This window comes from Rubrimonas cliftonensis (assembly GCF_900107585.1).
GTDB classification, from domain to species: domain Bacteria; phylum Pseudomonadota; class Alphaproteobacteria; order Rhodobacterales; family Rhodobacteraceae; genus Rubrimonas; species Rubrimonas cliftonensis.
This window is the reverse complement of sequence record NZ_FNQM01000005.1, coordinates 167,340-224,518: the sequence shown is the minus strand read 5'-3', so window position 1 is coordinate 224,518 and position 57,179 is coordinate 167,340. Positions and strand designations below refer to the sequence as shown.

At 73.4% G+C, this 57,179-nt stretch carries 46 protein-coding genes and 1 tRNA gene (2 of these 47 cut by a window edge); 34 read left to right on the top strand and 13 right to left on the bottom strand.

All coding sequences use genetic code 11. From position 1 onward, the window contains the following. The 5 genes from BLW43_RS11090 to BLW43_RS11070 form a co-directional block, all read left to right on the top strand. On the top strand, positions 1-406 hold the 3' portion of the coding sequence (locus BLW43_RS11090) for a MotA/TolQ/ExbB proton channel family protein (protein WP_093253249.1). Its footprint begins 224 nt before the window's first position; 406 of the gene's 630 nt are visible here — the last part of the coding sequence; the start codon falls outside the window, past its left edge; it ends in the stop codon at positions 404-406. Positions 407-428: 22 nt separating this feature from the next. Then, the gene (locus BLW43_RS11085) at positions 429-881 is read left to right on the top strand and encodes an ExbD/TolR family protein (RefSeq protein WP_093253248.1); all 453 of its coding nucleotides are present in this window, start codon (positions 429-431) and stop codon (positions 879-881) included. A 10-nt stretch (positions 882-891) separates the two neighbouring features. Beyond that, positions 892-1,317 carry an ExbD/TolR family protein gene (locus tag BLW43_RS11080; protein ID WP_093253246.1) on the top strand — a complete coding sequence of 142 codons (426 nt, stop codon included), beginning with the start codon at positions 892-894 and terminating at the stop codon, positions 1,315-1,317. 37 nt (positions 1,318-1,354) lie between these two features. After that, the gene (locus BLW43_RS11075; protein ID WP_093253244.1) at positions 1,355-3,574 is read left to right on the top strand and encodes a hypothetical protein; all 2,220 of its coding nucleotides are present in this window, start codon (positions 1,355-1,357) and stop codon (positions 3,572-3,574) included. 137 nt (positions 3,575-3,711) lie between these two features. Further along, positions 3,712-5,898 carry a serine/threonine protein kinase gene (locus tag BLW43_RS11070; protein ID WP_093253242.1) on the top strand — a complete coding sequence of 729 codons (2,187 nt, stop codon included), beginning with the start codon at positions 3,712-3,714 and terminating at the stop codon, positions 5,896-5,898. 59 nt (positions 5,899-5,957) lie between these two features. Here the strand turns inward: BLW43_RS11070 and BLW43_RS11065 are convergent, their stop codons facing one another. After that, positions 5,958-6,329, bottom strand: coding sequence for a DUF4280 domain-containing protein (locus BLW43_RS11065; RefSeq protein ID WP_093253239.1), 372 nt, complete (start codon positions 6,327-6,329; stop codon positions 5,958-5,960). Between the two features lie 221 nt (positions 6,330-6,550). Between BLW43_RS11065 and tagH the strand changes: the two genes are divergently transcribed. From tagH to BLW43_RS11035, 6 genes are all read left to right on the top strand, one after another. Beyond that, positions 6,551-8,470 carry a type VI secretion system-associated FHA domain protein TagH gene (gene tagH, locus BLW43_RS11060; protein ID WP_093253235.1) on the top strand — a complete coding sequence of 640 codons (1,920 nt, stop codon included), beginning with the start codon at positions 6,551-6,553 and terminating at the stop codon, positions 8,468-8,470. A 167-nt stretch (positions 8,471-8,637) separates the two neighbouring features. Then, positions 8,638-9,984 (top strand): type VI secretion system baseplate subunit TssK, encoded by a 1,347-nt coding sequence (gene tssK / locus BLW43_RS11055; RefSeq protein ID WP_093253232.1) that lies wholly within the window; start codon positions 8,638-8,640, stop codon positions 9,982-9,984. Between the two features lie 4 nt (positions 9,985-9,988). Further along, on the top strand, positions 9,989-11,395 hold the full coding sequence (icmH, locus tag BLW43_RS11050; RefSeq protein ID WP_093253221.1) for a type IVB secretion system protein IcmH/DotU: 1,407 nt from the start codon (positions 9,989-9,991) through the stop codon (positions 11,393-11,395). A gap of 10 nt (positions 11,396-11,405) precedes the next feature. Next, positions 11,406-15,005, top strand: coding sequence for a type VI secretion system membrane subunit TssM (gene tssM, locus BLW43_RS11045; RefSeq protein WP_093253218.1), 3,600 nt, complete (start codon positions 11,406-11,408; stop codon positions 15,003-15,005). Next, positions 14,987-15,703, top strand: coding sequence for a type VI secretion system-associated protein TagF (gene tagF, locus BLW43_RS11040; protein ID WP_093253215.1), 717 nt, complete (start codon positions 14,987-14,989; stop codon positions 15,701-15,703). The genes tssM and tagF overlap by 19 nt, the downstream gene beginning before the upstream one ends. Further along, on the top strand, positions 15,700-16,590 hold the full coding sequence (locus BLW43_RS11035) for a PP2C family protein-serine/threonine phosphatase (protein ID WP_093253213.1): 891 nt from the start codon (positions 15,700-15,702) through the stop codon (positions 16,588-16,590). The genes tagF and BLW43_RS11035 overlap by 4 nt, the downstream gene beginning before the upstream one ends. Before the next feature lie 24 nt (positions 16,591-16,614). Here BLW43_RS11035 and BLW43_RS11030 read toward each other — a convergent pair whose 3' ends face one another. Next, entirely contained in the window at positions 16,615-16,887 is a 273-nt protein-coding gene (locus tag BLW43_RS11030; RefSeq protein ID WP_093253210.1) for a YciI family protein, read from the bottom strand. A gap of 28 nt (positions 16,888-16,915) precedes the next feature. Further along, positions 16,916-18,031, bottom strand: a complete 1,116-nt coding sequence (gene tsaD, locus BLW43_RS11025) for a tRNA (adenosine(37)-N6)-threonylcarbamoyltransferase complex transferase subunit TsaD (protein WP_093253203.1) — start codon at positions 18,029-18,031, stop codon at positions 16,916-16,918. Between the two features lie 74 nt (positions 18,032-18,105). Between tsaD and hemC the strand changes: the two genes are divergently transcribed. The 8 genes from hemC to BLW43_RS10980 all read left to right on the top strand — a co-directional run bounded on the left by hemC (position 18,106) and on the right by BLW43_RS10980 (position 28,400). Next, a complete protein-coding gene (gene hemC, locus BLW43_RS11020) occupies positions 18,106-19,077 on the top strand; it encodes a hydroxymethylbilane synthase (protein WP_093253200.1) in 972 nt (323 codons plus the stop codon). 4 nt (positions 19,078-19,081) lie between these two features. Beyond that, positions 19,082-19,861 (top strand): uroporphyrinogen-III synthase, encoded by a 780-nt coding sequence (locus tag BLW43_RS11015; RefSeq protein ID WP_175478855.1) that lies wholly within the window; start codon positions 19,082-19,084, stop codon positions 19,859-19,861. A gap of 30 nt (positions 19,862-19,891) precedes the next feature. Continuing rightward, complete coding sequence (locus BLW43_RS23505) at positions 19,892-21,547, top strand: MICOS complex subunit MIC60 (RefSeq protein ID WP_093253194.1); 1,656 nt, start codon at positions 19,892-19,894, stop codon at positions 21,545-21,547. A 73-nt stretch (positions 21,548-21,620) separates the two neighbouring features. After that, positions 21,621-23,072 carry a heme biosynthesis protein HemY gene (locus BLW43_RS11005; protein WP_093253192.1) on the top strand — a complete coding sequence of 484 codons (1,452 nt, stop codon included), beginning with the start codon at positions 21,621-21,623 and terminating at the stop codon, positions 23,070-23,072. A 138-nt stretch (positions 23,073-23,210) separates the two neighbouring features. Continuing rightward, a tRNA-Thr gene (locus BLW43_RS11000) sits at positions 23,211-23,286 on the top strand. 1,065 nt (positions 23,287-24,351) lie between these two features. Then, positions 24,352-26,586: a methyl-accepting chemotaxis protein gene (locus BLW43_RS10990; protein ID WP_175478854.1), complete on the top strand. Its 2,235-nt coding sequence runs from the start codon at positions 24,352-24,354 to the stop codon at positions 26,584-26,586. 119 nt (positions 26,587-26,705) lie between these two features. Continuing rightward, complete coding sequence (locus BLW43_RS10985) at positions 26,706-27,686, top strand: MBL fold metallo-hydrolase (protein WP_217632154.1); 981 nt, start codon at positions 26,706-26,708, stop codon at positions 27,684-27,686. A 441-nt stretch (positions 27,687-28,127) separates the two neighbouring features. Continuing rightward, positions 28,128-28,400, top strand: coding sequence for a PepSY domain-containing protein (locus BLW43_RS10980; protein ID WP_093253177.1), 273 nt, complete (start codon positions 28,128-28,130; stop codon positions 28,398-28,400). A gap of 90 nt (positions 28,401-28,490) precedes the next feature. Here BLW43_RS10980 and metH read toward each other — a convergent pair whose 3' ends face one another. Further along, positions 28,491-32,267, bottom strand: coding sequence for a methionine synthase (gene metH / locus BLW43_RS10975; protein WP_093253174.1), 3,777 nt, complete (start codon positions 32,265-32,267; stop codon positions 28,491-28,493). Between the two features lie 260 nt (positions 32,268-32,527). Between metH and BLW43_RS10970 the strand changes: the two genes are divergently transcribed. From BLW43_RS10970 to lpxB, 7 genes are all read left to right on the top strand, one after another. Continuing rightward, a complete protein-coding gene (locus tag BLW43_RS10970) occupies positions 32,528-33,139 on the top strand; it encodes a LolA family protein (protein WP_093253172.1) in 612 nt (203 codons plus the stop codon). A gap of 121 nt (positions 33,140-33,260) precedes the next feature. Continuing rightward, complete coding sequence (locus tag BLW43_RS10965) at positions 33,261-34,595, top strand: glutamine synthetase family protein (RefSeq protein ID WP_093253358.1); 1,335 nt, start codon at positions 33,261-33,263, stop codon at positions 34,593-34,595. Between the two features lie 119 nt (positions 34,596-34,714). Continuing rightward, complete coding sequence (locus tag BLW43_RS10960) at positions 34,715-36,403, top strand: sensor histidine kinase (RefSeq protein ID WP_093253169.1); 1,689 nt, start codon at positions 34,715-34,717, stop codon at positions 36,401-36,403. A gap of 369 nt (positions 36,404-36,772) precedes the next feature. Further along, positions 36,773-37,276, top strand: coding sequence for a 3-hydroxyacyl-ACP dehydratase FabZ (fabZ, locus tag BLW43_RS10955; RefSeq protein WP_093253167.1), 504 nt, complete (start codon positions 36,773-36,775; stop codon positions 37,274-37,276). Beyond that, positions 37,273-38,067 carry an acyl-ACP--UDP-N-acetylglucosamine O-acyltransferase gene (gene lpxA / locus BLW43_RS10950; RefSeq protein ID WP_093253164.1) on the top strand — a complete coding sequence of 265 codons (795 nt, stop codon included), beginning with the start codon at positions 37,273-37,275 and terminating at the stop codon, positions 38,065-38,067. The genes fabZ and lpxA overlap by 4 nt, the downstream gene beginning before the upstream one ends. A 6-nt stretch (positions 38,068-38,073) precedes the next feature. Next, entirely contained in the window at positions 38,074-38,955 is an 882-nt protein-coding gene (locus BLW43_RS10945) for an LpxI family protein (protein WP_093253162.1), read from the top strand. Next, positions 38,952-40,220 (top strand): lipid-A-disaccharide synthase, encoded by a 1,269-nt coding sequence (gene lpxB / locus BLW43_RS10940; RefSeq protein WP_093253159.1) that lies wholly within the window; start codon positions 38,952-38,954, stop codon positions 40,218-40,220. Before BLW43_RS10945 ends, lpxB begins: the two co-directional genes overlap by 4 nt. Before the next feature lie 78 nt (positions 40,221-40,298). Here lpxB and gltA read toward each other — a convergent pair whose 3' ends face one another. Then, a complete protein-coding gene (gene gltA / locus BLW43_RS10935; protein WP_093253142.1) occupies positions 40,299-41,600 on the bottom strand; it encodes a citrate synthase in 1,302 nt (433 codons plus the stop codon). A gap of 120 nt (positions 41,601-41,720) precedes the next feature. Beyond that, complete coding sequence (gene gltX / locus BLW43_RS10930) at positions 41,721-43,130, bottom strand: glutamate--tRNA ligase (RefSeq protein WP_093253356.1); 1,410 nt, start codon at positions 43,128-43,130, stop codon at positions 41,721-41,723. 31 nt (positions 43,131-43,161) lie between these two features. On the opposite strand from gltX, the gene BLW43_RS10925 reads away from it, so the two are divergent. After that, positions 43,162-45,582: a ComEC/Rec2 family competence protein gene (locus BLW43_RS10925; RefSeq protein ID WP_175478852.1), complete on the top strand. Its 2,421-nt coding sequence runs from the start codon at positions 43,162-43,164 to the stop codon at positions 45,580-45,582. On the opposite strand, the gene lexA is transcribed toward BLW43_RS10925, so the two are convergent. The 6 genes from lexA to BLW43_RS10895 are packed head-to-tail and all read right to left on the bottom strand — an operon-like array spanning position 45,576 to position 49,290. Next, on the bottom strand, positions 45,576-46,283 hold the full coding sequence (gene lexA, locus BLW43_RS10920; RefSeq protein WP_093253136.1) for a transcriptional repressor LexA: 708 nt from the start codon (positions 46,281-46,283) through the stop codon (positions 45,576-45,578). The two genes, BLW43_RS10925 and lexA, sit on opposite strands and share 7 nt — an antisense overlap. Positions 46,284-46,341: 58 nt before the next feature. Next, entirely contained in the window at positions 46,342-47,538 is a 1,197-nt protein-coding gene (locus tag BLW43_RS10915; protein WP_342741605.1) for a molybdopterin molybdotransferase MoeA, read from the bottom strand. Continuing rightward, positions 47,535-48,020, bottom strand: coding sequence for a cyclic pyranopterin monophosphate synthase MoaC (gene moaC, locus BLW43_RS10910; RefSeq protein ID WP_093253134.1), 486 nt, complete (start codon positions 48,018-48,020; stop codon positions 47,535-47,537). Before moaC ends, BLW43_RS10915 begins: the two co-directional genes overlap by 4 nt. Beyond that, a complete protein-coding gene (trpC, locus tag BLW43_RS10905; RefSeq protein WP_093253131.1) occupies positions 48,017-48,820 on the bottom strand; it encodes an indole-3-glycerol phosphate synthase TrpC in 804 nt (267 codons plus the stop codon). The genes moaC and trpC overlap by 4 nt, the downstream gene beginning before the upstream one ends. A 42-nt stretch (positions 48,821-48,862) precedes the next feature. Then, positions 48,863-49,066, bottom strand: a complete 204-nt coding sequence (locus BLW43_RS10900; protein ID WP_093253129.1) for a hypothetical protein — start codon at positions 49,064-49,066, stop codon at positions 48,863-48,865. After that, the gene (locus BLW43_RS10895; protein ID WP_093253351.1) at positions 49,063-49,290 is read right to left on the bottom strand and encodes a DUF1127 domain-containing protein; all 228 of its coding nucleotides are present in this window, start codon (positions 49,288-49,290) and stop codon (positions 49,063-49,065) included. The genes BLW43_RS10900 and BLW43_RS10895 overlap by 4 nt, the downstream gene beginning before the upstream one ends. 254 nt (positions 49,291-49,544) lie before the next feature. On the opposite strand from BLW43_RS10895, the gene BLW43_RS10890 reads away from it, so the two are divergent. Both BLW43_RS10890 and BLW43_RS10885 read left to right on the top strand, forming a co-directional pair. Continuing rightward, positions 49,545-50,474: a LysR family transcriptional regulator gene (locus BLW43_RS10890; protein WP_175478851.1), complete on the top strand. Its 930-nt coding sequence runs from the start codon at positions 49,545-49,547 to the stop codon at positions 50,472-50,474. Positions 50,475-50,523: 49 nt separating this feature from the next. Further along, positions 50,524-51,063 (top strand): acyl-CoA thioesterase, encoded by a 540-nt coding sequence (locus tag BLW43_RS10885; protein ID WP_093253124.1) that lies wholly within the window; start codon positions 50,524-50,526, stop codon positions 51,061-51,063. Between the two features lie 14 nt (positions 51,064-51,077). Here BLW43_RS10885 and BLW43_RS10880 read toward each other — a convergent pair whose 3' ends face one another. Continuing rightward, entirely contained in the window at positions 51,078-52,094 is a 1,017-nt protein-coding gene (locus BLW43_RS10880; RefSeq protein WP_093253121.1) for a ribose-phosphate pyrophosphokinase, read from the bottom strand. Positions 52,095-52,222: 128 nt separating this feature from the next. On the opposite strand from BLW43_RS10880, the gene BLW43_RS10875 reads away from it, so the two are divergent. The 5 genes from BLW43_RS10875 to BLW43_RS10855 all read left to right on the top strand — a co-directional run. Continuing rightward, positions 52,223-52,972 (top strand): ATP-binding cassette domain-containing protein, encoded by a 750-nt coding sequence (locus BLW43_RS10875; RefSeq protein ID WP_093253119.1) that lies wholly within the window; start codon positions 52,223-52,225, stop codon positions 52,970-52,972. 145 nt (positions 52,973-53,117) lie between these two features. Beyond that, positions 53,118-53,882 carry a transporter substrate-binding domain-containing protein gene (locus BLW43_RS10870; protein WP_093253116.1) on the top strand — a complete coding sequence of 255 codons (765 nt, stop codon included), beginning with the start codon at positions 53,118-53,120 and terminating at the stop codon, positions 53,880-53,882. A gap of 25 nt (positions 53,883-53,907) precedes the next feature. After that, positions 53,908-54,585 (top strand): ABC transporter permease, encoded by a 678-nt coding sequence (locus BLW43_RS10865; RefSeq protein WP_093253106.1) that lies wholly within the window; start codon positions 53,908-53,910, stop codon positions 54,583-54,585. 3 nt (positions 54,586-54,588) lie between these two features. After that, the gene (locus BLW43_RS10860; RefSeq protein ID WP_245731015.1) at positions 54,589-55,329 is read left to right on the top strand and encodes an ABC transporter permease; all 741 of its coding nucleotides are present in this window, start codon (positions 54,589-54,591) and stop codon (positions 55,327-55,329) included. Positions 55,330-55,513: 184 nt separating this feature from the next. After that, on the top strand, positions 55,514-57,179 hold the 5' portion of the coding sequence (locus BLW43_RS10855) for a transglycosylase domain-containing protein (RefSeq protein WP_093253346.1). It continues 215 nt past the right edge of the window; only the first 1,666 of its 1,881 coding nucleotides appear in the window; the start codon lies at positions 55,514-55,516; its stop codon lies off the right edge, out of view.

The following is a 57,179-nucleotide window of genomic DNA, read 5'->3' as shown; positions in this document are numbered from 1 at the left end:
CGCGCTCGCCGCGGCCGCCGGCGTCCTGGCTGACGGCCGGGACCCCGGCGCGGCGCGGGCGGCGGCGGCGCAGTCCGGCGCGGCCGAGATCGCGCGGCTGGGGCGCTTCCTGCCGCTGCTGGAGGTGATCGCGGCGATCAGCCCGCTGCTCGGCCTGCTAGGCACCGTGCTGGGGATGATCCAGTCCTTCCAGGAGCTCGAACTCGCCGCCGGCGCCGCCAACGCCGCCGTGCTGGCGGGCGGCATCTGGCAGGCGCTGCTGACCACGGCGGCGGGGCTTATCGTGGCCATACCTGCAGGCGTGGCGGCGAGCCTTATGTCGGCGCGGGTGGACCGCGTGGCCCATGACGTCGAGGACGCCGTGGGCCGCCTGCTCGACGCCGCCGAGCCGCGCAGGGCGGCGTGACGGGCGCCGCCAGAGGCGCCGCATGAGCGGCGCGGACGGCTTCCGCATCGCCCGGCCGGCCGCGCGGCCGGTGCGCATCCCGATGACGCCGCTGATCGACGTCATGCTGATCCTGCTCGTCTTCTTCATGGTGACGTCGAGCTATCTCGACCTCGACATGATCCCGATGGCCGGCGACGGCGGCGCTGGGCCGGGCGCGGCCGCGCCGCCGGCGGCCGGCGGCCCCGACGCGCCGGAGGCGGCGCGCGCGCTGCTGGTGCGCATCGCCGCCGACGGCTCGGCGATGCTGCGCGGCGCGGCGATGGACGCCGACGCGCTGACGGCGGCGATCGCCGCGGCCGGCGGTCCGCAGGTGCTCGTGCTGCCCTCCCCCGCCGCGCCGACGCAGGCGCTCGTCGACGTGCTGGGCGCCGCCGAGCGCGCCGGCGCGGCCTCGGTGCAGGTGGTGCGGCTGCGCCCCGCCGCCGGCGGCTGAGGGGCGCGCGATGGACCCGCACGGCTTCCGGCTAGCCAGACGCCCGCGCCGCGCGCCGCGCGAGACCATCGTCGCGCTGATCGACGTGGTGTTCTTCCTGCTGGTGTTCTTCATGCTGATCGGGCGGATGGACGCCAACGCGCCGTTCGAGGTGGTCCCGCCGGTCTCCGATCTCGGGGCGCCGCTGCCCCAGGGCGGGCTGACGGTCAGCGTCTCGGAGAGCGGCGCGCTGGCGCTGGACGGCGCGCCCGCCGACCTGCCGGCGATCCTCGCGGCCGTGGCCGGCGCCGCGGAGGGCGGCGGCCCGAAGCCCTTCGTGCGGATCAACGCGCACGCCCGCGCGCCGCTCGGCGCGGTCCTCCCGCTCGCCGAGGCGCTGCGCGAGGCGGGCGCCGCCGAGGCGGCGCTGGTGGTGACGCCGACCGCGGCCCCATGAGACGGCCCCCCGAAGCCCGCGCCGGGAGACGCCGCGGATGAGCGCTGCGGCGCGATTGCGGCGCGGCCCGGCCGGGGGCGCGGCCTGGAGCGAGGCGGCGCGCTGGGCCGGCGGGGCGGCGGCCTCGGTCGGCGTGCACGGGGGGCTCGTCCTCGCGCTGATGCTGGCCACGGCGCCGCAGCCGCCCAAGCCCGCGCCGCCGCCCGCCGCGCGCCTCTCGATGACCGCGCTCGATGCGCCGACCCAGCGTCCGGAGGAGGCCTCGGCGGGCGATCTCGCCGAAGCGCCCGACGCCGCGGCCGCCGATGCGCCGGGCGCAGGGATCGCGAGCCTCCCCGGCCAGACGGCCGCCGCCGCGACGCCGTCCGCCGCCCGCGTCGCCGCCGCGACGCCTTCCGCCGCCAACGTCGCCGCCGCCAACGTCGCCGCCGCATCGGAGCCTGCGGCGCCGGCGCGGCCTGCGGCGTCCGCGGCCGACGCGGCGCGTCCCGCGGCGCCTGCTCCCGCGCCGCTGTCGCCATCGACCCCGGCGGGGCCGCCGCTCGCGTCGCGGGCCCCGGCGTCCGAGAGCGCGGTTGCGCGACCGCCCGAGACCGCGGCGGCCGCGCCCACCCGGCTCCCCGACGCGCCGACGACGACCGCCAGCGCCCCAGCGGCGCCCGGCCTGACCGCCGCTGCGCCCCGGTCCGCATCCGCCGAACCCGCGCGCGTCAGGCCCTCCGCCGCCCGCCCGTCCGCCCCGTCCGCGGCGCAGGCGCCGGCGTCGGTCGCGCCGCAGACGCCGCGCGCCGAAGCCGCGCCGGCGCAGGGCGCTCAGGCGAGGCCCGCGGCGCTCCCGGCGCCGCGGGCGGCGGCGGCGCGCGCCGAGCCCACGGTCGCCGCGGCGTCGGCCCCCGTCGTGGCGCAGGCCGAAGCCGCGGCGCCCGCCGCCGAGGCGGCGGCGGCCAGACCGCCGGAGCAGACCGCGGCCCGTCCATCACTCCCGCAGATCGCGGACGCAAAGGTAGCCGAGGCGCCCGACCCGCTTCGCGTCGGGACGGCGGCGGCGCAGGCCGAGACCGTCGCGCCGACGAGGCCCGGCGCGACGCGCGCCCAGGCCGCCGCCCTCGCCGCCGCGCCCCGCGCCGCGCTCTCTCCGCCAGCCGCGGAGCCGGCCGCGTCCGCCACGCCGCCCGACACGGTGCTCGCCGCGCTCTCCGCTCCGGCCGCTCCGGCGGCGCCGGCGGCGCCCCCTGCGCCGTCAGCGGCGTCTGCCCTTTCGCCGCCGGCGGACGCCGCGCCGCGGGCCGCCGCCGACGCGCCGCGCGCCGAAGCCGCGGCCCCCGCGCCCGCCCCCGCAGTCGCCGCGCCGGTCGAGGGGGCCGCGGCGGCGGCGGCCGCGCCGCCGGCCGACGCCGCGCGGCTCGCCCCGCCCGCCGCCGAGGCGCTTCCGGTCGCGGGCGCCTGGGCCGGCGACGCGGAGGCCGAACTCGACGCGCAGTCGCTGGCGACCATCGCCGCGTTCCTGATTCCCGGCGCGCCCCGGCCCGACGCGCAGGCGCGCGACGCCGTCGGCGCGGCGCTCGCGGCGATCCCCTGCGCGCGGCTGGAGGCGGCCTTCGCGCCGGAGACCGGCGGCGTCGCGCTGCGCGGCCATGCGCCGACGGAGGCCCTGCGCGCGGAAGCCGTCGCGCGCCTGCGCGCCGCGGTCGGCGGCGCTATCCCGGTGGTCGACGACCTGCTGGTGCTGCCGGCGCCCCAGTGCGCCGTGCTGGAGAGCGTCGCGGGCGCCGGGCTGCCCCAGTCGACCGATCAGGTCGACGACCCGCTCGTGATCGGTCGCGCCGCCGAGGCCCGGCGGCTGTCGCTCGTCGAAGGGGCGAGCCTCGTCTTCGACCTCGAGGCGCCGGATTACCCGGCTTGGGTGTATCTTGACTACTACGACGCTTCGGGCGTGGTGACGCATCTGGCGCCGAGCCGCTTCGCCGAACCGCGACGCTTCGCGCCCGCCGAGCGCATCCTGCTCGGCGCGGAGGGCGCGGGCGCAGACGCCTGGGGCGACCTGCGCCTCACGGTCCTGCCGCCGTTCGGCAAGGACATCGCCGTGGTCTTGGGAACCACCGCGCCGCTGCACGACGGCGACCGCCCGCTGACCGAACCCGCCGCGGACTACCTCGCCTGGCTGCGGGAGCGGATCGCCGCGCTCTCCGCCGCCGACCCCGCCTTCCGCGGCGAATGGGCCTATGTCTTCATCGAGACCGGCCCCGCCCGGCCGTGAGGCGCCGACGCGCGGCGCGCCTCCGTCGCGCGATCGCGCGTCGTCAACGGCGCCAGTCCCTTAACCCGCGCCTGAAAGGCTAGGACGGACGCGCCATTGTTGCTAGCGTCCCCCGGCCGCATCTGGAGAAGCCCGCCATGGCGTTCGCCGAGACCCTCCTCGCCCCAGGCGACGTTCTGCACGAGACCTACCGGATCGAGCGTCTGATCGGCGTGGGCGGCACCGGAGAGGTCTATCTGGGCGAGAACATCGTCGCCCACCGAACCGTCGCCATCAAGGTGCTGAAGCGGGAGTTCTCCGCCGACCGCAACTTCATCGAGCTGATGCGCCGCGAGCTGATGCACGACATCAACAGCGACGCGGTGGTGCGCTACTATGAACTGCTGCGCACGCAGCAGCACGGCGGCCTCTACTTCCTCGTGATGGAGTACATCGAGGGGCCGTCGCTGGCGCAGCTGATGGAGCGCGGCGCGGTGCCGGTCGAGACGCTGCTGACCATCGGCCGGCGCGTGACCGAGGGCCTGCGCGCCGCCCACGCGCTGGGCGTGTCGCACCGCGACATCTCGCCCGACAACATCCTGCTGCGCGACGGCGACCCCGCCCGCGCCACGCTGATCGACTTCGGCATCGCCAAGGACGTGAAGCCCGGCGCCGGCACCGTCATCGGCGGCGGCTTCGCCGGAAAGTACGAATACGCGGCCCCCGAGCAGATGGACGGTCAGGCGGACGCGCAGTCCGACATCTACGCGCTCGGCGCGACGCTGCTGGCTGCGGCGCGCGGGGCGGCCCCGCCGCTGCCGGTGGGGCTGCTGGAGATCCGCCGCGCCAAGGAGATCGCGCCCGACGTCTCCGACATGCCGGGGCCGTTCGCCGCGGTGCTGTCGGGCATGCTCGCCCCCGGCCGCGCCAACCGACTCGCCGACGCCGCGGCGCTCGCCGCCGCGCTGGACGCCGCGATCGCCGGGCGCGGCGCGGAGCCCGCGCCTTCGCCGCGGGAAAAGGCCGCGTTCGGCGGCGAGCCGAAGCGCGTCGCAGGGCCGCTCAGGCTTGACGCCGCGCCGGCCGAGCCCCCTGCCCGCGCCGGCGCCCGAAAACCCGCCGCGCGCGGGGGGGCGGCCGGAGAGAAGAAGCGCCGCGGCCTGCTGCTGCCCGTCGCGCTGGTCGCCCTGCTGGCGATCGGCGGCGCGGCGGCGCTGCTGGGTCCGGGGCGCGACCTGCTGACCCCGCAGCCGCCCGTCGCCGAGGTCTACCGCTTCAGCGCCGCCGACGGCGAGCCGGCCACCGCCACGGGCAACGCGCCGCATCAGGAGGCGCGCGACGCGCTGCTGGAGGCGCTGGGCGCCGCCGCCGGGCCCGACTCCTCCATCGCCGCCGACCTCAGCATCGCGCGCGGCGCGCCGTCGGAGTTCTGGCACGAGGGCGTCGCGGGCCTGCTGCGCGCGCTCGCCGGGCTGGAGAACTGGCGGCTCGACGTGGTGCGGGACCGCGCGACGCTCAGGGCCGACGCGCCCGACGCCGGCGCGGCCGAGCGGGCCGAGACCTCGGCGCGCGCGGCGGCGGAGAGCGGCGGCCTCACGCTCGACATCGCCCTGCGCCACGATGCGCCCACGATCCCGAAGGACGCGCTGGACGCCGTTCTGGAGGCGTTCCGGGACTGCGGGCCGCTGAGCGCCGACGTCTCGGGGACCGGCGCGATCACGGCGCAGGGCCGCGTCTCGAGCCCGGCGGCCGCTGGCGAGTTCGTCAGCGCGCTGCGCCGCATCGCAGGCGGTCGCGACGTCGACGCCGACCTCGAGACGCTCAACCCCTATGTCTGCCGCCTGATGCGGGCGCTGCCCGCCGACAGCGTCGCCGCCGGGCCGCTGACCATCCGCTATCTGAACGACGGCGCCGAGAGCGGCGACACCCTGCCGGCGGACGCGAACCCGCTGGTCGACGTCATCGCGCCGGCGGAGGTCGACGGCTACCTCTATGTCGTCGTGGCCGACAACGAGGGCGCGCTCGTCAACCTGCTGCCCAACCCGGACCGCGAGCAGAACCGCCTCAGCGAGATCGGGACGGTGGAGGGCGGACGGCGCACGGTGCGCGTCGCCTATCCGCTGGAGGAGAACGCCGCCTCGCGCATCGCGCTCACCTTCCACCCTCCCTTCGGCACGTTCATGGTCGCGGCGATGCTGACGACCGAGCCGCTGTTCGGCTACGCCCGCACCAAGACCGAGAGCATCGACGCCTATGCGCCCGAACTCGCCGCCGCGCTGACCCTCTACGGCGCCGACGGCGCGCCGATCAGCGCGGCGCGGCGTTTCATGCGCGTCCGCGAATGAGCGGCGCCGCGCCACAGGACCGCCGGGCGCGGCGGCTCGCCGGGCGGACGCCTTCCGGCTCAGGGAATGTTGTGGGTGAACTGGCCCGGCGTCGTGAACTGGATGACGCCGCCCCAGGTGCACATGCACTTGGAGGTGTTGTTGAGCGCCGGCATGTTGTCGATCATCACCGTTGGCGCGCCCGGGGCCCAGGGCGCGGGGATCACGGGAATGCAGGGTCCCGGCGTGAATACCGGCCCCTTCCAGTTGCTCGGGTTGGATGGCGCGTTGCACGGGCTGAACGGTTTGATGTTCACCATCGGCTTGTTGCACATGATGTTCGCCGCGATCTGGTTGCCGGACTTCGTCATGCGCGGCGTGGCGCTGAACGCCGAGGGCGCGGTGCCGAAGGTGCACATCAGCATGCCGCTGGTGACGCATTGCATGGCCATGGTCGGTCTCCTTCCCCTGCGCGACGCGGTCCGCCCCGGAGGCCCTCGAGGGCGTCGATCGCCGGGGCGGGGCCGCGCGTCTGGATCATCGCTACGAGTATGTTAGCATCCCTGCAACCGGCGCGCTGTGCGCGCCGTCACAGCCATGGCCAAGGTCCGGGCCTGAACGGCGCCGCGTCCGGCGCGGCGGCTCAGGCCCGCAACATGCGGAAGAACGCGCAGTGCAGGTGACCCTCACACTCTCCGGCGGCCTGACCTCGGCGGAAGGCTCCATCAAGGTCGCCACGCTGGGCGGCGCGCCGTTCACCATCGGACGCTCGCCCGATGCGGACTGGACGCTGATCGATCCGAGCTGCCGCGTCTCCGGCCTGCATCTGGAGCTGAGGGGCGAGGGCGACGCGCTGGTTCTGGTGGACCGCAGCTCGGGCGGCACCGCGCTGGGCGACCCTCAGTCGCGGCTGCAGCGCGGTCAGCCGACCGCTCTGCCGGCGGGCGGGGCGCGGCTGTTCCTGCCCGTGGGCGAGATCGCGATCAGCGTGGCGCCGCGCCGCGCGGCTTTCGCCGCCCCCTCGCGGCCCGCCGGCGACGACGATCCGTTCGGGCGGCAGGGCGACGCGCCGGGAGGTCCTGGGCCGGCGTTCTCCCCGTCGTCGACGGCGCCGCGCGCAGGAGGGCTTTCGCTGCGCGGAGACAGGTCCGGGCCATCGGCAGCGCCGTCCGGCTTCTCGGCGGCGCCCGCCGCCGCGCCCGGCGCCGCGGCGGCGCCCAACCCGGGGCCGGGTCTGAGCCTCGGCGGCGCCCAGCGGCGAGCGCCGCCCGCGCCGCAGGGCCTCGGCGACGCGCCGTCGCGTTCCGCCGCCCCGCCGTCGCCTGGGGGGGCGCCGTCGCGTCCTGCAGGGTCTGGCTCCGGCCCAGCGTCGCCCGAAGACTGGCTGAACGACGAGGACGACCCCTTCGGCCCGCCAAAGCCGGCTCGGGCCGCCGCCGCCGATCCGTTTACCGCCGCCGCGCCGGAGGACGATCTCTTCGGCCCAGAGGGCGCCGCGCCGGCTCGGGACGACGACGCCCTTTTCGGGCGCGGCGCGGCGCCCGCGCCGGATCCGGATCCGCCGCATGAGGGGGCGCCGCCAGATCCGCTCTCGCCCGATCCGCTCTCGCCAGATCCGCTCTCGCCAGATCCGCTCTCGCCAGATCCCGGACGATCCGATCCCGGACGATCCGATCCGGGCGACGCCGATCCGCTCGCCGCAGAGAGACAGGCGCCCGGTCGCGCGACGCCGGGCCTCTCCCTCGGCGGGCCCACGCCGTCGGGCGCGCCTCAGCGCGCGCGCGAACCCGGCGCCGCAGGCTTTCCCGAGCAGGGCCCCGAGGACGCCGGGCCGACGCCCGTCGAACCGGCGCCGGCCCGGCCCGAACCGCCCCGCGGCGCGACCCAGGTCCACCCCGCCGCGCCCCGCCCGGCCGCAAGCCCCGACGCGCTGGAGGCCGAGGCGGCGCTCGCCGCGCTGTTCGACGCCATGGGCCTCGACATCGACGAGGTGCCGCGCGGCAGGCGCGTTGCGCGGGCCCGCGAAGCCGGCGCGGTGCTGGTGGCGATGGCCGACGCCCTGCGCCAGCTGCTCGACAGCCGCCGCACGGTGAAGCGCGAGCTCGGCGTCGCCGGCACCGAGATCGAGTTCGGCGCCAACCCGCTGAAGTTCGCGCCGGACGCGCAGGCCGCGGCGGACGGACTGCTGCGCCCGCTGACCTCGGGCTATCTCAGCGGCGAGGCGGCGGTGGCCGACGCGCTGAAGTCGCTCGTCTCGCACCAGATGGCGCTGGTCGGCGGCATCAAGACGGCGATGCGCGTCGCGCTGGAGAGCTTCGACCCCGAGACGCTGGAGCAGACGCTGGAGCGGCGCGGCCTCAGCCAGGTCGTCCCGGCGCTGCGCAAGGCGGAGCTGTGGGACCGTTTCGTGGAAGACTACGCCCGCGTCGCAGATCAGGCCGACGACGACATCCGCGCGCTGATCGGGCGCGAACTCAACAAGCTCTACGCGCCAGGCGGCCAGTCGGGAGGCCAGCCGGAAGGCGGGTCCGCGCGACAGGCGGGCGGCCCGGCCGGCGGGCGGCCCGGCGGCCGCGCCGGCGGACGGGAGTGACCGCGCGCACCGAGCCGCCGGCCTGCGCCGCGACGTCGGGCCCGCCCGTCTCGCGGCGCCGTCCGGGTGGAGTGGCGCTCGGGGGCTGTGACGCGCGACACTGCGCTGAGCGGCGGCTGGTTTTCAAATTGGGGCGCCAGTTCCGGCGCGCCCGCCGGGGGGGCTGAATGACGCTGTCGCGCAAGGTCATGTGGATCGAGGGCATGTTCCTGAGGCCGCACCATTTCCAGCAGCAGGATCGCCGCGCCGAGAGCGTTCTCGCTGCGCGCCTCGCCGCGCTCCAGCCATGGCATTGGGGTTTCACGAAGCTGGCGCTCGACGAGCGGGCGCTGGCGGCCGGCGAGATCGGTCTCGCGGCCTGCGAAGGCGCCTTTCGAGACGGGACGCCCTTCGCCGCGCCCGGCGACGCCGCGCCGGTCAAGCCGCTCTCGCTGGAGGCCGACGTCAAGGGCGCGATGGTTTGGCTGAGCGCCCCCGCCGCGACCCGCGGGGCTGCGCTCGCGGCGCGCTCCGATCCGTCGGGCCGCCCCGTCGCCGCCCGCTACGTCCTGACGCCGGAAGAGGTGCCGGACACGCTGCGCGAGGACGGCGCCACCGAGGTGATCGAACTCGGCGCGCCCAATCTGCGCCTGACCGTCGGGCCGCGCCCCGCCGAAGGCTTCGAGAGCCTGCCCGTCGCCCGCGTGATCGACGTCAGCCCGGACCGCCGGGTGCGGCTCGACCCCGACTACATCCCCCCCGTGCTCACCGCCGCCGCGAGCCCCGCGCTCAGCGGCGCGCTGACCGAGATCGCCGCGCGCTTCGACGTGCGCGCCGACGGGCTGTCGGGCCGCTTCGGTTCGGCGGGCGGATCGAGCGCGGCGGCGCAGGAGCAGTTCATGCTGCTGCAGGTCTGCAACGCCAAGGCGGCGCTGCTCGGCCAGATGCGCGACGCCGGCGGCGTCCATCCGGAGCCGCTGCACCGCGCGCTGGTCGAGGCCGCGGCCCAGCTCTCGACCTTCACCGACCGCGAGAAGCGCCGGCCGCCGATCTTCCCGGTCTACGACCACGACGACCTGACCGCGACCTTCGCGCCGCTCTTTGCGGAACTTCAGCGCTCTCTGGGCTTTCTCGACGATCCGGAGGCGACGCCGATCGAGTTGGCGTTCCACAAGGGCCAGCAGATCCACTACAACCGCGCGATCCCGCCGGGCCTGCTGACCGGCGCGCGCATGGTGCTGGTGGCGCGCGCGGCGATGCCCGACAGCGCGTTCCGCGACGCCTTTCCCGCCAACGCCTCCGTCGCCTCGACCGCGGAGATCCTCCAGATCATCGGCGCCGCGACCAAGGGCGTCGCGCTGAGGCCGATGCCGAGCTTCCCGCCGGAAATCCGCCCGCTGGCCGGCTGGGTGTGCTTCGAGCTCGACCAGAACGCCGCCGCGTGGGAGGGCGTGAAGGCCAGCCGCTCGATCGCCATCCACGCCCAGCAATCCTTCTCGGAGCTGCAGATGCAGCTCTGGGCGATCAAGGACTGACGCGATGACCCCCGCGGATGCGCCGAAGGACCCCCGCTCGATCCCCGCGACCGTCGTCGCGCCCAACCCCGGCGGCAGGCTGGCGGGCGCGCCCCCGGGCGTCTGGGGCGGCGCGCCCGCCGCAGGCGCGGCGCCGGCGGGCCTTGGCGGGGCGCGGCGCGGACCGGTCGGGGTGGAGCCGGGCGAGGCGCGGCCCGGCGTCAACCCGCTGGTGGATGCGGCGGCGGACCTCTTCGATCTGCTGGTCTATCTGCGCGGCCAGGCCACCGCGCTCGACGTCGACACCCTGCGCATGAAGTCCATGGCGCTGATCCGCCAGTTCGACCTGCGCGCCGACGCCGAGGGCGTGGACCAGGGCGTGGCGCAGGTCGCCCGCTACGCCATCGCCGCCACCATCGACGACGAGATCATGTCGAAGCCCTGGGGCATGGAGGCCGGCTGGCAGAACGCCACCCTCGTCGCCTCGCTCTACGAGGAGGTCATCGGCGGCGACCGCTTCTTCGAGCTGCTCGACGAGGCCGTGGCCGAGCCGCGCCGCTTCGGCGACCTCGTTGAGCTGATGCACATCTGCCTCTCGCTGGGCTTCAAGGGCCGCTACCGGCGCGGAGGCGCAGCCGCGGAGGCCGAGCTGGAGCAGTGGCGCCGCCGCGCCTTCGACGCCGTGACGCTGAGGCGCGACGGCTTCACCGAGGCGCTGTCGCTGCACTGGCGGGGCGTCGACACGGAGCGCCGGCCGCTGCGGGAGCTCGCGCCGATCTGGCTGATCGCCTCGCTCTCGGCGGCGGCCTGCGCCGGCCTTTTCTTCCTGGCGGCCTGGCTGACCGGCGGCGAGGCCGCGCGCAGCGCGCAGGCCGCCGTCAACCTGCCGCCGCAACTGGGGCCAGGCCAGTCCGTCGAGATCGTGCGCCTCGCCGCCCCCGCCCCGCGCGAGGAGGTCGTGCTGGCGCCGCCGCGGCTCGACCGCGTGCGCGGCTTTCTCGACGCCGAGATCAAGGAGGGCCTGGTCGAGGTGTTCGAGGAGGCGGGTCTCGTGCGCATCCGCCTGCTTGGCGCGGGCATGTTCGCCGGCGGCAAGGCCGTGGTGCTGCCGCGCTACCAGAACGTGCTGCTGCGGGTGGCCGACGCGCTGAACGACGAGCCGGGCGACGTGATCATCGAGGGGCACACCGACAGCGTGCCGATCCGCACGGCGCAGTTTCCCGACAACGTGGCGCTGTCGCTCGCGCGCGCGACGGCGGCGGCGGATTTCGTGCGTCCGCTGCTCTCGGCGCCGGACCGCATCGAGATCAAGGCGCTCGCGGCGACCAAGCCCATCGCTGACAACGCCACCCGCGAGGGCCGCGCCCGGAACCGCCGCGTCGAGCTGGTGCTCGACCGCGGCGGCGCCGCCGAGACCGCCGCGACCCAGTGAAGGCGAGACGATGAAAACCCTGCGCGCCATCCTGTTCTCGCCGCCGTTCCTCGGCTTCGTCGCCTGCGCGCTGCTGTCGGCGGCGGTGTGGTTCGTGGGCGAGCTGCTGGCATTCGGCTCGTTCCGGCCCTTCGGCCTCGCCACGAGCCGGATCGTCACCATCGCCGTGTTCTTCCTGATCTGGGCGCTGCTCTCTGGGCTCTGGTGGTGGCGCCGCCGCGCGCGCAACGCCGCCCTGATCAACGCGCTGGAGACGCCCGCCGACCCCTCCGGCGAGGCGCTCGACGCCGAGCGCGAGCGGCTGGAGACCAAGTTCCGCGACGCGCTCGCCAAGCTGCGCCGGCTGCGCTTCAAGTCCCGCCTCGGCGGCTCGCGCTATCTCTACGAATTGCCCTGGTTCGTCTTCGTCGGCCCGCCCGCCAGCGGCAAGACCACGGCGCTGATGAACTGCGGGCTGGAGTTTCCGCTGCGCAAGTCCGGCGAGGAGGGCATCGCCATCGACGGCGGCGCCGGCACGCGCGACTGCGACTGGGTGTTCACCGACGAGGCCGTTTTCATCGACACCGCCGGCCGCTACGTCACGCAGGACAGCGACGCGACGGTGGACAAGGGCGCCTGGAACGCCTTCCTCGACCTGCTGGCGCGCAACCGCCCCGGCGAGCCGGTCAACGGCGTGATCGTCGCCATCGCGCTCGACGAGCTCGCGACGGCGGACCCGGCGCGCCTCTCCGCCCACGCCCAGGCCGTGCGCCGCGGCGTGCAGGAGATCTGCGAGAAGATGCGCGCGCAGCTTCCCGTCTACGTCATGTTCACCAAGGCCGACCTGCTGGTGGGCTTCCGCGAGTTCTTCCAGGGCCTCAACCGCGAGGACCGCGCGCAGGTCTGGGGCGTCACCTTTCCGCTCGGAGACGAGAAGGACGCCCGCGCCCGCGCCGAGGCCGATCTGGCGCAGGTCGAGCAGGAATTCGACGCGCTGACCGCCCAGCTCGGCGAGATGCAGTTCCCGCGGCTGCAGGGCGAGGCCGACCTCGGCGTGCGCGCGCAGGTGTTCGGCTTCCCGACGCAGTTCTCCTCGCTGAAGGGCGTGGTCTCGCAGTTTTTGCGCGAGGCGTTCGCGCCCGACCGATACTCCGAGACGATGCTGCTGCGCGGCTTCTACTTCACCTCCGCCACCCAGCACGGCCAGCCCGTCGACCGGCTGATCGCCGCGATGAGCCGCGAGTTCGGGCTGGAGCGCCGGGCTAACGCCATGGCGCCGGGAACCGGCGGGCGGGCCTATTTCCTCCAGGGGCTGCTGCAGGACGTCGTGTTCCCCGAGGCCGGGCTGGCCACCAAGGCCGGGCGCGCGCGCCGCCGCGCGGCGTCGGCCGGGCGCTGGGCCGCCATCGCCGCCTGCGTCGCCGCGCCGATGGCGCTGGCCGGCGGCTGGTGGATGGTCAACGAGCATACCGCCGCGCAGGCCGACGCGCTGATCACGACCTTCGCCGACTACGAGGCCGACCTCGCCACGCTCGACGTGGACCCCGTGGGCGACAGCTCGCTGGAGCCCGTGCTCGCGCCGCTCGACCGCCTGCGCGCCGCGCGCGACGCCTTCGACGACGAGGGCGCGGCGCCGCCGTTGGGCGGCATCGGGGCGGGGCGCACCGACGAACTGCGCGCCCAGGCCGAACTCGCCTACGGCAAGGCGCTGAACGACCTGCTGCGCCCGCGCCTGCTCTACCGGCTCGAGCGCATCATGGACGAGAACCTGGACAAGCCGGCGCCGCTCTATGACGTGCTCAAGGCCTACCTGATGCTCGGCGGGCGCGGGCCGCTCGACGCGGACTACCTGCACGGCTTCGTCATGCGCGACGCCGCGCTGCGCTACCCGCCCAACATCAACGCCGACCTTCTGGAGGCCGTCTCGGCCCATGTCACGGCGCTGCTGGAAGGCCCGCTGCCGGACCGCGACCTCAACGACGAGGCCATCGCCTCGGCCCGCACGCTGGCGGCGAACCTGTCGCCCGCCCAGCGCGCCTTCCGCATCCTGATGACGCAGGACGTGGTGACGGAGCTGCGGCCCTGGCGCATAACCGACGCCGGCGGCCCGGCGGCGGCGCAGGCCTTCGTGCGCGCCTCAGGCGAGCCGCTCGACGCGCCGATCCCCGGCATCTTCACCTATGAGGGGTTCTGGAGCGTGTTCGCCCAGAACGCCGACGCCGCGGTGGACGCCGAGCTCGACGAGGGCTGGGTGCTGGCGGAGGACCCCGACGCCGCCCAGCCATCGCGCGCGGACATCATCCGAACGCGGCAGGAGATCCGCGAGATCTACGACGAGGCGTTCATCGCGCAGTGGGACGACATGCTGAACGACCTGCGCATCACGCCCTTCACCGACGCCGGCCACGCCAGCCGCGTCCTGTCGCTGCTGTCCTCCCGCCAGTCGCCCCTGCGCCGGGTGCTGCAGGGCGCCGGGAAGCAGACCGACCTCGCCGCGGCGCCGGAGGAAGGCAGCCCGCTGCTCGCCAACGCCGCCACGATCGGCTTCAAGAAATACGGCTCGAAGCTTGGGCTGGCCGGCAAGATCGCCGCCAGCTCCGGCGGCGGCGCCGAGGCCCCGCGCGAGGGCGCGCCGGTCAGCGCCGCCTTCGCCACCCTGCGCGACTTCATCGGCACGGCGGAGACCGGCTCGCAGCTCGAAACCGTCCTGCTGCGGCTGAACGAGCTGCGGCAGGTGGTGGACGGCATGGTGTCGGGGCGCGGCTCGCTCAGCGATCTGGCCAACGACGCCACGGCCGAGCAGCTGCGCTTCGACGTGAGCCAGGCCCCGCCGGCGGTGAAGCGCATCTTCGACGAGATGCTGGAGCAGGCCGACGCGACGCTGGCCGAGGGACTCTACGCCGCGCTCAACGAGGAATGGCGCTCGACCGTCGCCCCGGTGTGCCGCCAGCGGCTCGGCGGGCGCTACCCGTTCGGCGGCGGGGCCGAGGCGCCGCCAGGCGACCTCGTGGACATCCTCGGCCCCGACGGCGTGATCGACCGCTTCTTCAAGACGCGGCTCGCCTCCTACGTCGACACCACCGCCGCGAACTGGCGCCTGCGCCCCGGCGTGGGCGCGCAGCTCCAGATCCCGCAGGAGCGGCTGGCCTTCTTCCAGACCGCAGCCCAGCTGCGCGAGGCGTTCTTTCCCTTCGGCGCGGCGCGGCCGGGCGTGCGCATCGGCGTGTTCCCGATCGCGATGGACGGCGACGTGCAGCGCGCGCGCATCGAGATCGGCGGCCAGAGCGCGGACTTCAAGCAGGGCGAGCCGGGCGCCGCGAACATGGAGTGGCCGGGGCCCCAGCCCGACAACGGGGCGCAGGCGACGCTGGGGGTGGACACCGGCGCGGTGGACCTCACCGGCGCGCGCCTGCCGCCGACCGAGGCGCGCGTCGGCGAGCTCGGCTTCTGGGGTTTCTTCAAGCTGCTGGACCGTTCCGAGTTCAAGCTGCTCGGCGGCGGAGACCGCGCGCGGCTCGGCTTCAGCGCCGGCGGGCGGCGGGTTGTGATGGAGTTGCGTATGGAATCGACAGTCAACCCCTTCGCCCTGCGCGCCGAACTGCGCGAATTCACATGCCCGGCGACGCTCTGATCCCCGCGCGCCGGCCCGCCGGACCCGTGGCGGGTTCGGCTGCGGGTTCGGCTCCGGGTTCGGGGGCCGGCTGGGTGGCGAAGCTGCCGGCGCGGGGGGATTTCGTGGGCGGCGGGCGCCCCGGGCCGCTCATCGAATCGCTGCGGGCATGGGCGGAGGAAGGCCTGGCGGCCGTCCGCGCCGGCGGCGGCCCGGCGCGCGACGCCTTCCTCACCGCGCCGCTCTGGCGTCTCGGCCTCACCGAGGGCGCGGTCCCGGGCGCGCCCGGCGTCGCCGTGATCGGCCCCGGCATGGACGGCGCCGGCCGGCTTTTCCCGATCCTCGTCGCCCTGCCCGGCGGCGCGCCCTCGCAGGCGGGCGACCTTCCGGCGCGACTGCTTGCGGCGCGCGCCGGCTGGTGCGACGCGGTGGAGGACGCCGCGCTCGCCGCCCTGGCGCCAGACGCCGACCCCGCCGTGTTCGACGCAGCCGTAGCGGCGGCGCCCGCCGCGCCCGCGTCCGCGCCCACGGCGGCGCCCTCGGCGCTGGGCCTCGCCGCAGAAGGCTCCGCGAAAGGCTCACTGGCGCGCGCGGAGACGTTCGGCCCACCGCCCCGCGTTCTCGATGCCACGACGGCGCTGGACGCCGCCTTTTTCGCCGCCCTCTTCGGAGGCCGGACCTCATCGCCGGACGCGGCGACCCAGAGGAGCGCGCCATGAGCAGCGACCGGCCTCCCAATCTTCCGCGCCGCCTCGGCGCCGGCCTCGGCGGGCTGCTGCCCCATGGCGCCGGCGTCGGCGGCCTCGGTCGCGCCGCCGCCTGGCTCGGCGGCGGCAGGAGCACGGGCAGGGACGGCGACGCGCAGCCCGTCGCCCGCGGGCAGGCGCTGCGCCCGCGTTCCTGCGGGCGCGCGGACACCGGCCTCGTGCGCAGCCGGAACGAGGACGCGCTCCTGATCGACGACGTGCGCGGCGTCTGGGCCGTGGCCGACGGCATGGGCGGGCACGCCCACGGCCAGCGCGCCAGCGCCGAGATCATCGGCCAGCTCGGCTATGTGCGCGGCGGCTGGCAGACGCCGCAGGGTCTCGCGCTCGACGTCGTCGCCCGGCTGGAGGGCGCCAACGCCACCCTGCGCGCCGAGGCCGTCGCCGAAGGCGTCTCCGCCATCGGCTCCACCGTGGTATGTCTGTTGGCGTTCGGCGCGGACGGGCTGGTGACGTGGTGCGGCGACAGCCGCGCCTATCTGGTGCGCCGCGGCGAAGCCACCGTGCGCCTGACGCGGGACCATACGGTGGTGCAGGAGCTGGTGGATGACGGCGCGCTGCGCGCCGAGGACGCCGAGGAGCACCCCCACGCCCATGTGCTCACCCGCGCGGTCGGCGCCGCCGACCGTCTCGACCTGTCCTTCACCGAGGTGAAGCTCCGCGCGGGCGACCGGTTCCTGCTCTGCTCCGACGGCCTGACCCGACCGGTCGACGAGACCGAGATCACCCGGATCTGCTGGAACGAGCGCGACCCCGCCGCCTGCTGCGACGCGCTGGTGGCGGCGGCCATCGCCCGGGGCGGGCCCGACAACGTCTCCGTCGTCGTGGTCGACTTCGCCTGAGCGCGCCGGCGTCGCCGCGCCGGCTCAGCCCAGCACGCGCTTCCAGGCGACGATCTCGACGCTCTCGAACAGCCCCGCCTCGGCATAGGGGTCGGCGGCGGCGAAGGCCTCGGCCGCCGCGCGGTCAGCGACGTCGATCTCAAGCAGGCTGCCGTTCATGGCCCCCGCGTCGTCGGTCAGGGGACCGGCGAGCCGGACGACGCCCGAGCCCTTCAGATAGGCGAGATGCGCGTCCCGCGTCTCCTGACGGATCGAGAGCGCGCCGGGCCGGTCCCGGCAGATCAGCAGCCACGTCATGTCGCGTTCCCCCTCCAGGCCCGGCGCGTCACGCCTTGGGCCCCTTGCGCCCCGCGCCCACCAGCGGCGCGGCGGTCTCGTCCAGCGGCCAGCGCGGGCGGGCCCCGAGATCCCACCCGCTGCTCTCGCCGCGGGCGAAGCGCTCGGCCCCGGCCCAGGCGATCATCGCTGCGTTGTCGGTGCAGAGTTTCAGCGGCGGAGCCGTCATTGTGAAGCCCTGAGCCGCCGCCGCGGCCTCCAGCGACCGCCGGATCGCGCCGTTCGCCGCGACGCCGCCGGCCACGGCGATCACGGGCGCCGCGTCGGGATGATCTTCCCGGAAGCGCGCCATGGCGCGGGCCGTCTTTTCCGCCAGCGTCTCGGCCACGGCGGCCTGGAACGCGGCGCAGAGATCGGCGCGGTCCTGCGCCGTCAGGCCGCCCCGCCCCTCCGCCACGGCGTCGGCCGCCCGGCGCGCGGCCGTCTTGAGCCCCGAGAAGCTCATGTCGCAGCCGGGCCGGTCGAGCAGCGGGCGCGGCAGCGCGAAACGGCGCGCGTCGCCGCTCGCGGCGGTCCGCTCCACCTCCGGCCCGCCGGGGAAGCCGAGGCCGATGTGGCGGGCCAGCTTGTCGAACGCCTCCCCCGGCGCATCGTCGATCGAGCCGCCGAGCCGGCGATACTCCCCGAGCCCGTCGACGCTCACGAGCTGGCAGTGGCCGCCCGAGACGAGCAGCAGCAGGTAGGGCCACGCCAGCCCGTCGGTCAGCCGCGGCGTCAGGGCGTGGCCTTCGAGATGGTTCACGCCGAGAAACGGCAGGCCGGCGGCGAAGGCGACGCCCTTCGCCGTCATCACGCCCGAGAGCACGCCCCCGATCAGCCCCGGCCCGGCGGTGGCGGCGACGGCGTCGATGTCGTCGAGCGTCAACTGCGCGTCCGACAGCGCCGCCTCCACGCAGAGGTCCAGCCGCTCGGCGTGGGCGCGTGCGGCTATCTCCGGCACCACGCCGCCGAAGGGCGCGTGCAGCGCGCTCTGGCCCCAGACCACCGAGGACAGGATCTCTCCCGGCCCCTCAGCCGCCTCCCCGCGCAGCGCCGCGCGCACGACGGCCGCCGCGGTGTCGTCGCAGCTCGATTCGATCCCGAGTACGGTCAGCCGGCGCGTCACGAGGCTCCTCCAGCGGCGGGCAAGCCCATTCGTCGCGTTGCCCGTCCGCCGGTCGAGCGTTAGCACTCTGCCCCATGACTGCGCAAATCACCGCCGACCGTCGCGGACATGACGGCCCGCCCAGCCCCGATCGCCCCCTGCGCATCGGCACCCGCGGCTCGCCGCTGGCGCTGGCGCAGGCGCTCGAGACCCGCGGCCGCCTGATGGCGGCGCACGGCCTGCCGGAGGCGGCGTTCGAGATCGTGGTCCATACGACGACCGGAGACGCCGTGCAGGACCGCGCCCTGTCGGAGATCGGCGGCAAGGGCCTCTTCACCAAGGAGCTGGAGGAGGCGCTGTTCGCGGGCGTGGTGGACATCGCGGTGCACTCGATGAAGGACGTCGCGACGCAGCTGCCCGACGGGCTGGAGATCGTCGCCTGCCTGCCGCGGGAGGACGTGCGCGACGCGTTCGTGTCCTCCCGCCACGAGAGCGTCGCGGCGCTGCCGCGTGGGGCCGTCGTCGGCACCTCGTCGCTGCGGCGGCGCGCCCAGCTTCTCCATCGGCGCCCCGACCTCAAGGTGGTGGAGTTCCGCGGCAACGTGCAGACGCGGATGCGCAAGCTGCAGGAAGGCGTCGCCGAGGCGACCTTCCTCGCCTGGGCGGGCCTGCGCCGGCTCGACATGCAGGCCGCGGCCCGCGGGCCCATCGAGGTCTCCGAGATGCTGCCCGCGGTGGCGCAGGGCGCCATCGGGATCGAGGCGCATGCGGGCTCGCCCGCCGCGGCGCTGTTCGCGCCCTTCGCCTGCGCCGAGACGGCTGCGCGCCTCGCGGCCGAGCGGGCCTTCCTCGCCGGGCTCGACGGCTCCTGCCGCACGCCGATCGCGGGGCTTGCGGTGGTCGAGGGCGACACGCTGTGGCTGCGCGGCGAGATCATCCGGCCCGACGGCTCGGAGCTTCACGCCGCAGAGCGGCGCGGCGCGGTGTCAGACGCCGCCGCGATGGGCGCTGACGCCGCAGCCGAGCTGCGCGCGAAAGGCGGCCCGGGCTTCTTCGACGCAGGGTGAGCCGGTGGCCGGCGCGCAGGCCGACGCGCCCTCGATCCTGATCACGCGCCCCGGCCCCGCCGCGGCGCGGCTCGCCGAGGCGCTGTCCGCGGAGGGCTGGCGACCGCTGCTCTGGCCGCTCCACCAGATCGTCGACGAAGGTCCGCCGCCCGACCTCTCGGGCTGTCAGGCGGCGTTCTTCACCTCCGCGAACGCCCTGCGCCGGGCGACGGCCGGGCCCGGCGCGCCGCCGGCGTTCTGCGTCGGCGCGGCCACGGCGGCGGCGGCGCGGCGCGCGGGCTTCGCCGACGTGCGCTCGGCCGAAGGCGACGCGGCGGCGCTGGCGCGGCTCGCGGCGCGCGCGCTGGACCCCGGCGCGGGGGCCCTGGCATTCTTTCGCGGTCGCGACGTGGCGGCGGACCTCGCCGGCGCCCTGCGCGCGGCTGGCTTCGCCATGCGCGAGCAGGTCGTCTACGCCGCGGCGCAGGCCGGGCCGCCGCCGCCCGAGGTCGAGGCTGCGCTGCGAGGCGGCGCCCTGAGCGCCGCCTGCTTCTACTCGCCGCGCGCGGCGGCGCGCTTCGCGGCCTTCGCCGGCGCATGGCGGGCCGGCCTCGGCTGCGCCGCCGCGGTCGCGATCAGCGCTGCCGCCGCCGCGCCCCTGGCGGACGCGGGCTTCGGGCGCGTGATCGTGGCCGAGCGGCCGGACGGCGCCGCGATGCGCGCCGCCCTCGCCATGGCGCGACCATGGGGCGCGGGCCGGCGCGAAGGCCTCTCCGGACTGGCGGGCGGCGACGGCCCCGACTAACCTGCGTTCGACTTCGGGGGAGAGATGCGCATGAACAGCGGCGACAGGAAACCGGACGAAACCGAGGACGCCGCCCTGCCCGGGGGCGGGGCCAGGCCGTCGCCCTCCGAGGAGGCTAGCGGATCGGCGGCGCCGGACGGCGCGGCGACGACCTCCGAGGCGCGTCCCTGGGGCGCCAGCGCCCATGATCGCGCCGTCGAGGACGCTGAAGAAATCGCCGACGACGCACGCGCGGCTGCGGAGAGGGGCGCGGCCGACCACGAAACCTCAGACGGGACCGGTTCCGACACCGCTCCCCAGGCCCAGCCCCCTGCAGGGGACGCGCAGGCTCCCGAACCGGAGCCGGTCGACGAGAAGCCGCGCGAGCCCGCCAGCGAAGCCCGCGCCGAGCGGGCGCCGCCTCCCGGGCCGAAGCAGGGGTCAAGCTTCGCCGCGAGGGCGCTGACCGCACTGATTCTGCTGATCGTCGGCGGCGCGGCGGCGATCTGGGGCGCGCCGAAGCTGGCGCCCATGCTCCCGGCGCCGATCGCGGAGTTCGTGGCGCCCGCCGGCGCCGGCGTTTCCGCCGAGGCGCTGGCCGATGCCGAGGGACGGCTTTCGGAGAGGCTCGGCGCGCTCGACGCACGCGTGGCGGAGGCTGCGGCGGCGGCTGCGGCCGCGGAGGCCGCAGCCGCCGCGGAGGCGCCCGCCGCGCTGCCGCAGGAGGCCGCCGACCGCATCGCCGCGCTCGAACAGGCCGTGGCGGCGCTCGAAAGCCGCCCCGCGCCGGAGACCGTCGCCGCCGCCGACCCCGCGCTCGCCGCCCGCATCGCCGAGATCGAGGCCGCCGTCGCGGCGCTCGAAGCCGCGCCGGAGCAGGGGGCCGGACCGGGCGCCGGACCGGGCGCCGGGCCGGGCGCCGGGCCGGGCGCCGGGCCGGGCGGTGGACCGGGCGCCGGGCAGGGCGCCGCTCAGGAAGCCGTCGAGGCGGTCGCCGCGATGCGCGAGGCGGTGGCGTCCCTGGAAGAGGCCGTCTCCGGCGCAGCCGCAAGGGCGGACGCCGCGAGCGCCGACGCCGCGGCGCTGTCGGCGCGGGTCGACGCTCTGTCGGAAACCGTGGCGTCGCTGGAGAACGCGCAGTCGCAGGCGGACAGCGCCATCGCCGACGCCGCCGCCGCCGAGGCGTCGGCCCAGGCGGCGCGCAGAGCCGCCGCCGCCAGCGCCGCGCTGGCGAGCATCGACCGGGCGATGACGCTCGGACAGCCGTTCCCGGCCGCGCTCGCCACCGCGCGCGAGACGGTCGAGGTTCCGCCGCCGGCCGCGCTGGAGGCCGCCGCGGCCGGCGGCGCGCCGACGCGCGAGGCGCTGAAGGCCAGCTTCCCCGACGCCGCCTATCGCGGCATCCGCGGGGCGCTCGCCGCTGAGAGCGCCTCCGACAGTCCGCTCGCGGGCTTCGCCGCGGCGCTGCAGGCGCGCGTGACGGGTCTGCCGGAGGAGGCCGTGGCCGGCGATTCGGCGCAGGCCAAGCTGAGCCGCGCGCGCGTGGCCCTGCTGAGCGGCGACCTCGACGGGGCGATCGCGATCATCGAGGCGCTGCCGCCTGAAGCGCAGGAGGCCATGGCGGACTGGACCGTCGGCGCCCGCCTGCGCGCCGGCGCCGACGACGCGCTGGCGTCGTGGCGCGCCGAAATCGGACGCGCCGAATGAAACCGGCGGACACCGGCGCTGCGAACGGCGCCGGCCAGGTTCAGACCGGACACACTCTGAGGGGAGCGACAGAATGATCTGGCTTGTGTTGCGGGTCGTGGTGTTCGTCGCGGTCGTCGCGGTGATCGCAACGGCCGCGGGGCTGCTGGTCGACACCAGCGGCGAGGTGGCCATCACCTGGGACGGCTACACCTATCCGCCCCTCAGTCTGGTCGAGTTCGTCGGCGTCGTGCTGCTGACGATGCTCGCGCTCTACGCCCTCTACAAGCTGGCGGGCCTGCTCGTGGCGGCGATCCGCTTCGTGCTGGGCGACGAGACCGCGCTGACGCGCTACTGGTCCCGCGCCAAGGAGCGTCGCGGTTTCGAGGCGCTGTCGAGCGGCATGGTCGCGCTGGCGGAAGGCGACCCCAAGACGGCCGCGGTCTACGCCCGCAAGGCCGCGCGACTGCTGGGCGCGGGCCCGCTGACGGACCTTCTGCACGCCAACATCGCCGAGGCGCAGGGCGACGTGAGCCGGGCCAAGCAGCACTACCGCGCGCTCGCCAAGGAGCCTCCGACCGCGATGGTCGGCGTCAAGGGCCTGCTGAAGCAGGCGGTCGCCCGCGGCGAGACCGACCGGGCGCTCAAGTTCGCCGAGCACGCCTTCGCGATCCGCCCCAACGACGCCGGCGTGCAGCAGACGCTGTTCGACCTCCAGGTGAAGCAGGCGAACTGGGAGGGCGCGCTCAAGACGCTGACGGCGCTGGCGAGGGGCAAGTCCCTGCCGCGGGACGTGTCGGAGCGCCGCCGCGCCGTCATCAACCTCGAGATCGCCCGCCACGCCGCGGAGACCGGCGACGAGCCCCGCGCCGTGGCGGCCGCGGACGCCGCGGTGAAGGCGGCGCCGGGCCTCGCGCCGGCGGCGGTCTTCGCCGCCCGACGCGCCATCGCCCGCGGCGAGAGCGCCCGCGCAGGGAAGCTGCTCAAGGAGGCGTGGAAGCATGCGCCGCAGCCCGACATCGCGGAGGCCTATGCGGAGATCTCGCCGACCGAGAGCCCGTCGGAGCGTCGCCGCCGCTTCCGCGACCTCATCGCGACGAACGCGACGCATGACGAGGCGAAGTACCTGTCGGCCGAACTTGCGATCGCCGACAACGACTGGCGCGGCGCCCGCAAGGCGCTGGGCGACATGGCGTCGGAGAAGCCCAACCACCGCTCGCTCGCGATGATGGCCGCCATCGAGAAGGGGGAGGGCTCTTCCGAGGCGATCGTGCGCGGCTATCTCGCCCGCGCGGTGTCGGCGCCCCGCGGCGCCCACTGGATCTGCGACCGCTGCGCCGCGTCGCCCGGCGGCTGGCACGCGGTCTGCCCGAGCTGCGGCGGCTTCGACACGCTCGCCTGGCGCGAATCGGCCGACGAGGCGGATCTCGGCGGGGCCATGCTGCCGCTCATGGTGGACGACGCAGAGAGCAGGGCGAGCGAGGACCAGCTCGACGCCGCCGCCGCAGAGGAGGCCGTCCGCGAAGCAGCCGAGGCGCGGCGCTAGGGCGCGCCCATCATGCGGCCCGCGATGCGGCCCGCGTCGCTGCGGGCCGCCGAGGCGCGCCGCCCGTCGCCGCGCCGCAAGACGGCTTGCCCCACGCGGCGCCGGCGTGTAATAGCCCCGGCGTGGAACGCCACGAATGCCGCTTTAGCTCAGTTGGTAGAGCACATCATTCGTAATGATGGGGTCGTCAGTTCGAGTCTGACAAGCGGCACCACGCCCCGGCGGCGATCGCAACGCCCTCGCTGGCGGACAGGGCTGCTGAAAGCCGCCCCTCGTCGCAAGCTTCGCCGGCGATCATGCCCGATCAAGCTGTTTCAGGTTCGCAGCGGGTTTCTTCAGGTTGGCGACCGCCACTGTCGCCGACACAAGCCGGACATGACCGACTTGCCGTAGCCGCCGCTTCTGAGGGCTTCGGCTTTTTGCGCGAGACGATCACTCGCGCGATCCGGACTTCCCGTCGCACCGGGCGCCGGGGACAGTCGCGAGGACGGTCGGTTTCGGCTGATCCGCTTCGGTGCGCGCCTTGCGGTCGCCATTCCGCCCGATCGCTCGCGGGCGATCGGGACATTGCCGCAGCCCGGACGCCGCACCGCAGCGCCGCCGAAACGCGAGCGCCGAGAGACGCCCACCTGACACGGCTCCTCGCGCCATGCGGCGGTCCTCCCGTCGTGATCACCAAGAAGCTGCGCAGCTGCAGGCGGCCGATCATGGGCGACGACGCGCCGAAGGTCGATCTTGGCGCGCGCACGAAACTGAGGGCCGCATCGGTGGCGGGCGCCGCCCGCCATCGCGCGCGAGACGATCATGGGCCGGTTGAGGTCGCCTGTCGGGCGCGGGGTTTGCGCTCGGCCCGCGACCACCTCGGCGTCGTGTCCGCCCCATGCGCCAGCTAACCGGCGCCGGCTTCGGGACGCGAACGACCTCTGAACGGAAGCTGAGCGTTCGCAGCATCGGCTGACCGTGCAGGCGCTCAAGAACCTGTTATGACTATCCGTTTTCCAAGTATTAATCACCTACATCACCTGGCGCCGTCCATAATACGTCGATCTGGACGAATGCTTAGCCGGCGATGCCCCTCCGACCGGCTTTCCTCGCAAACTGGTCAGCACCGATCGAGACCCCGCACCGGCGCTGCTGCTTTGCAGCATCGCGACGCCGGCTATCCACCGCGGTGAGCCCCTCCGGATTTTCATGAAAACAGCTGCGATCTGACGCCCACCCATAGACAAATGCTTCATGTTTCAAAGCCCTAGTGATGGCGAGGCAATGGAGGTCAGCCATGTTTGCGTCTTGGAGTATCGCGCGCCGTCTGGCGGTCGGGTTCGGGGTGGTTCTCGCGGCCCTTGTCGGTCTCGCCAGCGTCACCGCGCTGAGCCTGTCCGAGGTCGGCAAGAGCGTCGAACTTTATCGGTCGGCCTCGAAGCTCTCGGGGCGCATGGCGACGGCGCTCGAGGGCCTCTCGGTCGCGCGGATGGACGCGCTGCGCTACCGCGAGGACAGCGCCCCCGCGACGGCGGAAAGCGCGCTTTCGGAACTCCGGAGCGTCATCGACCAGCTGCCGGACATGATCCGTCTCGCGGGCGACGACGCGGCCCTCACGAGCGCCATGCGCGACACCGTCGAGAAGCTGGAGGCATACCGCGCCGCGTTCGCCGCCACCGTCGAGATCGCCGACGGCGCCGATGCGGCGCGCACCCGGTTTCTCACGGAGACGATCGAGACCCGCCGCCTCATCAGCAGCCTCGTGACGCTGGCGGAGGAGCAGGGACGCAACGACATGGCGCTCCAGCTCTCCCGCGCGAGCGAGGCCTTCCTGCTCACCCGCGTGCGCGTCGACCGCTTCCTGGGCGGAGCCGGGATCGAGGATTATGACAGCGCGGCGGCGCCGCTCGCCGAAGTGCGCGCGGGCATAACGGACGTGCGCGACGCTACGCTCGACCGCACGCTGCGCTATCAGGCCGACGCCGCGCTCGCCGGCCTCGCCGCCTTCCAGTCGGGCGCCGAGGCGATCAAGAACGACGAGATGCGCCTGCGCGAGCTGCGCTTCGGTCAACTCGACGCCCTCGGCCCGCAGATCCTCCACGCCTTCGGCGTCGTCTCCGAGCAGGCCAAGGCGCAGCGCGACGCCATCGGGCCGGAAATGTCGAGGACGGTGAACCTCGCAGAAATCACCGCGGTCGCCCTCAGCGTCGGCGCCACGATCGTCGGCGTCCTGATGGCGTGGTTCTGCATGCAGTCGATTTCCAGCGCCATCCGCAAGCAGTCCGGCGCCATGGAGCGCCTCGCCAGCGGCGACCTCGACATCGAGATCGACGGCGCGCAGCACCGGCACGAGCTCGGGGCGATGGCCCGCGCGCTGGAGAACTTCCGCGAGAACGCCCGCGAAGTCGCCGCGTCGGACGCCAGGGCCGCCGAGGCCCGCGCCAGGATGATGGGCGAGTTGCAGGAGGCCTTCGGCCGGGTCGTGGACAGCGCCGTGGCCGGCGACTTCTCGGCCCGCGTCTCGGCCCGCTTCCCCGACGCCGAGCTGAACGCGCTCGGCGAGGGCGTGAACCGCCTGCTCCATACCGTCGAGAGCGGCGTCGCGGAGACCAGCCGCGTCGTCGGCCGCATGGCGGAAGGCGATCTCACGGCCTCGATGTCGGGCAGCTACTCCGGCGCGTTCGCGGCGCTTCAGACGGACATGAACGCGACCGTCGCCAAGCTCTCCTCGCTGGTGAACGACATCACCGAGGCGGCCGGCGACGTCCGCGCCAGCTCATCGGAGATCGCCTCGGGCGCGGCGCAGGTCTCGCAGCGCGCCGAGCAGCAGGCCGCGGCGCTCGAGGAAACCTCGGCCACCATGGAGGAGATGACGGGATCTGTGCGCTCCAACGCCGACAATGCGGCCAAGGCCGCGTCGCTCGCCGACTCCACCGCCAAGCAGGCCGACGCGGGCCAGAACGTCGCCCAGGCCGCGCAGCAGGCGATGAGCCAGATCGAGAAGTCCTCCGAGCGGATCTCCGAGATCGTCGGCATGATCGACAGCATCGCCTTCACCACCAACCTGCTCGCGCTCAACGCCTCGGTCGAGGCGGCGCGCGCCGGTGAGGCGGGCCGCGGCTTCGCAGTGGTGGCCAGCGAGGTGCGCAGCCTCGCCCAGCGCTCCGCCGACGCCGCCAAGGACATCCGCACCCTCATCGACGAAAGCCGAACCCATGTCGGCGACGGCGTGAGCCGCGTGGGCGAGACGCGCACCGCGCTGGAGAACATCGTCAACGGCGTGCTCTCGCTCTCCAACTCGATCGAGGAGATCTCGCGCTCCAGCAAGGAGCAGGCGACCAGCATCGACGAGATCGCCTCGGCCGTCAGCCAGATGGACCAGATGACCCAGTCCAACGCCGCCATGGCGGAGGAGAGCGCATCGAGCGCCGGGGCGCTGGCCGAGCAGTCGGCGCGGCTGGAGCAGTCCGTCGGCTTCTTCTCCACCGGTTCATCCCGGCGCCGGAAGGCCTATTCGATCGCGGCCGAGTAGCCGCGCGCGCCGCGCCGTTCTCCGAGAGGGGGATGACGCGGCGAGTCTCCGCGCCATATCGCCGCGCAAGGCCGCGTCAAAAGGCGGGGCCTTCCACGCGACGGGACAGGGGGAGACCGATGACAGACCACACCTTCGCCGCCAGCGCCTTGACGCGGCGCGCGGCGCTCGCGGCGCCGGCCGTGCTTGGAGCGGCTCTGGCAGCCGCGGCGGGCGGCGCGCCCGCCCGCGCAGCCGCGCCGATGCAGGGGCCGATGCGGCCCGGCGTGCGGCGCGTCGCCCTCGGCGGCTTCGAGGTCACGACGCTGCACGACGGCTATGTTGTGGCGGGCGATCCGCACGGCATCTTCGGAACGGACCGGCCGCAGGCCGAGGTTCATGCGCTGGCCGAGGAAAATCTGCTGCCGGCCACGGCGCTGGTGAACAATTACACCGTGACGCTGCTCAACACCGGCGCGGAGCTGATCCTGTTCGACACCGGCAACGCGCCCGCCACGGAAGGCACGCGCGGCTTCACGCTCGCCCGGCTCGCCGAGGCTGGCGTCTCGCCCGAGCAGATCGACGTCGTGGTGATCACCCACATGCACGGCGACCATATCGGCGGGCTGATGACCGACGGCGCCCCGACCTTCCCCAACGCCCGCTACGTCATGGGCGCGAGGGAGTACGACGCCTGGACCAACGGCGGCGTGCCGGAAGAGCGCGCGGCGGGCGTCATCCCGATCGTCACGCCGCTGGCGGAGAAGACCACCTTCATCGAGCCGGGCCAGTCGGTCGTGAGCGGGGTCGAGGCGGTCGAGGCCTTCGGCCATGCGCCGGGCCACATGGTCTATCACCTCGAAAGCGAGGGCCGGCGGCTGATGGTCACCGCCGACACGGCGAACCACTTCGTCCTGTCGCTGCAGCGCCCGGACTGGGAGGTGCGCTTCGACATGGACAAGGCCGCCGCCGCCGCGACGCGCCGCAAGATCTTCGGCATGATCGCCGCCGACCGGGTGCCGTTCATCGGCTACCACATGCCCTTCCCCGCCATCGGCTATGTCGAGGCGCTGGGCGAGGGTTTCCGCTACATTCCCGAGACCTACCAGCTCGCGATCTGAGCCGGGCGCCGCCGGCCCGCGACGCGTGGGCCGGCGGACCAACAGAGACGCGGACGCCTGGTCGCGGCCGACCCGCATTGCTGAGACCGCAGGGCGCGCCGCGCTCGTTTCATGTTTCCACGCGGCAAACTCCGCCCGCGGCTCATCGATGATGCTGTTCTTGAATTTATGGCGCGGGCCGACATCGAATATCTTCGTGAATAGTCCGGCACTTCATCGCGGGGGGAGTTGTTGCTCCTGACGCCCTCCAGCACCGCGCCGGAGATGCTGCGAAACGGCTTCGCAATCACGAGCGCTTGAGTTGGCGCTGGCGGTGCTGGATCGATACTTCCGGCTCGCGGGCGTCGACCACGCTTCGGAGACGCCGCATCCAGGATTGGTCGCCGGAATGGCTTTCGCCGCGGGTGAGCGTCCCGGCGACAGCCGGCATGGGAGAACGAAATGAACCGCATGATCTTCGCCAGCGCCGCCGCGGCCTGGCTTGCGGCGGCGCCGGGCAGCCTCGCCCAGCAGAGCGGCGCCGCCACGGGGCTGGCGATCCCCGACGTGGTGGCGCAGCTCAAGGCCGAGGGCTACACCGACTTCCACGAGATCGAGCGCGAGAACGGTCGGTATGAGGTCCTCGTCAGCAGGGCCGACGGCCAGACCTTCGAAATCTATCTCGACGCCCGCACCGGCGACACGCTGAAGGTCGAGCGCACATATCTCGACTAGACGCACATCGCGCGTGACCGGCGCAGGAGGCGACAACCGGGGCGGGCGGCGGCCCCCGGCCCAGCGCGCAGCCGGGGTGTGAAGCCCGCCCTACTCGGCTGCGAGCTTCTCCACGCCTTCCGGCGTCGGGGTATAGTTGAGGATCGGCGCGCACCACTTCTCGACCTCGGCCACGGTCATGCCCTTGCGCGCGGCGTAGTCCTCGACCTGATCGCGCTCGATGCGCGCCACGCCGAAATAGTAGCTCTCCGGGTGGCCGACATAGAGGCCGGAGACCGAGGAGCCGGGCCACATCGCGAAGCTTTCGGTCAGCTTGACGCCGGCCGCCTTCTCCGCGTCGAGCAGTTCGAAAAGCGTGGTCTTTTCGGTGTGGTCAGGCTGGGCGGGGTAGCCGGGCGCGGGGCGGATGCCGGCGTAGGGCTCGCCGATCAGTTCGCTGGGGGTGAGCGCCTCGTCCGGCGCATAGCCCCAGAACTCGCGGCGGACCTTCTCGTGCATGCGCTCGGCGAAGGCTTCCGCGAAGCGGTCGGCGAGCGCCTTGACCATGATCGAGCCGTAATCGTCGTTGGCCTTCTCGAAGCGCTCGGCGATGGCGATCTCCTCGACGCCCGCCGTCACCACGAAACCGCCGACATAATCCGCCGCCGCGCCCTCCGGCGCCACGAAGTCAGACAGCGCCACGTTGGGCCGACCGTCGCGCTTGGGCGACTGCTGGCGCAGGGTGTGGAGTGTGGCGAGCGTCTCGCTGCGGTCCTCGCCCGCATAGAGGCGTATGTCGTCGCCCACGGCGTTGGCCGGCCAGAAGCCCACCACCGCGCGGGGGTTGAACCACTTTTCCTCGATGATCTGCTTGAGCATCGCCTGCGCGTCGTCGAACAGCGACTTCGCCGCCGCGCCGACCTTCTCATCCTCGAAGATGCGCGGATAGACGCCCTTCAGCTCCCAGGTCTGGAAGAACGGCGTCCAGTCGATGTACTGCGCCAGCTCCGCAAGATCCCAGCCGTCGAACACGCGCGTCCCGGTGAACTGCGGCGCGGGCGGCGCATAGCCCGTGAAGTCGATCTTCAGCGCGTTGTCGCGCGCCTGCGCGAGCGTGATGCGCTTCTTGGCGAGCTCGGCGCGGGCGTGGCGCTCCGCCACCTCGGCGTATTCCTTGCGCACCTTCTCGATGGCGCCGTCGCGCTGGTCGTCCGACAGCAGGCCCGAGACGACGCCCACCGCGCGGCTGGCGTCGGTGACGTAGATCGCCTGACCGCGGGTGTAGCGCGGGTGGATCTTCACCGCGGTATGGACCTTGGAGGTCGTCGCCCCGCCGATCAGCAGCGGGATGTCGAAGCCCTCGCGCTCCATCTCCGACGCGACATGCGCCATCTCGTCGAGCGAGGGCGTGATGAGGCCGGAGAGGCCGATCACGTCGACCTTCTCGGCCTTCGCCGTCTCCAGTATCTTCGTCGCCGGCACCATCACGCCGAGGTCGATGATCTCGTAGTTGTTGCAGGCCAGCACGACGCCGACGATGTTCTTGCCGATGTCATGCACGTCGCCCTTGACGGTCGCCATCAGCACCTTGCCCGCGGTCTGGCGGCCCTCGCCGCCCGAGAGGCGCTTCTCCTCCTCCATGTAGGGCAGCAGCACGGCGACGGCCTGCTTCATCACGCGGGCGGATTTCACCACCTGCGGCAGGAACATCTTTCCCGCGCCGAACAGGTCTCCGACCACGTTCATGCCGGCCATCAGCGGGCCTTCGATGACGTGCAGCGGGCGCTCGGCCTGCTGTCGGGCCTCCTCGGTGTCGGCGTCGATGAATTCCGTGATGCCGTTGACGAGCGCATGCTCCAGCCGCTTCTCGATCGGCCACTCGCGCCAGGCGAGGTCGCGCTCGCGCGCCTCCTTGCCCGCGGCGCCGCGATAACGCTCGGCGATGTCGAGCAGGCGCTCGGTCGCGGTCCCCTCGCCCGCCGGCTTGCGGTTCAGCACCACGTCCTCGCAGGCCTCGCGCAGATCGGCGTCGATGCTCTCATAGACGGCGAGCTGGCCCGCGTTGACGATGCCCATGTCCATGCCCGCCCGGATGGCGTGGAACAGGAACACCGAGTGCATCGCCTCGCGCACCGGCTCGTTGCCGCGGAACGAGAAGGAGAGGTTCGAGACGCCGCCCGAGATGTGGACATGCGGGCAGTCGGTCGTGATGCGGCGGGCGGCGCCGATGAAGTCGGCCCCGTAATTGTCGTGCTCCTCGATGCCGGTCGCCACGGCGAACACGTTGGGATCGAAGATGATGTCCTCGGGCGGGAAGCCGACCTCCTCGGTCAGCAGCCTGTAGGCGCGCGCGCAGATCTCGACCTTGCGATCCTCGTCATCGGCCTGGCCCTGCTCGTCGAAGGCCATCACGACGACGGCGGCGCCATAGGCCCGGCAGAGCCGCGCCTGTTCGAGGAACTGCGCCTCGCCCTCCTTCATCGAGATGGAGTTCACCACCGACTTGCCCTGAACGCATTTCAGGCCGGCCTCGATGATCTCCCACTTCGAGCTGTCGATCATGACTGGGACGCGGGCGATGTCTGGCTCGGCGGCGACGAGGTTGAGGAACTCGACCATCGCCTGCTTCGAATCGATCAGTCCCTCGTCCATGTTGACGTCGATGATCTGGGCCCCGTTCTCGACCTGGTCGCGCGCCACGTCGAGCGCGGCGGCGTAGTCGGCGTTGGTGATCAGCTTGCGGAACTTCGCCGAGCCGGTGACGTTGGTGCGCTCGCCGACGTTCACGAAGGGAATGTCTTTCGTCAGCGTGAAGGGCTCCAGCCCCGACAGGCGCATGTGGCGCTCGATCTGCGGGATGGCGCGGGGCGGATGCTTCGCCACGGCGTCGGCGATGGCCTTGATGTGCGCCGGCGTCGAGCCGCAGCAGCCGCCGACGATGTTGACGATGCCTTCCTTTGCGAAACCCTCGATCTGCGCGGCCATCGCCTCGGGGCTCTCGTCGTATTCGCCCATCTCGTTGGGCAGGCCGGCGTTGGGGTAGGCGCTGACGAAGGTGTCGGCGACGCCGGAGATCTCCGCCAGATGCGCGCGCATCGCCGCCGCGCCCAGCGCGCAGTTGAGGCCCACCGCGAAGGGCTGCGCGTGGCGCACCGAATGCCAGAAGGCGGTCGGCGTCTGCCCCGAGAGGGTGCGGCCCGAAAGGTCGGTGATCGTGCCCGATATCATCACCGGCAGGCGCAGGCCCTGCTCGTGAAACACCTCCTCGCAGGCGAAGATCGCGGCCTTGGCGTTCAGCGTGTCGAAGATCGTCTCGATGAGGATGAGGTCCGCCCCGCCCTCCATCAGCCCGCGCACCTGCTGGCCATAGGCGATGCGCAGGTCGTCGAAGCTGACGGCGCGGAAGCCGGGGTTGTTCACGTCGGGCGAGATCGAAGCGGTGCGGTTGGTCGGGCCCAGCGCGCCGGCGACGAAGCGGCGGCGCCCGTCCTGCGCCGTCGCGCGGTCGAGCGCGCGGCGCACGAGGCGCGCACCCTGCACGTTCAGATCATGGACCGCGCCCTGCAGGCCGTAGTCGGCCTGGGCGATGGTGGTGGACGAGAAGGTGTTGGTCTCGACGATGTCGGCGCCGGCCATGGCGTACTGGTGGTGGATGTCCTCGATGGCGTCGGGCTGCGTGAGGATCAGCAGGTCGTTGTTGCCCTGCTGCGGGTGCTCGACGCCCTGCAGCGCATGGCAGGCGCAGCCGCCGCCGTGGCCCTGGAATGCGTCCTCGCCAAAGCCGAGACCCTGGATCGCGGTGCCCATCGCGCCGTCGAGAATGAGGATCCGCTCGCGCGCCGCCGCTTCGAGCGCACCGAAAACCTCGGATTTCGCGATCTTGGCCATGCCGTTCTCCAGTCAGTCAGCCGCACAGATATTCCCTTTATCAGCGATCAGGCTTGACGTGAAATGACTGAATCCCCGCCTGACATGACTCAGCGTCATGTGAACGGGGGGCGTCGGCGGCTTCATGGCGCCGTCAGCCGGCCCCGAACGGCGTCCATCGGCCGCGACAGACGCGTTTCCAGCGGCGGCGGTTCGTCGTATAGGTGGGGTGACGCGGCGCGGCCTTGCGCGCGGCGCCCCCCAAGGCCACCTGCGAGCCCATGACCCAGACCTTCGCCGCCTTCGCCGCAAGCCTCGCGCTCGCCCTCGCGCTACCAGCACCCGCCCCCGCCGGTCCGGCAGAGGACGCGAGAGACCTCGCCCGCATCTCCAACTATCTGAACGCCACCGAGACGCTCGAAGGGAATTTCGTGCAGGTCGACCCTGGCGGCGTGGTGTCGGAGGGCGACTTCTACATGCGCAGGCCCGGCCGCCTGCGGTTCGAATACGCCCCTCCCAACCCGACGCTGGTGATCGCGGACGGCTTCTGGGTGGCGGTGATCGACGCGCGAGACGGCGTGGCCGACCGCGTGCCGCTCTCGGAGACGCCGCTCTATCTCCTGCTCAAGGAGAACGTCGACCTGCGCCGCGAGGGCGCCGTCACGCGCATCGAGCGCGGCGACAACCAGCTAGCCGTCACCGCCGGCGACCCTTCGGGCGAGGTTCAGGGCGACATCACCATGGTGTTCTCCAACAATCCGCTGGAGCTGCGCCAGTGGATCGTGACGGACGCCGAGGGCAAGGCCACCACCGTCGCGCTGCGCGACATGCGCGCGAACGTGCGCATCGAACCCTCCCAGTTCGTGATCGAGAATGCCCCCAGAGACAACTGAGCCCCAGCCGATCCGCCGCGCCGCCAGAGACGACGCATCCCCCGCCGCCCGGGCGCGGCGTCACACCGAGGTCGAAGGGCTGTCCCGGCCGGCGGAGGCCGGAGACGGGACCGTGGCGGAGATGGCGGAATGGCTGCGGTCGCGCCGCGTCACAGAGGTCGAGTGCCTCGTGGCGGACATGTCGGGCGTCGCCCGCGGGAAGATCCTGCCGACCGAGAAGTTCCTGATCTCGGCCGGCGAGAGCGGCCTGCGCCTGCCCGACAGCGTGTTCGCGCAGACCGTCACCGGCGATTTCGTCGACAGCGAGGTGATCGACTACACGGAGCCGGACCTGATCCTGCACCCCGACCCGGCGACGCTAAGGCTCGTGCCCTGGTACGACGAGCCGACCGCGCAGGTGATCTGCGACGCCCGCCACCGGGCTGGGGAGCCTTGCGTGATGGCCCCCCGAGAGGTGCTGCGCCGGGTGCTGGCGCTCTACGCCGAGCGCGGCTGGAAGCCGGTCGTCGCGCCGGAGCTGGAGTTCTACCTCTGCAAGCGCAACCTCGACCCCGACTATCCGCTGGAGGCGCCAGTCGGCAAATCGGGCCGCGCCGAAACGGGGCGGCAATCCTACGGCATCGACGCGGTCAACGAGTTCGATCCGGTGTTCGAGGACATGTACGACTGGTGCGAGGCGCAGGGTCTCGACGTCGACACGCTGATCCACGAGGGCGGCGCCGCGCAGGTCGAGATCAACTTCGACCATGGCGACGCGCTGTCGCTGGCCGATCAGGTTTTCATCTTCAAGCGCACGGTCCGGCAGGCGGCGCTGAAGCACGGCATCTACGCCACCTTCATGGCCAAGCCGCACCAGAGCGAACCCGGCTCGGCCATGCACATCCACCAGAGCGTCGTGAGCGTGGACACCGGCGAGAACCTGTTCTCCGACCCAGACGGCCGCGACACGCCGCTCTTTCTCAGCCACATCGCCGGGCTGCAGAAATACCTTCACGAGGCGATGGCGCTGATCGGGCCGAACGTGAACAGCTACCGCCGGCTGGTGAAGGACTTCGCCGCGCCCATCAACACCCATTGGGGCCTTGAGAACCGCACCGTCGGCCTGCGCGTGCCCGCCTCGCGCCCCCATGCGCGACGCATCGAGAACCGCATTCCCGGCGCCGACGCGAATTCCTACCTCGCCATCGCCACCTCGCTCATCTGCGGCTGGCTCGGCATGGAGGAAGGTCTGGAGCCCACCGCGCCGCTCCAGAAAAGCGCCTATGTGATGAAGAGCCAGCGGCTGCCCCGCCACCTGCTCGACGCGCTCTACAACCTGCGCCGCTCCAGCGCGCTGCGCGAGGCGCTGGGCGACGACTTCGTGACGATGTTCCTGGAGGTGAAGGCCGCCGAGCACGACGCCTACCAGCAGGTCATCTCGGCCTGGGAGCGCGAGCACCTGCTGCTCAACGTCTGAGGCGGGCGACCGCCGGTCGCCCCCCGTCATGCAAGCGGACGCTTGCGTGAGGCGGGGGGCCGGCGCACCGTGCCGCGGGCGGCCTTCGGGGCGGTGGCGATTGTTCGGGGCGGTGTTTCATGGCGTGGGTTCGTGTTGTTGCAACCTTCGTCATCGCGCTGGTCGCCGCGTCGGGCTGGTTGTCGCCGAGGCTCGGCGACACCGGCGTTTCGGTCCTCTATCTGCCGCTGGCGACGCTCGCCGTTGCGCTGACGGTCCGGGTCACGCTGGCCGAGGCCGTCGGCTGCTGCGCGGCCTTCGCGGCCGCCGGCATCTGCTGGGCCGCCATCAGCGGCCAGAACCTGATCGGGACGACGCCGTTTCTCATCATCGACATCGCCGAGGCCGCGACGCTGGCGACGATCCTGCGCTGGCGCAGAGGCCGGGCGTTCAGCCTCGGGCGGCTAGAGGACATCGTCCGCTTCGTCGTCGCGACCTTTCTCGTCTCGATCGCCTTCGGCGGCCTTGCCGCGCTGCTCGCCGCAGCGTCGATCGAGAACGTGGTCCTGACAGCCTACGACCCCCTGCGGACATGGCGCGACTGGGCGGCCGGCGACATCGCCGCCTATTTCACGCTGACGGCGGCGGCGCTGCTGCTGAGGCATGTCGGCGCGCGCCGCGGCGGGCGCATCGTGGCGCGGCGCCCCCGGGAGTTCGCGATGCTGGCGGGGCTCACCCTCTTCGCTGTCTGCTACGACTTCCAGATGCTGCCGGCGCTGGAGCACGCGCTGCTCGGCGCAGCCGGAACCGAGGCGGGAACCCGGCATCCCGCGCTGCTGTTCCTGACCTTCCCGGCGGTCATCTGGCTGTCGGCCTCGTTCGGGCCCATGGGGGCCGCGGCGTCGATCCTGCTGACGGTCGCGCCGGGGCTCCATCTGGCCCATGCCGGCTACGGGCCGGTGTGGATCGAGGCGCCGGCGGACCGCGCGCTGGTGATGCAGGCCTGGGTCTGCGTCTGCGCGCTGGCGGCCCTCGTGGTCGCGGCGCTGGCCGATCTGGCGCGCCGGCGCGAGCGGCTCCGCCGTCGGGCGTCGGCGCTCGCCCGCCGACGGGCCGGCGAGCGCGACGATTTCCTCGCCGCGATGAACCACGAGCTGCGGACGCCGCTCAACGGCGTCATCGGCTTCGCGGAACTGCTGGGCGCCGAGATCGGCGGCCCGCTGTCGCCGCTCCATCGCAAGTTCGTCGACCATCTCAGGATCTCCGCCGACCGGCTGCTCGCGCTCGTGACGCGGGTGCAGAGCCTGTCCCTGACACGCGGGGACGCCATCCGCATCGCGGCGGAGCCGACCCCTGCGCTGGCGCTGCTCGCAGCCGCCCGCGAGAGCGTCGAGCCGCTTGCCAGAGCGTCCGGGCTCACGGTCACGCTGGACGCCGACCCGGAGCTGCGCGTCCTGTGCGACCCTGCGGCGGTGCGTCTCGCGCTTGGCGACGTCCTGCTGAACGCGATCCGCCATTCGCGGGCCGGCGGATCGATCGCCCTGTCCGCGCAGGCCTGCGGCGGCGGCGGCGTGACGCTGACCGTGGCCGATGACGGCGCCGGCTTCGACCCCGCCGAGGTCATGGGGCGACGCGACCTGACCCGGGGCGACGACGCCGCCGGCCTCGGTCTCCAGCTGGTGGACATCGTCATGTGCCGGCACGGCGGCGCGCTTCAGGTGCGCAGCGCGCCGGGGAGCGGCGCAACCGTCAGCCTGCGGTTTCCGGCGTCGGGTCCACAGACCGTCCCCCAGGACGGTCTGCTGGACGAGCCGACCTCGCGGGTCTGAGCCCCTCGCTCATGCGGCGCTGGCGCGGTTCGGCGGAGAGGTCGAACCGCTCGATGAAGCGGTCCGCAGGCGCGGCGTGCACCGCGGAGGTCTTGTGGGCGGCGTCATGGTCGACGGGCGTCGAGCAATCGGAGTTCTGCGGCGCGGTCGGCGGCGGGATCGGATTTCCGCCCTTGTCGGCGCCGCCTCCGCGGCGCACGGCCCATGAGCGATCGAGAAACTCCGCATTGCACGCCCGCCGTGTCCCGCCCCCGACCATCAGCGGGGGCCGCAGGCCAGGCGGTCTGCGCGGCCAGCGTGGAAAGCGCGAGACTTGACCCCCGCCGCAGCGTTTGGTTGATGACAGCGCGCGAACGATTGGGGAGGCGCATGGGCGAGCATAAGGGCGACAGCGCGGAGACCGCGCCTGCGTTCGCGGACCGCGAACGCATCATGCGGATGATCCCGCATCGCGACCCGTTCCTGCTGATCGACAGCGTGCGCGACATCCGCGTAGGCGAGAGCGCGATCGGGCAGACGCTGCTGACCGGGAGCGAGCACTGGGTGCCCGGCCACTTTCCCGGCGAAGCCATCATGCCCGGCGTGCTGCTGATCGAGGCGCTGGCCCAGACGGCCGGCGTGCTCGTCGTCGAGACGCTGGGGATGATCGACCAGGGACAGCTCGTCTATTTCATGAGCATCGACAAGGCGCGGTTCCGTCGCCGCGTCGGGCCCGGCGACAGCATCGATTTCCACGTGCGGGTGCTGCGCGGCCGGGGCAAGGTGTGGAAGTTCTGGGGCGAGGCGCGGGTCGGCGACGAGATCGCGGCCGAAGCGGAGTATGCGGCCATGATCATCTTGCGGGACGATCCCCGCCGCCCCGGCGCCCAATGAGCGCGCCGGTCATCCACCCGACCGCCCTCGTCGACCCCGGCGCCGCCATCGGCGCCAGGGTCGTGATCGGCCCCTTCTGCGTGATCGGGCCCGACGTGGCGCTCGGCGAAGATGTGCGGCTCGAAAGCCATGTCGTCGTCGCGGGCCAAACCCGGATCGGCGCGCGCACCCGCGTCTGGCCCTTCGCCTCGCTCGGCCACCAGCCGCAGGATCTCAAGTTCCGCGGCGAGGCGACGCGGCTGGAGATCGGCGCGGACTGCATGATCCGCGAACACGTCACGATGAACCCCGGCACCGAGGGCGGCGGCGGGCTGACGCGCGTGGGCGACCGCGGCCTGTTCATGGTCGGCGTCCATGTCGGGCACGACTGCATGGTGGGCGACGACGTGATCCTCGCCAACAACGCCACGCTCGGCGGCCATGTCGAGGTCGGCGACATGGCGGTGCTTGGCGGGATATGCGCGGTGCACCAGCGCGTGCGCATCGGGCGCGGCGCCATGGTGGGCGGCATGACCGGCGTCGAGAAGGACGTCATCCCCTACGGCTCGGTGATCGGCGACCGGGCGCGGCTCGCCGGACTGAACCTCGTGGGGCTGAAGCGCCGCGGAGCCCAGCGCGACGACGTCAACGCGCTGCGCGCCGCCTTCCGGGCGGTGTTCCACGGCGAGGGGTCGCTGGCGGCGCGGGCCGAGGCGGCGCGGACCGCCTATGCAGGCAGCGCGCTGGCGACGGAGATGATCGAGTTCGTCGCCGGCCACAGCGCCCGGGCCTACTGCACGCCGGAAGACTGAGCGGCCATGGCGCCCGGCGCCGTCGCCAGCCCAGCCGCCAGCCGGCCCGCAGTCCAGCCCTCCGGCGGCGCGCTAGGGGTGATCGCCGGCGCCGGCGCGCTGCCGCGGCTGATCGCCGAAGCCTGCCGGGCCGACGGGCGACGCTACGTCGTCTGCGCCTTCGAGGGCGCCGCGCCGGACTGGATCGCGGCGCATCCCCACGCCGTGCAGCCGTTCGAGAAGCCCGGCGCGCTGTTTGCGGCCCTGCGCCGCGCGGGCGCCGACCGCGTCACCTTCGCCGGGGGCATGGCGCGCCCGAAACTGCGCCCGCTCGCCTTCGACATCACGGCGCTGCGGCTGGCGCCCGCGATCCTTCCACTCCTGAAGAAGGGGGACGACGCGCTGCTGGGCGGCCTCGCCGCGGTGCTCGAACGCGAGGGCTTCGCCCTGGTCGCGCCCCATGACGCCGCCAGGGGCCTGCTGGCGCCGGCCGGGGACATGGCCGCCCGGCGGGCAGCCCCGCAGGAGCTTGCGGACGTCGCGCGCGCCGCGGCCCTCGTTGCGATGATCGGCGCGGAGGACGTCGGCCAGGGCGCGGTCGTCTCGGGCGGGCTGTGCCTCGGTCTGGAGACCCTGCAGGGCACCGACGCGCTGATCGACTTCGTGGGCCGCACGCCGGAGGCGCTGCGGGCGGGCGGCTTCGCGCCGGTGCTGTTCAAGGGGCCTAAGCCCGGTCAGGACTGGCGCGTGGACCTGCCGGCCATCGGCCCGGACACGCTGCGGCGCGCGGGGGAGGCCGGCTTCGCGGGCGTCGCGGTGCGGGCTGGCGGCGTGCTGGTGCTGGGGCGGGAGGCGACGGCGGCGGCGGCGGACGCCGCGGGCCTGTTCCTGCATGGCTGGGCGCCGTGACCGCGGACGGCCCGCGGCTGTTTCTGGTCGCCGGCGAACCCTCCGGCGACGCGCTGGGCGCAGCCCTGATCCGCGCGCTGCGCGAGGAGACGGGCGGCGCGGCGCGCTTTTCCGGCGTCGGCGGCCCGCTGATGGCGGCGGAAGGCTTCGAGAGCCTGTTTCCGCAGGACGACCTCGCCGTGATGGGGCTGGTGGAGGTGCTGCCGCGCCTGCCGGCGATCCTGCGCCGGCTGCGCCAGACGGTCGACGCCGCCGCCGCATGGCGGCCCGATGCGCTCGTCACGATCGACAGCCCCAGCTTCGGGCTGCGCGTCGCGCGGCGGTTGAAGGCGCGGGCCCCCGCGACGCGCGCGATCCACTATGTGGCGCCGTCGGTGTGGGCGTGGCGGCCGGGCCGGGCGCGCAAGATGGCGGCATATGTCGATCGCGTGCTCGCGCTGCTGCCCTTCGAGCCGCCGTTCTTCGAGGCTGTCGGCCTGCCCTGCGACTTCGTCGGCCATCCGGCCATGGCGGCGCCGCAGGCGGACGCCGCCGCCGTCGCGGCGCTGCGCGCGCGGCTCGACATCGCGCCGGGCGCCCCGGTCCTGCTCGCCCTGCCCGGCTCGCGCATGGGCGAGCTGCGCCGCCACATGGCGCTGTTCGGGGAGACGATCCGCTTGCTCGGCGCCGAACGGCCGGACCTGCGCGTGATCCTGCCGACGGTGCCGGGCGTGGCGGAGGCGGCTGCGGCGATGTCCGCCGGCTGGGCGGTCAGGCCCGACATCCTCGACCCGCGCGGCGCGCCGCCGGAGCTCGCGGCCGCGCGGAAACGCGCGGCTTTCAGGGCTGCGACGGCGGCGCTCTGCGCCTCCGGCACGGTCGCGCTGGAGCTCGCCGCGGCGGATCTGCCGATGGTCTCGGTCTATCGCGCCAACCCGCTGACGGCGTCGATCGTCCGGCGGCTGGTTGCGGTCGGCAGCGCCAATCTCGTCAATCTCGTGGCCGGCGCCCCGCCCGTCCCGGACGCCCGACGAGGGGCGCGTGCGGCGCTGGCCCCTGAGCCGGGGCCGGTTCCGGAGCTTCTGCAGGAGCATTTCACCGCCCGCGCCGCCGCCGACGCGGTGGCGCCGCTGCTGAGCGAAGGGCCCGCGCGCGCCGCGCAGCGCGCCGCGTTCGCCGTGGTGCGCGCGGCGCTGGGCGGCGACGGCCCGCCCCCCGAGACGCGCGCCGCGCGCGCGATCCTCGCCGACCTGCGCGACGCGCCGCGCGAAGAAGCGTCGCGCTGAAACGCGACGCGGGCCCGGACGGCTCCGGACCCGCGCTTCGCGAGGATTGCGCCGACGCCGAAGCGCCGACCGGCGGGTTCAGCGCGTCTCGACGTCGCTGTAGTCGCGGGAGGGAGCGCCGGTGTAGAGTTGGCGCGGGCGGCCGATGCGACCCTCCGGATCCTCGATCATCTCCTTCCACTGCGCGATCCAGCCCACCGTGCGCGACAGCGCGAAGATCGCCGTGAACATGGAGGTCGGGAAACCGATGGCGTCGAGGATGATGCCCGAGTAGAAATCGACGTTCGGGTAGAGCTTGCGGTCGACGAAATAGCTGTCCTCGAGCGCGATCTTTTCGAGTTCCTTCGCGACCTGCAGCGTCGGGTTGTTTTCGATGCCCAGCAGTCCGAGAACCTCGTCAGCCGACTGCTTCATCACCTTCGCGCGCGGGTCGAAGTTCTTGTAGACGCGGTGGCCGAAACCCATCAGGCGGAACGGATCGTCCTTGTCCTTCGCGCGGGCGATGAACTCGGGGATGCGCTCGGGCGCGCCGATCTCGCGCAGCATCGCCAGCGCGGCCTCGTTGGCGCCGCCATGGGCGGGGCCCCAGAGGCACGCGACGCCGGCGGCGATGCAGGCGAAGGGGTTGGCCTGGCTCGACCCGGCGAGGCGCACCGTCGAGGTCGAGGCGTTCTGCTCGTGGTCGGCGTGCAGCGTGAAGATGCGATCCATTGCGCGGCTGAGGATCGGGTCGACGACATACTCCTCGCACGGCGTCGCGAAGCACATGTGCAGGAAGTTTGCCGCATAGTCGAGATCGTTTCGCGGATAGACGAAAGGCTGGCCGATCGAATACTTGTAGGCCCAGGCGGCGATCGTCGGCAGCTTCGCGATCATGCGGATCGACGCGACCTCGCGCTGCCACGGGTCGTTGATGTCGGTGCTGTCGTGGTAGAACGCGCTCATCGCGCCGACCACGCCGCAGACCACCGCCATCGGGTGCGCGTCGCGCCGGAAGCCGCGGTAGAAGTTCACCATCTGCTCGTGCAGCATGGTGTGCCGCGTCACCCGCGCCTCGAAATCCTCAAGCTGGGCCGCGGTCGGCAGCTCCGCATAAAGCAGCAGGTAGCACACTTCGAGATAGTGGCTCTTCTCGGCGAGCTGGTCGATCGGGTAGCCGCGATAGAGCAACTCGCCCTTGTCGCCGTCGATGTAGGTGATCGCGGACTCGCAGGCCGCGGTCGACGTGAAGCCCGGATCGTAGGTGAACATGCCCGTCTGGGCGTAGAGCTTGCGGATGTCGACGACGTCCGGCCCGACCGAGCCGGCGATGACCGGCAGATCGATCGTCTTGCCGTCATAGGTGAAGGTCGCCGAGTTCTTGTGAGCGCCGTCAGCCATGCGCACCCCCTGTTGTTGCGCGAGGCGCGCAAGCCGCGCGCCCCGTAGTTGGCCGGGGCGCGGTCGCGCGCCCGGCGAGCGGTCTACCTGGCGCCGCCCCGTCAGGCATGCGGCGTCCCGTCATGTCGCCTGGGCCGAAAGCCGTCTGAGACTCTCGTCGCGACCCAGCGTTTCAAGCACATCAAAGACGCCGGGCGACGTCGCCCGGCCTGTCAGAGCGGCGCGCAGCGGCTGCGCCGCGGCGCCAAGCTTGATCTGGGCGTCCTCGGCGAAAGCGCGCACGACCATCTCAAGTTCCGCAGTGCGCCATTCGGTAACATCCTGCAGACGGAGGGTCAATTTGGCGAGGATGTCGCGGGCCTCCGGCGAAAGCAGCTTCGCCGCCTTCTCGTCAGGCTCGGGAACGCCGTCCACAAGGATATAGTACGCAGATTCAACGAGTTCGATGAGCGTCTTGGCGCGCTGTTTCAGCCCCGGCATCGCATGGGCCATCATGCTGCGCTGCGACGGCGTGAGCGGGGCGCGCTGCTGCGCCGCAAAAAGCGCCTCGACCTGCGCCAGCAGCGCGCCGTCCTCGCTGTCTCGGATCCAGCGGCCGTTGAGATCGGCCAGTTTGGCGAAGTCGAAGCGCGCCGCCGCCTTGCCCACGCCCGGCAGGTCGAACCACTCCAGCGCCTGCTCGGTGGTGAAGTACTCGTCGTCGCCGTGGCCCCAGCCGAGCCGCGCGAGATAGTTGCGCAGGGCCTCCGGCAGATAGCCCATGTCGCGATAGGCCTCTACGCCGAGCGCGCCGTGGCGCTTGGAGAGCTTGGCGCCGTCGGGGCCGTGGATCAGCGGGATGTGGGCGAACACCGGCGGCGCCCAGCCCATCGCAGCGTAGATCAGCGACTGGCGCGCAGCGTTGGTGAGGTGGTCGTCGCCGCGGATGACATGGGTCACGCCCATTTCGTGGTCGTCCACCACGACGGCGAGCATGTAGGTCGGCGCGCCGTCGGAGCGCAGGAGCACCAGATCGTCGAGCTGCGCGTTGGCCCAGCGCACCGTCCCCTGCACCGCGTCCTCGACGACCGTCTCGCCCTCGCGCGGCGCCTTGAGGCGGATGACGTGCGGCAGGTCGGGCGCGTCGGCGGGGTCGGCGTCGCGCCAGGGGCTTTCGAACACCTGCGGGCGCTTCTCCTCTGCGGCGCGGGCGCGGGCGGCGTCGACCTCCTCCTTCGAAGCGTAGCAGCGATAGGCGCCGCCGCGCGCGACCATCTCCTCGGCGGCTTCGCGATGGCGATCGACGCGGCTCCACTGGCTCAGCGCCTCGCCGTCCCAGTCGAGCCCCAGCCAGCGCAGCCCGTCGTAGATCGCCTGGGTCGCCTCGGGCGTGGAGCGCGCGCGGTCGGTGTCCTCGATGCGAAGTTGGAACCGGCCGCCGCGCCCGCGCGCGTAGAGCCAGTTGAAAAGCGCCGTGCGCGCGCCGCCGATGTGCAGGTATCCCGTGGGCGACGGCGCGAACCGCGTGACGACTTCGGCTTTTTCACTCATTCTCGACTTCCCCCGGAGATCCGCCGTCAGCATGAACGCAGCCGCCGAGACCAAGACGCCAGCCGCCGGCGCGGCTTTCGGCGCGGCCCTGTGGGCGCAGGAGCGGCGGCGCGCGCCGCTCTGGACGCCGGTGCTCTTCGGCCTCGGCGTGCAGTCCTATGTGCTCGCGCCGGCCGAGCCAAGCCTTGTCGCGCTGTTCGCCGCGCTGGCCGGCGCCGCTGCGCTGCTCGTCGCGGCGCGGAGCGGAGGCGAGGCGCGGCTTGCCGGGGCGGTCGCGTTGGCCTGCCTGCTCGCCGGCTTCGGCTGGGCGGGGCTGAGGGCGCATGCGGTTGCGGCGCCGGTGCTTTTCGCCGAGCATGAGGGGCTCGTCGAGGGCAGGGTCGAGGCGCTATCGCAGTCCGCCGCCGGCCGCCCCCGGATCACCTTCGGCGACCTGCGGATCTGGGGTCTGGCGCCCGCCGAGACGCCGGCGCGGGTGCGCGTCACCCTGCTCTCGGAAACCGCGGCCGACGGGGTGTCGCCGGGCGACCGCGTCTCGGTGCTGGCGCTGCTGCGCCCTCCGGGCGGACCGGTCGAGCCGGGCGCCTTCGACTTCGCCCGTGCGGCCTGGTTCGAGCGGCTGGGCGGCGTCGGCGTCGCCCGCGGGCGGCTTGCGCGCCTGCCGGACGCGCCGGCTGCGGGCCAGCTTGCGGCGCTCGGCGAGGCGCTGTCGCAGGCCCGCGCGCGGCTGGGCGACGGGCTTCGCGCACGGCTGCCGGGCGAGGCCGGGGCCTTCGCCGCCGCGATCGTGACCGGAGACCGCGCCGGCCTTCCGGTGGACGCGCTGGAGGCGCTGCGCGACAGCGGGCTGGCGCATCTGCTGGCGATCTCGGGCCTGCACATGGCCATCGTCTGCGGGCTGGTCTTCGGCGGCGTTCGGCTGGCGCTCGCCGCAAGCGGCGCTGCGGCGGGGCCGCTCGCGGCGCGGGTCGCCGCGCGCGACGTCGCGGCCGTCGCGGCGCTGGCGGCCGCCCTGTGCTACCTCCTGGCCTCGGGGGCTTCGGTGGCGACGCAACGCGCCTTCGTCATGGCCGCCGTCGCACTCTCTGCGGTGCTAGCGGGGCGGTCGGCGGTGACGCTGAGGGGGCTGGCGCTCGCGGCGTGGGTGGTGCTGCTGCTCGCGCCGGAGACGGTGCTCTCGGTCGGCTTCCAGATGTCCTTCGCCGCCACCGTCGCGCTGGTGGCGGCGTATGAGGCGGCGCGGGAGCGATTGACGACGCGCAGGCGCCGCGGCGCGGCGGTCGTCGTCGGGCGCTATGTCGTGGGGCTGGTCGCGACGAGCCTCATCGCGGGGCTCGCGACCGCGCCCTTCGCCGCGTTCCACTTCAACCGCGCCGCGACCTACGGCCTTCTCGCGAATCTCGGGGGCGTGCCGCTGATGGGGTTGCTGGTGGCCCCGTCTCTCGCCGCCGCCGCCCTTCTCGCCCCTCTCGGCTGGGAAGAGCCGGCGCTCACCGCGGCGGGCGCCGGGATCGAGGGCATCCTCGCCGTGGCGCGGTGGACGGCGAGTCTGGAGGGCGCTGTCCGCGCCGTTCCCGCCGCCCCGCCGTCGGCGCTGTGGCTGACCACCGCCGGGGGGCTCTGGCTCTGCCTCTGGCGCAGCCGGCTGCGCCTTGCGGGGCTGCCCGTTCTGGCGCTGGCGGGCGCCGTCTGGGCGGCGCCGGCGCCGCGGCCGCCGCTCATCATCGCCGAGGATGGATCCGTCGCGGCCATGACGGCTGCGGGGCGCGCGGTGCAGCAGGGCCGAGGCGGCGACTTCGCACGCGCGACATGGCTGCGGCGCGACGGCGCGCTGGGCGACGACGCGCCCGGCTTCGACGAGGACGGGCCGGCCCCGCGCGCGGCGCTCGACACTGGCTGGCGCGTCGTGGTGTGGCAGGGCGGCCGCCTGAGCCGCCGGGCGCTCGACCGCCTGTGCGGACCCGCCACGGTGGTCGTCGCGCCTTGGGCCGCCGCTCCCGAGTCGACGCGAGGCGGTGTTCAGGCTCTGTCGGCGGCGTCCATGGAGGGCGTCGCATGGCTGGTGACGCCGGATGCCTGCGGCGTCATCGACCGCCGCGCCCTCGCCGGGACAGGCCCGCTCGTCGGACGCCCCGTCGCTTCGGATCCTGACGCGCAGTCGGCCTCGCCGAGCCAGTCTGTCGTCGGGGCCGCGCGGACGTCCCTGAAGGGCGGCGCCGCCGACGAGGTCGGCTCGCCGCGGACGACGCCCCCCGCTCCGATCCGGCAAGAGCCAGCCCGACCTTCGCCCACCCGGCACCCGCCGTCCTCGACCGGCGGCGCGGCCGCAGACGAACGGAGCGCGCGACCGACCTCAGCGGATCCGCCGGCGATGGCGCTGCGGACCATCCGGAAGCCGGGGCGGCTCTGGTCGGGAGCGGCCCGCGCCGCCGGCTCCGCAGACGATCAGTAGGTGCGGATCAGGCCGACGAGCCTTCCCTGGATCTTCACTTTATCCGCCGCGAGAATGCGGGTCTCGTAGCGCGGGTTGGCGGCCTCCAGCGCCACGCGCCCCCTGCCCTGCCGTCGCAGCCGCTTGAGCGTCGCCTCGCCGTCGTCGATCAACGCCACCACGATGTCGCCGTCGTCGGCCACGTCCTGACTGCGGATCACCACGAGATCGCCGTCGAAAATGCCGGCGTCGATCATCGAATCGCCCTTCACCTCCAGCGCGAAGTGCTCGGCCCCCGGCGACAGCATGCCGCTCGGCACGCCGACGCCCCGCTCGCGGTGTTCGAGCGCCTCGATCGGGGCGCCGGCGGCGATGCGGCCCACCAGCGGCACGGCCACGCTCTCGGTCTCCACGTCCATCCGCGGGCCGGGCGAAGCCGCGCTCTCGCGCGCCCGGGCGCCGCCTGCAATCACCCTCGGGCTGAAGCCGGGCCGCTCCGTCTCCATCGCGTCGGGCAGACGGATGACTTCCACGGCGCGCGCGCGATGCGCCAGCCGCCGGATGAAGCCGCGCTCCTCGAGCGCGGTGATGAGGCGGTGGATGCCTGACTTGGACCTCAGATCGAGCGCCTCCTTCATCTCGTCGAAGGAGGGCGACACGCCGTCGCGCTGGGTTCTCTGATGGATGAACCGCAGCAGCTCAAGCTGTTTCCTGGTCAGCACGGCGCACCCTCCATCCGGTTTCGTTCCGCTTGAGTTCTACCGCCGTTCCTTTATTGCGTCAAGCGCTTCGCAGCGGGACAACCTCGATGGCGTCGCCCTCGGCGGCCGCCGGCGCGTTCGCCGGGCGCACCGCCAGAACGTCGGCGCCGGCGAGCAGCATCTGCGCGGAACTGTCCTGATTCTCGAACAGGCGCACCCGGCCGTCGCTCTCGACCGCCGCGCGCGCATAGTGCTCGCGCGGCCCCTCCGCCGGGGCCGGCGCCGCGAGGATCGCCTCGCGCCGACCCGCCGGCCCCGCCGGCAGACCGAGCAGGGCGTCGATCGCGGAACGCAGGAAGATGTGGCAGCACACCATCGCAGAGACCGGGTTGCCAGGCAGGCCGACGATCGGGACGCCTGCGAAACGCCCGGCCATCAGCGGTTTTCCGGGCCGCATCGCCACCTTGTAGAAGCTCAGCGCGGCGTCGCCGACCACCCCGCGCACGAGATCATGGTCGCCGACCGAGGCGCCGCCGAGCGTCACGATCAGGTCGGCGTTCCCGGCGGCGGCCCGCAGCGCCGCGCCGAGCGCGGGAACGCGGTCAGGCGCGATGGGCCTGAGGTCCGGCGCGGCGCCGAAACCCGCCAGCAGCGCGGCGAGGCCATGGCCGCTGGAGGCCACGATCTGGTCGGCGGCCGGCGCCGCCCCGACCTCCACCAGCTCGTCCCCGGTCGGCACCAGCGCCACGCGCGGCCGCCGGCGCACGACGACCTCCGGCAGGTTCATCGCGGCGAGCGCGGCGATGTCCGCCGGCGAGAGCCGCCGCGGCGCGGGGAGCGACGCTCCCGGCCCGAAATCGAACCCCGCCGGGCGCACCCATGCGCCTGGCGCCACGGCTTCGAGGCAGAACACGGCGTCGCCCTCGGCCCGAGCGTTCTCCTGGATGAGCACGGCGTCCGCGCCGGCCGGCAGCGGCGCGCCGGTGAAGATGCGCAGCGCCTCGCCCGGCCCGAGGTCGCCGGTCCAGGCGCGACCCGCCGGCGCCTCCCCCACGACGCGCAGGCGCGCGCCCGGCGTCGCCTCGGCCGCGCGCACGGCGTAGCCGTCCATCGCCGAGGCGTCGAAGGGCGGCTGCGCGCGGCGTGCGACGGCGGGTTGCGCCAGCACGCGGCCCGCCGCCTCGCTCAACCCGACGGTCTCGACACCGACGGGCGCCAGCAGCGCGAGAACGCGCGCGAGCGCCTCCGGCACGGTCAGCAGCGGCGCGGCGCTCACGTCGCGTGGAAGGCGCCCGAGCGCCCGCCGTCCTTGTGGACCAGCCGGATGTCGGTCAGGCGCATCGCCTTGTCCGTCGCCTTGAGCATGTCATAGACCGTCAGCGCCGCGACCGAAACCGCCGTCAGCGCCTCCATCTCGACGCCGGTGCGGCCCTCGACGCGCACGGTCGCCTCGATCTCGACGCGGGCCTCGCCTTCGCCAGTCAGGCGCGGCGTCAGCTCCACCGTCACTTTCGAGAGCATCAGCGGGTGGCAGAGCGGCACGAGATCGGCCGTGCGCTTGGCCGCCATGATCCCGGCGAGCCGCGCGACCGCGAGCACGTCGCCCTTCTTCGCGCGGTTCTCCGTGACGAGCGCCAGCGTCTCCGGCGCCATCAGGACGGCGCCGCGGGCGGTCGCGGTGCGGCTGGTGACGTCCTTGCCGGAGACGTCGACCATGTGGGCGTCGCCCTTGGCGTCGAAATGTGTGAGCCCGCTCATGCCGGCGCGGGGGCCTGGGCGAGGATCGCGCGCGTCGCCGCCGCCACGTCGTCGGCGCGCATCAGGCTCTCGCCGATCAGGAAGCTGCGCGCGCCGGCGCGGGCGAGGCGCGCCAGATCGGCCGGCGCGCCGAGCCCGGACTCAGCGACCAGCAGCGCGCCTTCCGGCGCCAGCGGCGCGAGGCGCTCTGTCGTGGCGATGTCGGTGACGAAGCTGCGCAGGTCGCGGTTGTTGACGCCCACGAAATCCGCGCCCAGCGCCCGGGCGCGCGCCATCTCGTCGGCGTCGTGAACCTCCACCAGCGCGTCCATGCCGAAGGCGCGCGCCGCGTCAGCCAGCTCGCGCGCCATCGCGTCGTCGACCGCGGCGAGGATGACGAGGATGCAGTCGGCGCCCCAGGCCCGCGCCTCGATCACCTGATAGGGATCGTGCAGGAAGTCCTTGCGCAGGCAGGGCAGCGGGACCGCCGCGCGCGCGGCGCGCAGATACTCTGGCGCGCCCTGGAAGGACGGCGTGTCGGTGAGCACGCTGAGGCAGGTCGCGCCGCCCTCGGCATAGGCCCGGGCGAGCGACGCCGGCTCGAAGTCGGCGCGGATCAGCCCCTTGGAGGGGCTCGCCTTCTTGATCTCGGCGATCAGGCCGTAGCCTGCTGCCTCGGCCGCGCGCAGGGCGGCGGCGAAGGGGCGCGGCGGCGACGCGTCGGCGGCCGCCGCGCGCAGGGTTCTTTCAGGGACGGCCGCCTTCGCGGCGGCGATCTCCTCAAGCTTGTAGGCGCGGATGCGGGCGAGCACGTTGTCCATGCCCGCCCTTCTAGCCGGGCGGCGGCCCAGCGCCAAGCCGGCTCAGCCGCGCTCTTCGACCAGCTGGCGGGCGTGCTCGGCGACGCCCTCGCGCGTAACGCCGATCTGGGCGAGCTGCGCGTCGGTGAAGCCGCGCATGGCGGCCTCGAGGCGGGCGCGCTGGAAGCGCATCCAGACCTTGCGCAGCCATGCGCGGCCCTCGCCGGCGTTCGCGGCCCCGGCGCGGCCCAGCGTCGCGGCGCTCATGACAGCGCCGCCGCTTCGCGCGCTACCCGAGGCAGGTCGCTGCGATGGAACCCGATGTCGGCGAGATCGCGGTCGCTCAGCGCCGACAGCTCCGCCAACGTCTCGTGATAGGCCTCGCGGCGGCGCGCCCAGTCCTCGACATGGGCGCGGAGAGCGCGGATTGGACCGAGGATGGTTCCGAAATCCTGCGCCAGACCGGCGCGACGATATGCTTGCACGTTCATCTTCTGCTCCCTGGCCCGATGGGCCAATTGCGCCTGCAGCCCCCGGTCGGGGCCGGTTCCACCTGCTGCGCCCACATGGCGCAGGGCCTCGGCGGGGCTTCTCGCCCGCCATCGCGACGACCGCGCATCGGTCGACGCCTCGTGCCCCTGGCGGTTTCCCGGGGAGCGCTCGCCGCTCCTCTGTTGCACTGCACAAGATAGCGAAGGAGCCTAACAAACCGTATAGGTTGGGCGGTGACACCAGCCGTCACCAGATGGAACAGGGCCGAACCATGGACCTCTCGGCGCAGATGATCCTCTTCGCGCATGTGGTGGACGCGGGAAGCTTCTCCGAAGCCGCCCGGCGCGCCGGGCACGCCCATTCGGCCGTCAGCAAGCAGATGGGCGCGCTGGAGGACAGGCTGGGCGTGCGCCTGCTGACGCGCGGGCAGGGCGGCGTGTCGCTGACCGAGGCCGGGGCCGCCTTCTACCACCGCTGCGCCGACGTGGCGGCCCGGGTCGCGGAGGCCGAGGCGAGCCTTGGCGAACACGGCGCCGCGCCGCGCGGCACGCTGCGGGTCGCGGCGACCGTCGCGCTCGCGAAGGCGCAGCTGATCCCCCGCCTGCCGGCCTTTCTCGCGCAATACCCCGACCTGCGCGTGGCGCTCGAACTGGGCGACCGCCCGGTGGACCTCGGCGCCGTCGACGTCGCGCTCAGCTTCACCGAGCAGATCGGCGACGGCGACGTGATCGTGCGCCGGCTCGCGCGCAACCGCAGGATCATCATCGCGGCGCCGTCCTATGTCGCCGCGAACGGCCCGTTCGAGAGGCCGGAGGACTTCGCCCGCGCGAACGTGCTGCGCCTCATGTCGCTCCAGCAGTGGAACGACTGGGGTCTGAAGGGCGCCGACGGCGGCGTGGTCCCGCTGCGCGGCAATTTCGAGGCGTCGAGCGCCGACGCCCTGCGCCACGCCGTGCTCGCCGGCCTCGGGGTCGCCCGGCTGCCGGAGTATCTCATCGGCGACGACATCCGGGCCGGCAGGCTCGCGCATCTGCTGCCCGACTACGCCAGCGAGGACACCGACATCGTCGCCCTCTACGCCGACCGCCGCCACCTGCTGCCGCGCGTGCGCGTGTTCGTCGACTTCCTCGTGGAGACCTTCGGGGCCGCGCCGCTCTGGCGGCAGGCGGACGCCGGGGCCTGACGGCGCGTCACGGCTTGCGGACTTCGCTGCGGTGCAGCATCACTGCGGCATGTATCCGTTCGTCCGCCTCGCCATTGTCGCCGCCGCCGCCCGGCGCAAGGAGCCGCTCGCCCTCGAGGAGGTCGCGACGCTCCACCTGACCTGCTGGCCGTGGGATCTCGACATGTTCGCGGAGATGAACAACGGGCGCGTGCTGACGCTCTACGATCTCGGCCGGCTCGATCACGCCGCCCGTATCGGGCTGAGTCGGCACGCCCGAAGCCACGGCTGGGGCTTCGCGGTGGGCGGCGCCTCGGTGCGCTACCGCCGGCGCGTGCGCGCGTTCGACCGCATCAGCCTGCGCACGCGCGGCCTCGGCCATGACATGCGCTGGTTCTACATGCATCAGGCGATGGTGGTGCGCGGCGAGGCGGCGTCCGCCGGGCTGATGCGGGTCGCCGTGACCAGCAGGGGCCGCATCGTGCCGCCAACGACCGTGCTGACGGCGATGGGCCGGCCCGACTGGGCCCCGACTCTGCCGGACTGGGCGGCCAAATGGATCGCGGCTGAGGCCGAGCGCCCCTGGCCCCCGGACCTCGCCGCCGACTGAACCGCTCCGCGCGGTCAGGCGAATCGGTAGTGCGCCTCGTAGATCGGCGCGAGCGTGTCCTCGCGGAACAGCGACGAGACGGAGGTGTCGTTGCCGACGTTCAGGATCGCCTGCGCGAAGAGCGGCGCGACCGAGACGACGCGGATCTTCTCCGCCGCGCGCACGGCGGCCGAATGCTCGATGCTGTCGGTCACGACGAGGGTGTCGAGCAGCGAGCCGCCGAGCCGCTCAAGGGCCGGGCCCGAGAGCACGCCGTGGGAGATGTAGGCGTGCACGGCCGTCGCCCCCTCTTCGCGCAGCAGCTTGGCGGCGGCGCAGAGCGTCCCCGCCGTGTCGCAGATGTCGTCCACGATCAGGCAGGTCTTGCCGGCGACCTCGCCGATGACCGTCATCGATTCGATCTCGTTGGGGCCGGCGCGGCGCTTGTCGACGACCGCGAGCCCCGCGCCGATGCGCTTGGCGAGATCGCGCGCGCGCACCACGCCGCCGACGTCGGGCGAGATCACCATGAGCCCTTCGGCGTTCTGAAAATGGTGGCGGATGTCGAGCGCGAACACCGGCGCCGCGTAGAGGTTGTCCACCGGAAGGTCGAAGAAGCCCTGAATCTGGCCGGCGTGCAGGTCCATCGTCAGCACCCGGTCGACGCCCGCCTTTTCGATGAGGTTGGCGACCAGCTTGGCCGAAATCGGCGTGCGCGCCGACGTCCGCCGGTCCTGCCGCGCGTAGCCGAAATAGGGGATGACCGCCGTCACCCGCCGCGCCGAGGAGCGGCGCAGCGCGTCGGTCATGATCAGCAGCTCCATCAAGTTGTCGTTGGCGGGGTTCGAGGTCGGCTGGACGATGAAGACGTCCTCGCCGCGGACGTTCTCGAACACCTCCACGAAGATCTCCTTGTCGGAGAACCGCTCCACCCGCGCGTCGGCGATGCCGACGGACCCGCCGCGATAGACCGAGATGCGCCGCGCGATGGCCTCGGCCAGTGGCCGGTTTCCGTTGCCCGAGAGGATTTTCATGTTCGTGTCGCCCTTCATCGCGCCCTCCCCCTCGGCCCCCGAAGGCCGCATGTCGCGCGCGCGTCATATCAACGGCGCGCGGTTGTGCATAGCAGCATCGCGCCGGGCGCCTTGACGCGCGGCGCGGGGCGTGAAGCATTGCGGCGATGGAGCCGCAGCTTTCCGTCCGCAACATCCGCAAGCGCTTCGGGCTGGTCGAGGTGCTGAAGGGCGTGTCGCTTGAGGCCGCGCGCGGCGAGGTGATCGCGCTGATCGGCGCCTCAGGCTCGGGAAAATCCACGCTGCTGCGCTGCATCAACCTTCTGGAGACGCCGGAGGCCGGCGAGGTCTCGGTGGGCGGCGAGCGGGTGGCGCTGGGCGCGGGGCGGCGCGACGCGGCGGCGCTGAGGCGGCTCAGGGCGCGCGTCGGCTTCGTGTTCCAGAGCTTCAACCTGTGGTCGCACATGACGGTGCTGGAGAACCTGGTCGAGGCGCCGGTGCATGTGCTGGGCCTGAGCGCGGCGGCGGCGACGCAGCGGGCCGAGGCGCTGCTCGCGCGCGTCGGCCTGCCCGACAAGGCGCACGCCTACCCGATCCAGCTCTCCGGCGGCCAGCAGCAGCGCGTCGCCATCGCCCGCGCGCTCGCCATGGAGCCGGATGTGCTGCTGTTCGACGAGCCGACCTCGGCGCTCGACCCCGAACTCGTCGGCGAGGTGCTGGGCGTGATGCGCGACCTCGCCGCGGAGGGGCGCACCATGCTGATCGTCACCCACGAGATGGGCTTCTGCCGCGAGGTCGCGAGCCGGGTGGTGTTCCTCCACCAGGGCGTGGTGGAGGAGGAGGGGCCTCCGGCGACGCTCTTCGGCGCGCCGAAATCGGAGCGCCTGCGCCAGTTCCTGGCCCGCGTGCGCGACTGAGACGCGCCCCTGAGGCGCGCCCGCGGCGGTCGTCGCCGCGAGACGTGGCGGCGTCGGGGCTTGCTGCCCCCCCGTCGCTCGGGCTTAACCTGTCGCCAATGCGCCCGTGAAGGCGCCGAACCGAATGACAGGGGTCTCCACCGCCATGGCACGCACGCCCATCGCCGCCGCCGCGCTCGTCGCGGCCTTCGCCCTGCCCGCCGCCGCGCAGGACCTGCGCATCTGCGTCGAGGGCGCCTATCCGCCGTTCAGCCAGGTCTCCGACGCCGGCGAGCTGGAGGGCTTCGACATCGACATCGCCAAGGCGCTCTGCGCCGAGATGGGCGCGTCCTGCGAGATGGTGCAGACCGAGTGGGACGCGATCATCCCCACCCTTGAGGAAGGCAAGTGCGACGCCATCCTCGCCTCGATGTCGATCACCGAGGAACGCAAGCAGCGCATCGACTTCACCGGCAAGTACTATCAGACGGCGGCGAGCTTCGTCGCGCCGGAGGGCTTCGACGCCGAGATCACGGATGCGGGGCTCGCCGGCAAGACGGTCTGCGTGCAGCGCGGCTCGATCCATCAGGCGTTCATCGAGGGCGAATTTCCCTCCGCCAGCCTGGTGCTCTACCCGACCCAGGACGAGGTGTATCTCGATCTGACATCCGGTCGCTGCGATGCGGCGATGCAGGACAGCATCGCCGCGCAGGACGGATTCCTGAACACCCCCGCAGGCGAGGGCTTCGCATTCGTCGGTCCGGCCTACTCGGTTCCCCGGTATCACGGAGAGGGGGCCGGCATCGGCGTGCGCAAGAGCGACACGGAGCTGCGCGACCGGCTCTCGGCGGCCATCCTCGCGATCCGCGAAAGCGGCGTCTACAAGGAGATCAACGACGCCTACTTTCCGTTCGACGTATATGACGGCTGAGGGCGCGCGGTTGGCGTAGTCTGCAGTGGAGGCGCTGATCGGCGCGGGGCCGCTGCTCCTGCAGGGCTTCTGGGTGACGGTCTCGGTCGCCGTGCTGGCGCTGGCCCTGGCCAGCGTGCTCGGCGCGCTCGCGGCGGCGGCGCGGCTCGGCGGCGGGCCGGTCGGGCGCGGCGCGGCCGCGGCCTATTCGACGGTCGTGCGCGGCATCCCCGACCTCGTGACCATCCTGATCATCTATTTCGCCGGCCAGCGCCTCGTGAACGCGCTGGCCGGCGCCGTGGGGCTTGAGGGCGTCGACGTCTCCGCCTACGCCGCCGGGGTGCTGGCGATCGGCTTCATCTACGGCGCCTATCTCGCCGAGACCTTCCGCGGCGCCTGGCTCGCCGTGCCGCGCGGGCAGATCGAGGCGGGCGTCGCGCTCGGCCTCTCCCGCTCGCGCCTGCTGTGGCGCATCGCGGCGCCGCAGCTGATGCGCCACGCCCTGCCCGGCTACGCAAACGTCTGGCAGGTGCTGGTGAAGTCGACGGCGGTCGTCTCCGTCATCGGGCTGAGCGACCTCGTGGGGCTTGCGCTGAAGGTCGGCCGGCGCGAGCGCGATCCCTTCACCTTCATGCTCGCGGTGCTCGTCGCCTATCTCCTCATCACCGCCGTTTCCGGCTGGGCCTTAGCCCGCGCCGAGAAGCGCCTTGCGCGGGGGACCTGAGCGATGGAGGCGATGTGCGCGGCGGCGGCCGCGGCCTCCGAAGCCGGGAGCCCGTGGTTCTTCAACCCCTGCCTCGTGCTGAGCGAGGCGCCGCGCTGGGTCGAGGGCGTCTGGATCACGCTGCACCTCACCGCGCTGGCGCTGGTCTTCGGTTTCGTGCTGGCGCTGCCGATGGCCTGCGCGCGCGCCGCGCGCGCGCCGGTCGTCGATACGCTTGTGCGCGGCTACGTCTACGTTTTCCGCGGCTCGCCGCTGCTGGTGCAGCTGTTTCTCATCTACTACGGGCTCGCGCAGTTCGGCTTCGTGCGCGACAGCCTTCTCTGGCCGGTTCTGCGCGACGCGTGGTGGTGCTGCCTGATCGCCTTCACGCTCAACTCCGCCGCCTACCAGACCGAGATCCTGCGCGGCGCGCTCGTCGCCACGGCGAAGGGCGACCGCGAGGCCTGCGCCGCGCTCGGCATGTCGCCCTGGCTGGCGGCGCGGCGCGTGCTGATCCCCGGCGCGCTGCGCCGCGCCCTGCCGCAGCTCGGCAACGAGACGGTGTTCATGCTGCACGGTTCGGCCATCGCCTCGCTGGTGACGATCCAGGACATTCTCGGCGTCGGACGGCTGGTGAACGGGCGCTACTACGTCGTCTACGAGGGGCTGCTGACCGCCGCCGCGCTCTACATGGCGCTGACATGGCTGGTCGTCTGGGGCGTCGCCCGGCTGGAGAGGCGCTATCTGCGGCACCTCGCGCGCTGATCCTCCACATTCGCGCCGCCGCGCGGTAGGATGACGGCGAGCAGCATTCACGACGCACCGGAGAGCGCGCGTGCCGAAGGCGAAACAGGCCCCTCCCGCCGGCAAGCGGGACAACAAGCGCCATGCGCGCCGGCCGGGACGGGTCGAGCGGGCCCTGCGCGCCGTCGTGCTGTTCGCTCTCGGCATGGGCCTGCGGCTGGCCGGTGCGGCGGCGCTGGCGCTCGCGGCGGCGGTCTTCTTCATGTATCAGGCGCTGCCCAACCCCGAAGAACTGCGCGACGGACGCTCCCGCGGCTCCGTCACGATGCTCGACAGCCGCGGCGAGGTGTTCGCCTGGCGCGGCGAGCAGTTCGGCGGGGAGATCGGCGTCGGCGACGTCTCGCCCCATCTGGTGCACGCGATCCTCGCCGCGGAGGACCGTCGCTTCTACAGCCATCCCGGCGTGGACCCGCGCGGGCTGGCGCGCGCGGCGCTGGCGAACTTCCGCGCCGGGCGTGTCGTTCAGGGCGGCTCGACCATCACCCAGCAGGTCGCCAAGAACGTATTTCTCACCAATGAACGGTCCTTCGAGCGCAAGCTGAAGGAAATACCCATGGCGCTGGCCATGGAGCTGAAGTACGACAAGGATGACATATTCGCAGTGTACCTCAACCGCGTGTATCTCGGCGCCGGCGCCTATGGGTTCGAGGCTGCGGCTCAGCGCTATTTCGGCAAGTCGGCGCGTTTCGTCGACCCCTCGCAGGCGGCGATGCTCGCGGGTCTACTCAAGGCGCCGTCGCGCTTCTCGCCCACCGCCGACATCGCGCTCGCCGAGGCCCGTGCGGAAGTGGTCGTGCGCGCAATGGCGGAGGAGGGCTACCTCTCGCCCGGCGAAGCCGCCGTAGCGCTGGCCGAGCCCGCCCGCCTCTCCGCCGCCGCCGCCGCGCGCGCCGGCGGCCAGTTCGCCGACTGGGTGATGGACGCTGGCCCAGTCTACCTCACCGAGACCACGACCGAGGACGTGGTGATCCGCACGACCTTCGAGCCCGCCGCGCAGCGCGCCGCCGAGGCCGCATTGGCGAAGGTCTTCTCCGACAGCGTGCGCGCGGGCTCGAAGGCGCAGGCCGCCGTGGTGGTGATGACGCCCGACGGGGCCGTGCGGGCCATCGTCGGCGGGCGCGACGCCGACGCCGGCCAGTTCAACCGCGCCACGCAGGCCCGGCGCCAGCCGGGCAGCGTCTTCAAGCCCATCGTCTACGCCGCCGCGCTGGAGACGGGCCTCTCGCCGGCGGACGTCGTGGTGGACGCGCCGCTGCGCATCGGCGCCTGGTCGCCGGAGAATTATGGCGGCGGCTACGCCGGGCCCGTGACCCTCGATCACGCGCTGGCGCACTCGATCAACACCGTCGCGGTCCGGCTCTACGAGCGCGTCGGCGCGGCGCGGGTGGAGCGGGTGGCGCGCAAGCTCGGGCTCACCACGCCGATCGCGCCCGGCCCGGCCACCGCGCTCGGCGCCTCCGAGGTCACGCTGCTGGAGATGACGGGCGCCTACGCCGCCTTCGCCTCCGGCGGCTTCGACGGCGCGCCCTGGGGCATCCGCGACCTGCGGGTGCGCGGCGACGAGACGCCCCTGATGGCCGGCCCCGGCCAGCGCCGCCGCGTGCTGGCCGCGCCTGTGGCCGGCTACCTGACCTACATGCTGGCCGATGTCGTGCGGACGGGGACCGGGCGCCGCGCCGCGCTGCTCGACCGCCCCCTCGCGGGCAAGACCGGCACCACGCAGGAGGCGCGCGACGCCTGGTTCATCGGCTTCTCGGCGCAGTATGTCGTCGGCGTCTGGATGGGCTACGACGACAACACGCCGCTGACCG

Bases quoted from the DNA above. Each gene is read 5' to 3' on its own strand.
- gltA (WP_093253142.1), bottom strand. From the start codon at position 41,600: ATGGCTGACGGCGCTCACAAGAACTCGGCGACCTTCACCTATGACGGC.
- BLW43_RS10895 (WP_093253351.1), bottom strand. From the start codon at position 49,290: ATGAACGTGCAAGCATATCGTCGCGCCGGTCTGGCGCAGGATTTCGGA.
- BLW43_RS11005 (WP_093253192.1), top strand. From the start codon at position 21,621: ATGATCTGGCTTGTGTTGCGGGTCGTGGTGTTCGTCGCGGTCGTCGCG.
- BLW43_RS10860 (WP_245731015.1), top strand. From the start codon at position 54,589: ATGGAGGCGATGTGCGCGGCGGCGGCCGCGGCCTCCGAAGCCGGGAGC.
- BLW43_RS10880 (WP_093253121.1), bottom strand. From the start codon at position 52,094: ATGAAGGGCGACACGAACATGAAAATCCTCTCGGGCAACGGAAACCGG.
- BLW43_RS10985 (WP_217632154.1), top strand. From the start codon at position 26,706: ATGACAGACCACACCTTCGCCGCCAGCGCCTTGACGCGGCGCGCGGCG.
- metH (WP_093253174.1), bottom strand. From the start codon at position 32,267: ATGGCCAAGATCGCGAAATCCGAGGTTTTCGGTGCGCTCGAAGCGGCG.
- BLW43_RS10890 (WP_175478851.1), top strand. From the start codon at position 49,545: ATGGAACAGGGCCGAACCATGGACCTCTCGGCGCAGATGATCCTCTTC.
- BLW43_RS11030 (WP_093253210.1), bottom strand. From the start codon at position 16,887: ATGACGTGGCTGCTGATCTGCCGGGACCGGCCCGGCGCGCTCTCGATC.
- BLW43_RS10970 (WP_093253172.1), top strand. From the start codon at position 32,528: ATGACCCAGACCTTCGCCGCCTTCGCCGCAAGCCTCGCGCTCGCCCTC.
- BLW43_RS23505 (WP_093253194.1), top strand. From the start codon at position 19,892: ATGAACAGCGGCGACAGGAAACCGGACGAAACCGAGGACGCCGCCCTG.
- BLW43_RS10900 (WP_093253129.1), bottom strand. From the start codon at position 49,066: ATGAGCGCCGCGACGCTGGGCCGCGCCGGGGCCGCGAACGCCGGCGAG.
- moaC (WP_093253134.1), bottom strand. From the start codon at position 48,020: ATGAGCGGGCTCACACATTTCGACGCCAAGGGCGACGCCCACATGGTC.
- icmH (WP_093253221.1), top strand. From the start codon at position 9,989: ATGACCCCCGCGGATGCGCCGAAGGACCCCCGCTCGATCCCCGCGACC.
- BLW43_RS11080 (WP_093253246.1), top strand. From the start codon at position 892: ATGGACCCGCACGGCTTCCGGCTAGCCAGACGCCCGCGCCGCGCGCCG.
- BLW43_RS10885 (WP_093253124.1), top strand. From the start codon at position 50,524: ATGTATCCGTTCGTCCGCCTCGCCATTGTCGCCGCCGCCGCCCGGCGC.
- gltX (WP_093253356.1), bottom strand. From the start codon at position 43,130: ATGAGTGAAAAAGCCGAAGTCGTCACGCGGTTCGCGCCGTCGCCCACG.
- trpC (WP_093253131.1), bottom strand. From the start codon at position 48,820: ATGGACAACGTGCTCGCCCGCATCCGCGCCTACAAGCTTGAGGAGATC.
- BLW43_RS10980 (WP_093253177.1), top strand. From the start codon at position 28,128: ATGAACCGCATGATCTTCGCCAGCGCCGCCGCGGCCTGGCTTGCGGCG.
- hemC (WP_093253200.1), top strand. From the start codon at position 18,106: ATGACTGCGCAAATCACCGCCGACCGTCGCGGACATGACGGCCCGCCC.
- BLW43_RS10965 (WP_093253358.1), top strand. From the start codon at position 33,261: ATGGCGGAATGGCTGCGGTCGCGCCGCGTCACAGAGGTCGAGTGCCTC.
- BLW43_RS11085 (WP_093253248.1), top strand. From the start codon at position 429: ATGAGCGGCGCGGACGGCTTCCGCATCGCCCGGCCGGCCGCGCGGCCG.
- BLW43_RS11075 (WP_093253244.1), top strand. From the start codon at position 1,355: ATGAGCGCTGCGGCGCGATTGCGGCGCGGCCCGGCCGGGGGCGCGGCC.
- tssM (WP_093253218.1), top strand. From the start codon at position 11,406: ATGAAAACCCTGCGCGCCATCCTGTTCTCGCCGCCGTTCCTCGGCTTC.
- BLW43_RS10945 (WP_093253162.1), top strand. From the start codon at position 38,074: ATGGCGCCCGGCGCCGTCGCCAGCCCAGCCGCCAGCCGGCCCGCAGTC.
- lpxA (WP_093253164.1), top strand. From the start codon at position 37,273: ATGAGCGCGCCGGTCATCCACCCGACCGCCCTCGTCGACCCCGGCGCC.
- BLW43_RS10960 (WP_093253169.1), top strand. From the start codon at position 34,715: ATGGCGTGGGTTCGTGTTGTTGCAACCTTCGTCATCGCGCTGGTCGCC.
- BLW43_RS10925 (WP_175478852.1), top strand. From the start codon at position 43,162: ATGAACGCAGCCGCCGAGACCAAGACGCCAGCCGCCGGCGCGGCTTTC.
- BLW43_RS10875 (WP_093253119.1), top strand. From the start codon at position 52,223: ATGGAGCCGCAGCTTTCCGTCCGCAACATCCGCAAGCGCTTCGGGCTG.
- BLW43_RS10870 (WP_093253116.1), top strand. From the start codon at position 53,118: ATGGCACGCACGCCCATCGCCGCCGCCGCGCTCGTCGCGGCCTTCGCC.
- BLW43_RS11065 (WP_093253239.1), bottom strand. From the start codon at position 6,329: ATGGCCATGCAATGCGTCACCAGCGGCATGCTGATGTGCACCTTCGGC.
- BLW43_RS10990 (WP_175478854.1), top strand. From the start codon at position 24,352: ATGTTTGCGTCTTGGAGTATCGCGCGCCGTCTGGCGGTCGGGTTCGGG.
- tagF (WP_093253215.1), top strand. From the start codon at position 14,987: ATGCCCGGCGACGCTCTGATCCCCGCGCGCCGGCCCGCCGGACCCGTG.
- tssK (WP_093253232.1), top strand. From the start codon at position 8,638: ATGACGCTGTCGCGCAAGGTCATGTGGATCGAGGGCATGTTCCTGAGG.
- fabZ (WP_093253167.1), top strand. From the start codon at position 36,773: ATGGGCGAGCATAAGGGCGACAGCGCGGAGACCGCGCCTGCGTTCGCG.
- BLW43_RS11070 (WP_093253242.1), top strand. From the start codon at position 3,712: ATGGCGTTCGCCGAGACCCTCCTCGCCCCAGGCGACGTTCTGCACGAG.
- BLW43_RS11035 (WP_093253213.1), top strand. From the start codon at position 15,700: ATGAGCAGCGACCGGCCTCCCAATCTTCCGCGCCGCCTCGGCGCCGGC.